The sequence below is a fragment of the Halalkalibacter krulwichiae genome, assembly GCF_002109385.1.
GTDB lineage: Bacteria > Bacillota > Bacilli > Bacillales > Bacillaceae_D > Halalkalibacter > Halalkalibacter krulwichiae.
The window spans coordinates 365344-419918 of record NZ_CP020814.1; the positions used below are offsets into that span (position 1 = coordinate 365344).

Below are 54575 nucleotides of genomic sequence, written 5' to 3' on the forward strand. Positions count from 1 at the left end.
AGCTGCAGAACTTGAGATTAAGTGGGGAAGAGCAATTATTGGTGATAAATTAGAAGGAATTCATATGAATGAGCTTGAAAGCTATATTAAATTCATTGCGAATAAGCGTGTGAATCAACTAGGAATTGAACGTCCTTTTGAAGGATACCGCCATAATCCAATGAAGTGGATTAAAGCATATGAAGATGTTGATAGTGGAAAAAGCGATTTCTTTGAGCAGAAGTCTCGACAATATGTGAAGGTGTCTGATGTAAACGGATTTGATGAACTATAATGCACTAAAAAAAGCAAACACTCTAAACAAAAAGAGCGGTTTGCTTTTTTGTTATGGCGGGTCGGATTCTTCAAGATTTACCAGTATATATATGTTCAAATATTGGATGTGATACTCGCGCGACAACGTTTCTTATCTTTGATATAATGACTAATCAGATATGTAATTTAGCTGGAATAGCTTTATGGGAGTGGTAAGGATGCTTGAAGTAAAAGAGTGGAGACATGTATTTAAATTGGATCCTAACAAGGAGATATCGGATGAGGCCTTAGAAGCGATCTGCGAGTCTGGTACGGATGGATTAATTATCGGGGGACTGATGGTGTAACACTTGATAATACTCTACAGCTACTTGCTCGTGTGCGTCGTTACACAGTCTCGTGTGCGCTTGAGATTTCAACTTTAGATGCCATTACTCCAGGTTTTGATTATTTCTTTATCCCATCTGTTATGAACAGTGCAGATGTAAAGTGGGTCCAAGGTTACCATCATGAAGCAATTAAAGAATTTGGTCCCATCATGAATTGGGATGAAATCATGGTTGAGGGATATTGTATCTTAAATCCAGAAGCTAAGGCTGCTAAATTAACGCAAGCAAAAACAGATGTAACGTTGGAAGATGTCGTTGCCTATGCACGAATGGCGGAGCATCTTTACCATTTTCCTATTTTCTATCTTGAATATAGTGGAACATATGGAGATGTAAATATTGTAAAGAATGTATCATTAGTGCTTGATAAGACACAATTATTCTATGGTGGAGGAATTCATTCAGTAGAGCAAGCACAAGAGATGGCTCAATTTGCTGATACAGTTGTGGTAGGCAATATTGTCTATGAAGATTTACAAGCGGCACTTAAAACAGTAGCAGCTGTCAAAGCGACATTGAAATAAAAATGAAAACAGGCTAATATAAAATTAAGAACATATGTTTGGTGGTGGAGGTATGCAAGCGAAGATTATTGAAAAGATGCTCTCTGGATTGAATCCAGAGCAAAGAAAAGCAGTCCAACATACAGATGGACCTCTGTTATTGATGGCTGGTGCCGGTAGTGGAAAGACGAGAGTGTTGACACATCGAATTGCCTACTTGTTACGAGAGAAAGAAGTAGCGCCATGGAGTGTCCTTGCGATTACGTTTACAAATAAGGCGGCACGGGAAATGAAAGATCGTGTTGCTAAGCTCGTTGGTCCTGTTGCAGAAGATATTTGGATTTCGACTTTCCACTCAATGTGTGTGCGAATTCTAAGACGAGATATAGATCGCATTGGGTATAATCGAAATTTTACAATTCTAGATTCAGGAGATCAATTATCAGTTATAAAACAAATTCTAAAAAATAAAAACATTGATCCAAAGAAGTTTGAACCGCGAAGCATCCTTGGATCAATTAGTAGTGCGAAAAATGAGCTGAAAAAGCCAGATGCATTTCAGAGTTCCGCGACAGGTCCTTTTGATCAAACGGTTGCTGAAGTGTACGTTGAATATCAAAAGCAACTAAAGAAGAACCATGCCCTTGACTTTGATGATTTAATCATGAAAACAATCGAGCTTTTTAAGTTGGTTCCGGATGTTCTAGAGTTTTATCAAAGAAAATTTCAATATATATTAGTTGATGAATATCAAGATACAAACCGTGCTCAATACATGCTTGTAAAAATGTTAGCGGAACGGTTTAAAAACATTTGCGTAGTCGGAGACTCAGACCAATCAATTTACCGTTGGCGTGGTGCTGATATTTCAAATATTTTATCGTTTGAAAAAGATTATCCAAGTGCGACAGTGATCCTGCTTGAGCAGAACTATCGTTCAACAAAAACGATATTACAAGCAGCAAATCGTGTGATTGAAAACAATGCAAACCGACGAGCGAAAAATCTTTGGACAGAAAATGACACAGGTGCAAAAATTGGTTATTACGCTGCTGATACGGAACAGTCAGAGGCTCAATTCGTTGTTGAGCAAATTAGGGAAGCTATTAAAGAAGATCAGTTTTCATACTCTGATATTGCCATTTTATATCGAACAAATGCTCAGTCTCGTGTAATAGAGGAATATTTTGTTAAGTCTAATATAGAATACAATATCGTTGGAGGAACAAAGTTCTATGATCGTAAAGAGATTAAAGACGTCCTTGCTTATTTACGTTTAATTGCTAATCCTGATGATGATATTAGTTTGCAACGAATTATTAATGTACCTAAGCGTGGAATTGGAGCAACAACTGTAGATAAGATTGGTGCATATGCAATTGAGCAAGGAATCTCTATTTTTTCTGCCCTTCAAGAAATTGAGCAAATTGGCTTGCCAGCTAGAACCGCAGCAAAGTTACAAGATTTTTCGAAACAGCTAACGCACTGGGTTGATATGCAAGATTACTTATCGGTAACAGAATTAGTAGAAGAGCTGCTAGAACGGACAGGCTATCGTGATATGCTAAAAAATGAAAAGTCACTAGAAGCGATAAGCCGCTTAGAAAACATTGACGAGTTTCTTACGGTAACAAATGAGTTTGAAAAGAAAAACGATGATAAATCATTGATCGCTTTTTTAACTGACCTAGCTCTAGTCGCAGATATCGATCAGCTTGATGAAGAGGATCAGGGCAAACCGAAAGATGCAATAACACTTATGACTCTTCACTCCGCAAAAGGGCTTGAGTTTCCACTTGTGTTTTTAATTGGACTTGAAGAAGGAATCTTCCCTCATAATCGTTCATTATTTGAGGAAGAGGAAATGGAAGAAGAGCGCCGTCTAGCTTACGTAGGGATCACGCGAGCTGAAAAGCAATTATATGTGACAAATGCAAGGCTGAGGACAATGTTTGGACGAACAAACACGAATCCACCTTCAAGATTCATTACAGAAATTCCAGATGACTGTCTAGAATCGTTAAATGAGACAACACAAAAACAAACACCAGATTGGATGAAGACATCTCGAAATGCTGCTCCTGTTAAGCCGAGCCGTAATATCGAGCGACCAAGAGTGACACAAACTGGTGGAGATAAGATTGCTTGGAGTGTTGGTGATAAAGCAGCTCATAAAAAGTGGGGAGTTGGGACTGTTGTCAGCTTAAGAGGCGAGGGCGAGTCAGTAGAATTAGATATTGCTTTCCCGAATCCTGTAGGTGTGAAACGTCTTTTTGCTAAATTTGCTCCAATAACAAAACAATAAATGAAGTTCTTCATAATGTAAGTTAGCAGTAGGATAATCTAAGTTGTATGGAAGAAGTAATCGCTGAAGCGGTTATTCTTCCGCTTCTTTTTAAGAAAGGACGAAAGCTATGGAGTCACAACAAGCCGAGAAAAGAATAGAAGAGCTCAGGGGTCTATTGGAAGAATACGGACATCATTATTATGTGCTCGATAATCCAATCGTTTCAGACGCTGAGTATGATGCGCTTATGCAAGAACTTATTAAATTAGAAGAAGAGCATCCGCAGTTTGTAAGTGACGATTCTCCCTCTGTTCGTGTAGGAGGAGAACCTCTGCCTTTTTTTGAAAAAGTCGAACACCGTTCTCCGATGTTAAGTTTAGGGAATGCTTTTTCGGCAGATGACTTACGAGATTTTGACCGTCGAGTAAAACAACTCTCTTCTGGTGAAGTAACGTACAGTGTCGAATTAAAAATTGATGGATTAGCGGTGTCGCTCGTATATGAAGATGGAAAGTTTGTAAGAGGAGCTACTCGAGGAGATGGCACTGTTGGAGAAGATATTACAGCTAATTTAAAGACCATTCCTGCTATCCCTCTTCGCTTAAAAGAAGCGGTCAACATAGAGGTGCGCGGAGAAGCATTCATGCCAAAAGGGTCGTTTGAAAAATTAAATGAACAAAAGGAGCAAGCTGGAGAAGAGAAATTCGCCAATCCTCGAAACGCTGCTGCTGGTTCACTCAGGCAATTAGACCCTAAGCTTGCTGCAAAGCGAAACTTGTCAATCTTCGTTTATGCGATTGGCTATCTTGAGAACAAGGAAATCCCATCTCATCATGAAGCGATTGCTTATTTACATAAGCTTGGTTTCCGGATTAATCAGGAAAGTAAGCACTGTTCTGATATTGAAGAAGTGATTGCCTACACAGAAGATTGGGTAGAAAAAAGAGCGTCTTTGCCTTATGAAATAGATGGTATCGTGATTAAAGTCGACAGGCTTGATCAACAAAAGGAAATGGGATTTACAGCGAAAAGCCCCCGTTGGGCCATTGCATATAAATTCCCTGCAGAAGAAGTTGTAACAAAATTAGAAAATATTGAGCTTAATATTGGTCGGACTGGGGTGGTTACACCAACGGCGATTTTAACTCCAGTAGTAGTTGCTGGTACAACCGTAAAACGAGCTTCTCTACACAATGAAGATTTAATTCGTGAAAAAGATCTGAAGCTTGGGGACTCTGTTGTCATCAAAAAAGCTGGTGATATTATCCCTGAGGTTGTGAATGTCTTAACCGAGCGCCGAGATGGGTCAGAGCGTGACTTCACGATGCCTTCACATTGTCCAGCTTGTGAAAGCGAGCTTGTGCGATTGGAGGGAGAAGTAGCGTTACGATGTATTAATCCTCAGTGTCCGGCGCAAATAAGAGAAGGGCTTATACACTTTGTTTCTCGAAATGCAATGAATATTGATGGACTTGGAGAAAAGGTAATTAGTCAGCTGTTTGATCATGACCTTGTCCGAGATGTTGCTGACATTTATAAGCTTGAACGGGAAGAGTTGCTGAAGCTAGAGCGAATGGGAGAGAAATCAGTTGATAAATTATTAGCTGCAATTGAAAAGACCAAAAGTAACTCTCTTGAAAGACTGTTATTTGGTCTAGGAATTCGCTTTGTTGGAGCAAAGGCTGCGAAAACCTTAGCGCTGGAATTTGAATCAATTGAAAAGATTAAGAGTGCGACAGAAGAAGAGTTAGTAGCTGTTAATGAAATTGGTGAAAAAATGGCTTCTTCCATTAAGCGTTATTTCGAGACACCTGAAGTAGTAGATCTAATTGAAGAACTTAAAAGCCTAGGGGTAAATGTACTTTATAAAGGGCCGAAAGCTCCAGCTGCAAGTGAGGTTCAAGACAGTGAGTTTGCGGATAAAACCGTTGTCCTAACAGGAAAACTTCATCAGTTAACGCGACAGGAAGCGAAGGAGAAAATTGAATCGCTCGGTGGGAAAGTGACAGGAAGTGTTAGTAAGAAAACAGATCTTGTCATTGCTGGTGAAGATGCGGGTTCTAAGCGAACGAAAGCAGAAGAGTTAAACATTGAGATTTGGGATGAAGTGAAACTGATCGATGTATTAAGTAACTTGTAAAAAAAGCTCGATGAGAGGAGGGGACGGTAAATGTTAAGAAGAAAATGGGGAATTCTATCTTTTCTAATGGTTCTTGTTCTGCTAACGGGATGTTTTGGTTCGCCCGAAGAAGAGGAGCCAATCCTAGAGGAAGGTGCGGAAGATGGAGAAGAGCAAGTTGTTGAAGTTGTACCGCAAATTATTACACCTGATAATTACTATCAAAGTGTCTTGTATGATGGGTCTTATCTACATGGGGAATCTAGAGGTTTCGGGAACGCAGTCGTATACAACCGTCTAGACTTAGATCGTTTGGAGATTGGTTTAACTCGATTAGCTCAACAACAGTTTGATATTAATAATTATTATTTTAGAGAGGGCCAGTTTATTAAGCGAAATGAACTGAACAGTTGGTTAATGCGTTATGATGAGGAGTCTAACCCAAATGGATTGAACCCGCCACTTGGTGAAGGGGGAGATATGAGAGCGCGAGAGGAAAATCAACCTCGCTACTTATCTCACATTCTAGAACACAATTACCTTGTTGAAGGCTCTAATGGCCAGTTGAATTTAGGTGGAATTGTCATTGGTCTTTCCATGAACAGTGTTTATAATTTCAGGATTGAAGATGAAAAAGGTCTATATCACAACTATGAATTGCAGCTTGAACAGCAAAAAATTGAAGCGGAAGCCGAGCGAATAGCAACAGAAATATTAAGTCGATTGCGTACTATGGAAGATGGTGCTTTTGAAGAGATTCCAATTCTGTTCGCGGTGTTTCAAGAAAAACCTCGTGAATCGGTCATTCCAGGAAACTTTATCGCTACGGCTTTAGCTGAACCAAATAGTGATTTAGATCGTTTTCAGCGACTAAATGAACGTTATTATTTGTTCCCATCAAGTGAGGCAAATCAAGAGGTACGAAATGAAGCAGATCAGTTCCAAAGATTTAAAGACGATGTTCAAGATTTCTTTGATACGTATTTAGGCGTAGTTGGAAAAGGATTCTATGTTAATAATCAAATTCAGGAGCTGTCCATTGAAATTCCTTTACGGTACCAAGGGAAGGCAGAAATTGTTGCTTTATCACAGTTTGTTGCCAGCCAAATTCAACAAAGGTTCCAAGGGAATTACAAAGTAAGTGTAGAAATTACATCTGTTTCTGGTAATACCGAAAGCATTATTGTACAGAATCCAGAAGAAGAACCTTTTATCCATGTGTTTGATTGACCGTAACAGCAGTCTTTATCGAGTAAGAAAGTTAATTTTCTCTCGATAAAGCTGCTTTTTTTTATTGATCTAAAATACTTGTCGAATATCCTCGAGTTTTCCGGGAAAAAACTATTTATTATTTTGGTGTTACATGATATATTTATCTCGTTCAGAGGGCATCTTGTCAGAGGTCAGATGTCTTATGAATGTGTTTTAGTACGCTGCACACATACATAGACAATCTTAATTGACGGGTCTAATGAGACAATAGGAATAGAACTTCTATTGAGTGAAATCCTATAAATGAAATGTCTTTCCTTAAAGACACGTTAACTTCCAAGAGTGTGTACGTACATAGTAAAGCGTTCGCACAATAGAAAAAAGGGGGATTTTACATGAAAAAGTGGTTACGTACGTTAACGATGACAGCAGCAGCTATTGTAACACTTTCTGCTTGTGGAGCAGGAGAAGAAGCTCCGCAGACAGATGGTGAGGCAGCGCCCGGTGGCGAGGAAGCAGTAGAAGCTACTGACTTTACAGTAGGTATGGTAACAGATGTTGGGGGAATTGATGATAAGTCGTTTAACCAATCATCATGGGAAGGTCTTTCTGCCTTTGGAGAAGAGTTTGGCTTAACAGAAGGGACGGACTATCGCTATTTACAATCTGGAGATATGTCTGAGTTTGAACCGAACATTCGTCAATTAGTTCGTGAAGATGTGGACCTAGTTTGGGGTATCGGGTTCTTAATGGAGGATGCCGTACGTACGATTGCAGAACAAGTTGAAGATTCTCAGCTAGCAATAGTAGACTCAGTAGTTGTTGATGCTGATGGAAACACTTATCCAAATGTAGCAAACATTACATTCAAAGAGCATGAAGGTTCATTCTTAGTTGGTGTTGCTGCAGCCCTACAATCAAACACGAATAAAGTAGGATTTATCGGTGGTGTTGAAGGAGCTTTAATTAAAAAGTTTGAGAACGGATTCAAAGCTGGCGTAAAGGCTGTTAATCCTGATGCTGAGATCATTGTTCAATATGCAGAAAGCTTTAACAATCCTGATCGTGGATCTCAAATAGCTAATACAATGTATAGCCAAGGAGCAGATATCATCTATCATGCTGCTGGTGATACTGGTAATGGTTTATTCACGGAAGCAATTAACCGTGCTCGTAATGGTGAGGATGTTTGGGCAATTGGAGTTGACCGTGATCAGCATGAAGAAGGTGCATACGGTGATGGACAATCAGTAACATTAACATCAATGGTTAAACGAGTAGATACAGCCGTACAAATTGTATCTGAACGTACAATGAACGGTGATTTCCCAGGTGGGGAAGTTCTTGAGTATGGCTTAGATGATGAAGCTGTAGGAATTGCTCCAACAACTGATAACATGTCAGAAGAGGCATTGCAAGCTGTAGAAGATTATAAAGCACAAATTCAAGCTGGAGATATTTCAGTACCACAATCAGATGAAGAATATGAAGATTTTCTTTCTTCTCTTTAAAGTAAATTCAAAAGGCTAGTTTGAAACTAGCCTTTTGTTTTCACTATTTTAAGATACTTTTGCGAGAGTTTGAAGGGACAATGAAGAATTGTTGCTAGCCCAATTCTTCATTGCCTCTTAAAGTTTACGTTCGATAGAAGTTAGGAGTGATTAACAAGTGAGCTATGTTATTGAAATGAATAACATTCGCAAGGAATTCCCAGGCATAGTTGCTAATGATAATATTACATTGCAAGTGAAGAAGGGAGAAATTCATGCACTTTTAGGTGAAAATGGAGCTGGGAAATCAACATTGATGAATGTTTTGTTTGGACTATATCAGCCTGAAAAAGGTGACATTGTCGTTCGAGGGGAAAAGGTGAAAATCACTGACCCGAATGTAGCGAATGACCTTGGAATTGGAATGGTCCATCAACACTTTATGCTTGTTGATAAATTCACAGTCACAGAAAATATTATTTTAGGAAATGAACCGAGTAAATTTGGACGTATTAACATTAAGAAAGCTGCTAAAGAAGTAGAAGAAATCTCAAATCGTTATGGGTTACGAGTTGACCCTTATGCCAAAATTGAAAACATCTCTGTTGGGATGCAACAAAGAGTTGAAATCTTGAAGACCCTTTATCGTGGAGCTGAGATTTTAATTTTTGATGAACCAACAGCTGTGTTAACTCCTCAAGAAATACAAGAATTAATTAATATAATGAAAATGCTTGTGAAAGAAGGAAAATCAATTATTTTAATTACTCACAAGCTAAAAGAAATTATGGCTGTTTGTGATCGTTGTACCGTAATCCGTAGAGGTGTAGGAATTGGTACAGTGAATGTGAGTGAGACGAATCCAGATAAATTAGCTGCAATGATGGTAGGGCGTGAAGTCAATTTTAGCGTCGAGAAGAACCCAGCTACTCCAAAAGAAACAATTGTTAGCATTAAAGGCTTAACAGTAAATGATTCTAGAGGTGTGACAGCTGTTAAAAACTTAAGTTTGGATTTTAAAGCTGGAGAAATTATTGGTCTAGCTGGTGTTGACGGGAATGGCCAATCAGAATTGATCGAAGCGATTACAGGGTTGAGAAAAGTAGAGTCAGGTACAATCTCCTTAAACGGCAAAGATATTACGAATCTAAAACCAAGAAAAGTAACTGAGGCTGGGCTTGGCCACATTCCTGAAGATAGGCATAAGTATGGGCTTGTTCTAGACTTTACGATCGGGGAAAATATTGTGTTACAAACGTATTATCAACAACCTTATTCTAAAAACGGTATTTTGAATCACTCGGAGATGTATAAGAAAGCGAAAGCGTTAATCGAAGACTTCGACGTGCGAACCCCTAGCGAATATACGCCTGCAAGAGCTCTTTCAGGAGGAAATCAGCAAAAGGCGATTATTGCGCGTGAAGTGGATCGCTCCCCTGACTTTTTAATTGCGGCTCAACCAACACGTGGATTAGATGTTGGGGCGATTGAATCAATTCATAGACGTCTAGTTATGGAACGAGATAAGGGACGAGCAGTACTTCTTATGTCACTTGAACTAGACGAGGTACTAAATGTAAGTGATAGAATTGCGGTCATCTATGAAGGAGAAATTGTCGACATCGTTGATGCAGCTCAAACAAATGAACGTGAATTAGGATTACTTATGGCTGGTGGAAAGAAGGAGAAGGAAGGTGAAGCACAGTGATCAAAAAGTTGCTTCCAAAAAGTAAAGTAACATCGCTCTTTGTTCCTTTATTTGCGGTTTTTTTAGGAATATTAATAGGGGCAATTGTAATGCTTTTGACTGGTTACAATCCTGTATTAGGTTATTCAGCATTAATTAGCGGAATTTTTAGCGATCCTTATTATCTTGGTGAAACAATTAGAGCAATCACGCCGTTAACGTTAGCTGGACTGGCTGTTGCTTTTGCTTATCGAACTGGTCTATTCAATATTGGAGTTGAAGGCCAAGTAATAGTCGGCTGGTTAGCATCCGTTTATGTCGGGATTGTCCTAGACCTTCCACAAGTGATTCACCTGCCTGTGGCAATTTTAGCCGGAGCATTAGCGGGAGCGTTATGGGGGTTAATACCGGGTGTCCTAAAAGCAAGATTTCAAGTTCATGAAGTAATTGTAACTATTATGATGAACTATATTGCTTTATACACAGCTAACTACTTGATTCGAGCTTATTTACTTGTGCCAGGAGAACGGACCGAATCAATTTCTCCATCTGCTTCTTTAGCATCACCATTTCTGCAGTCATTAACGGATTATTCAAGGTTGCATTATGGATTTATTGTTGCATTGCTTGGTTGTGTTGTCATGTGGTTTATTTTATGGAGAACCTCAAAAGGATTTGAACTCCGTGCTGTTGGTTTTAACCAGCACGCTTCCATGTATTCAGGTATGAATGTACAACGAAATATTGTCTTATCGATGGTTATTTCCGGTGGTTTCGCTGGTGTTGCTGGGGCGATGGAAGGGTTAGGTACGTATGGATACATGAGTATTTTGTCTGGTTTCACGGGTGTCGGATTTGATGGCATCGCAGTAGCACTATTAGGGGCAAATACTAGTATAGGTGTGCTTTTAGCCTCTTTATTATTTGGTGGGTTACAAGTCGGAGCACTAAATATGCAAGCAAGAGCGGGAGTGCCAACGGAATTGATTGACATCGTTATTGCGTTAATTATTTTCTTTGTTGCGTCTAGTTACATTATCCGTTGGGTGATGAATCGTATTAAGAAGGAGGGGATCTAAATGGACTTTATGCAAATATTAGCTCTTGTCATACCTGCTGCTATTTATGCAGCGGCCCCCTCATCTTAGCAGGTTTAGGTGGTTTGTTTAGTGAACGTTCAGGGATTGTAAACATTGGTCTAGAAGGTTTAATGGTTATTGGTGCCTTCACTGGAATTGTCATGACTTTAACGTTAGAAGGATTGGGCGTTGGGGCTGCTTCAACTTGGATTGCCTTGTTGTCAGCTGTTGTGATTGGTTCATTATTTTCATTATTTCATGCAGTAGCAACGATTTCATTTCGTGCTGACCAAATTGTAAGTGGGGTGGCACTGAATTTTCTAGCTCTAGGATTAGCGGTTTTTATCATTCGCTTTATGTATGGGAAAGGTCAAACTGATTACATTTCAAATCGAATCTACCGAATGGATGTTCCAATTTTAAGTGATATTCCTATTATCGGCCCACTATTTTTCTCTAACGCTTATATTACTTCTTATATCGCTATTATTTTAGCGTTTGTTGTTTACTTTATCGTTTTTTATACACCATTTGGTCTCAGATTGCGTTCTGTTGGTGAGCATCCGATGGCCGCTGACACAATGGGGATCAACGTAAATCGTATGCGTTATATCGGTGTTATGTTGAGTGGAGCATTTGCCGGTTTAGGTGGGGCTGTTTTTGCTGTAACCGTAGCAGGAAATTTCTCAGGTACAACCATTGTTGGACAAGGCTTTATGGCACTTGCTGCTTTGATTTTTGGTAAGTGGAACCCATTAGGAGTGCTAGGCGCTGCATTATTCTTTGGTTTAGCTCAAGCTTTGAGTATTACTGGACAGCAAATTCCACTGCTTGCTAATATCCCATCTGTCATATTGTTGATTGCACCTTATGTATTAACGATTTTAGCTCTTGCTGGTTTCGTTGGTCGTGCAGAAGGTCCAAAAGCGATTGGAAAACCTTATATTAAAGGTTCAAGATAGAGATTGACACCTTCTGAATGAATCTGTTCAGGAGGTGTTTTTTGATAAAACCCTTTAATACAGTACTTGAAAAAAGAAATTTATGAAGATAAATGAGAATGTATTTATATAATTAATAATTCAATAAAACGCTTTCATATAAGGTTATTATGAATAAATATACATAGAGCTAAAAATGTTTATCTAGTTTTAATGTTCTGTTTATTATATTATGTTAAGGTAAATAGCATGTCCAAACACATTGGTTGTGTTAAATAAACGTTTGTTTAAAGAGAAAAGAGGATTAAAATAAACGTTTGTTTAATGTAATCATATACGGGAAAATGCATATCTTTTGTATAAGCGTACTTAGATAGGAGGTGTCATCAATGGATTATGGACTAACGACTGCTACTTGGGTTTTGTTGTATCTTCCAATGCCATTATTAATTGTATTTTCGATTATCTCATTATTGAAGAGAAGGAGTGAGTGAACATGGAATTAGCAACGGTTATTACATTTGTTGTGTATTTAATAGGAATGCTAGCAGTCGGGCTAGCTGCGTATCGATTGACAAGTAACTTATCAGACTATGTACTCGGGGACGTAGACTCGGAGGTAGTGTGGCTGCTTTAAGTGCAGGTGCATCAGATATGAGTAGTTGGTTACTGCTTGGTTTACCTGGTGCAATGTATGCTGGTGGTATGGGTGAAATTTGGATTGCGGTAGGACTTGCAATTGGGGCATATTTAAATTGGCAGTTCTTAGCGGCAAGGCTTAGAACATATACCGCAATTGCAAATGACTCCATTACATTGCCCGATTTCCTCGAGAATAGGTTTCGTGACAAGTCGAAGATGCTACGAATTATTTCTGCTCTATTAATTCTTGTTTTCTTTGCATTTTATACATCTTCAGGACTTGTTGGTGGTGCTTTATTATTTGAAGCTTCATTTGGAATGACTTATACACAAGCGCTTTGGATTGGTGCAGCGGTTATTATTTCGTATACGTTTTTAGGTGGGTTTTTGGCTGTAAGTTGGACCGACTTCTTTCAAGGGATTCTCATGTTTTTAGCTTTGATCATCTTGCCAATTGTAGCCATTTCAAATTTAGGTGGTTGGTCTGAAACAGTTAATGCTGTTGGTGCCATTGACCCTGCTTATCTAGATGCTTTCCGTGGTGCTACCGTTATTGGAGTTGTCTCGTTACTTGCATGGGGATTAGGGTATTTTGGTCAACCACACATTGTTACCCGTTTTATGGCTGTTAAGTCAGTTAAAGAAATTCCAAAAGCGCGAGCTGTTGGGATGACTTGGATGGTTCTTGCTTTGTTTGGTGCGATTTTCACAGGGTTTGCCGGCATTGCTTTCTTCTCAGCTGGTGGTCCAGGAGGAGAACCGCTTGCTAATGGGGCACATGAAACAGTTTTTATTATGTTTACCCAAGTATTATTTAATCCATGGGTTGCAGGGTTTTTATTAGCGGCGATTTTATCAGCGATTATGAGTACGATTGACTCACAGCTTCTTGTATCATCTAGTGCACTTGCTGAAGATGTATACAAAGGTTTCATTCGAAAAGACGCTTCGGAAACAGAACTTGTCTGGGTCGGAAGAATTGGGGTTGTGCTCATTGCTTTAATAGCGATCTGGTTAGCTTACAACCCAGAAAGCTCGGTTCTTGATTTAGTAGGATATGCATGGGCAGGATTTGGAGCTGCGTTTGGCCCAGTTCTTATATTAGCGCTATTCTGGAAGAGGATGACAAGAAATGGAGCACTAGCAGGAATGCTAGTAGGTGGAATTACGGTTATCTTGTGGGCAGAGCTTGATACGTGGTTTGGATTATCTGCTGAGCAATATCCGATTTTAGGTCTCTACGAAATTATTCCAGGTTTCATTCTTGGTTGGTTAGCGATATGGCTGGTTAGTATTCTAGGTCAAGAGCCAGCAAAAGAAATTCAAGAAGAGTTCGAGCGGGCGAAATCTGAAGTAGTATAGAAACTAGAAATCCTCTCTTAGGTTTCTCTAAGAGAGGATTTCTTCATATATAATAGGTATTTCATTTGTTAGGCTTTGTTGCCTATGATAATGTAATTTGGTATTATTAATCATATTGTCAAAATGATCGAACTTTTTCGGGGGTGAAGGAGAAATGTCACGCATTCAAGCGGAACAAGTCAAGCACGTTGCACATTTAGCAAGGCTTGCAGTAACAGAAGAAGAAGTTGAAATGTTTACTGAGCAGTTAGATAAGATTATTACGTTTGCTGAGCAGTTAAACGAACTAGACACCACAGGTGTAGAGCCAACTACGCATGTTCTAGATATGAAAAATGTATTACGTGAAGACAAGGCAGACAAGGGACTTCCAGTAGAAGAAGTACTTAAAAATGCACCAGATCATGAAGACGGTCAAATTCGTGTACCGTCCATTATAGAATAGTAGGGAGGACAAGCTTCATGTCATTATTTGACCATAAGATGTCAGAGCTTCACACGATGCTTCGAAACAAAGAAGTGAAAGTTTCTGACCTTGTTGATGAATCTTACAGACGCATTGCGGAAGTTGACGGAAAAGTTAAGGCGTTTGTTACTTTAGATGAAGAAAAAGCACGTGCATATGCAGCGGAATTAGACGATGCTCTTGGATCAGAAGGGGATCGTGGTCTATTATTTGGAATGCCGATCGGGGTAAAGGATAACATCGTTACGAAAAACCTTCGTACTACTTGCTCAAGCCGCATTCTAGAAAACTTTGATCCTATTTATGATGCTACGGTTGTGAAAAAGTTAAGAGATGCTCAGGCGATCACAATTGGTAAGCTGAACATGGATGAATTTGCAATGGGGTCATCAACTGAAAATTCGGCTTTCCAAGAAACGAAAAATCCATGGAACCTTGAAACTGTACCAGGTGGTTCAAGTGGCGGTTCGGCTGCAGCGGTGGCAGCTGGAGAAGTGCCTTTTTCATTAGGTTCTGATACAGGTGGTTCGATTCGTCAACCAGCTGCATTTTGTGGTGTTGTTGGATTAAAACCTACATACGGACGAGTATCACGCTTTGGGCTAGTTGCTTTTGCTTCTTCATTAGACCAGATTGGACCAGTCACTCGTACAGTTGAAGATAATGCTTATTTATTACAAACGATTACAGGGGTCGATCCAATGGATTCCACTTCTGCTAATGTTGAAGTACCTGACTTCTTATCCTCACTTACTGGGGATGTGAAAGGGTTAAAGATTGCTGTTCCGAAAGAATATCTTGGTGAAGGTGTTCAAGAAGAAGTGAAGCAATCGGTTCTTGATGCGTTAAAAGTTCTAGAAGGCTTAGGGGCTACTTGGGAGGAAGTATCGCTTCCGCATTCAAAATATGCTCTAGCCACTTATTATTTAATCTCATCTTCTGAAGCATCAGCTAACCTAGCACGTTTTGATGGGGTTCGCTATGGTTATCGCACAGACAATGCGGAGACGCTTCTTGAGATGTACAAGCAAACACGTTCTGAAGGCTTTGGAGATGAAGTGAAACGTCGTATTATGTTAGGTACATTTGCGTTAAGCTCAGGTTATTACGATGCTTATTATAAGAAAGCGCAACAAGTTCGTACATTAATTAAACAAGATTTTGAAAAAGTGTTTGAAAGCTATGATGTTATCATTGGACCGACAACGCCAACACCAGCCTTTAAAATTGGTGAAAATACAAAAGACCCGTTAACAATGTACGCAAACGATATTTTAACCATTCCTGTAAACTTAGCAGGAGTACCAGGCATTTCAGTTCCTTGTGGATTTAAAGATGGTCTGCCTCTAGGACTGCAAATTATTGGAAAACATTTTGATGAAAGTACCGTTTACCGTGTGGCACATGCTTTTGAACAAGCAACTGACTATCACACGCAAAAACCAACATTGTAAGGGGGGAGACAAGCGATGAGTTTCGAAACGATTATCGGACTTGAGGTCCACGTTGAATTAAAAACAGAATCGAAAATTTTCTCAGCTAGTCCAAACCACTTTGGATCAGAGCCGAATGCCAATACTAGTGTGATTGATTTAGGTTATCCAGGTGTTTTGCCTGTGTTAAATAAAACAGCTGTTGAATTTGCGATGAAAGCGGCAATGGCGCTTAATTGTGAGGTAGCTACAGATACGAAGTTTGACCGTAAAAACTATTTCTATCCGGATAATCCTAAAGCGTACCAAATCTCGCAATTTGATAAGCCTATTGGAGAAAATGGTTGGATTGAAATTGAAGTAGAAGGCGAAAAGAAACGAATTGGTATTACGCGTCTTCACTTAGAAGAGGATGCTGGAAAGTTAACTCACTCTGGTGGTGGCTATTCACTTGTTGACTATAACCGTCAAGGTACACCTTTAATTGAGATTGTATCTGAGCCAGACATCCGTACGCCAGCTGAAGCGTATGCATATTTAGAAAAATTAAAAGCAATTATCCAATACACAGGTGTATCGGATTGTAAAATGGAAGAAGGCTCGTTACGTTGCGATGCCAATATTTCACTTCGTCCTGTAGGACAAGAGAAGTTTGGAACAAAGACAGAGCTTAAAAACTTAAACTCGTTCAACTTTGTTCGAAAAGGTCTTGAATATGAAGAAAAGCGTCAAGAGCAAGTTCTACTATCTGGCGGGATTATCGAGCAGGAAACGCGTCGTTATGATGAAGCTGCAAACAAAACACTTTTAATGCGTGTGAAAGAAGGATCAGACGACTATCGTTATTTCCCAGAACCAGATCTTGTTGACTTATACATTGATGAAGATTGGAAAGCTCGTGTGCGTTCTGATATTCCAGAACTCCCAGATGCAAGGAAGAAACGTTATGTTGAAGCGCTTGGCTTACCAGCCTATGATGCGACAGTACTAACCTTAACAAAGGAAATGTCTGATTTCTTCGAAGCGACAATTGACCAAGGCGCAAGTGCAAAGCAAGCCTCGAACTGGTTGATGGGAGAAGTATCAGGTTATTTAAATGCTGAACAAAAAGAGCTAAAAGAAGTAGCCCTAACACCAGAAGGGTTAGCTGGGATGATTAAGCTAATCGAAAAAGGAACAATTTCCTCCAAGATCGCGAAAAAAGTCTTTAAAGAATTGATTGAGAATGGCGGAAATCCAGAACAAATCGTTAAAGATAAAGGGCTTATTCAAATCTCTGATGAAGGCGAATTGTTAAAAATGGTAACAGAGGTTCTCGATAACAATCCTAAGTCGGTTGAAGACTACAAGGATGGAAAAGAGAAAGCAATCGGCTTCTTAGTGGGACAAATTATGAAAGCATCAAAAGGAAAAGCAAATCCTCCTATGGTTAATAAATTATTGCTAGAGGAAATTGCAAAACGGTAATCGCGTATATAAATCTGATTTCTCTATAGCTAGAGGAGTCAGATTTTTTTTAGAAAATAAGCATAGAAGGAGTCATGAACATTAAGAGAAATATTTGCTGAACATAGATTTGTAAGGTACAATACTAGCAGTATGTGACAAAAATTGGAGATAATAATGCGATAAAGTAGGGGATCTGCTATGAAAAGGGCTCGACTTATCTATAACCCAACTTCGGGAAGAGAGCAAATACGAAAGAACTTAGCTTATATTCTAGAGCGACTGGAAAAAGCAGGGTATGAAACATCAGCACATGCAACAACAGGAGAGGGTTCTGCAAAAGAGGCAGCGAGAAAAGCAGCTGAAAATGGTTATGAACTCGTCGTAGCAGCTGGTGGAGATGGCACAATCTTTGAAGTCGTCAATGGACTTGCTGAATTAAAAGATAGACCAAAACTAGGATTAATACCAGCTGGAACGACAAATGACTTTGCTAGAGCGCTTCATATTCCACGTGATATAGAAAAAGCATGCGATGTTCTTTGTGGTGAACACTATGAACCAATAGATATCGGAAAAGTAGATGATCGATATTTTATTAACATTGCTGCTGGGGGTACATTAACAGAATTAACGTATGAAGTTCCAAGTAAATTGAAAACAGCTGTTGGACAACTTGCGTATTATATTAAAGGGCTCGAAAAGCTCCCGCAGATTACACCGAGAATGGTACGGATTGAATATGATGGAAAGCTTTTTGAAGGAGAAATTATGATGTTTCTCGTCTCCAATACGAACTCGGTTGGAGGATTTGAGAAGTTAGCACCAGATGCTTCTATACAGGACGGAATGTTCGACTTTATTGTCGTTAAGAAGCTTTCTTTTCCAGAGTTTTTGCACCTGTGCACACTTGCCTTACGAGGTGAGCACATTCACCATCCAAAAGTGATGTATGTCCATGCCAACCGTATAAAAGTTGAAGTTCAAGGTGATATGCAGCTAAACTTAGATGGTGAACATGGAGGAGCTCTTCCAGCAGAGTTTGTTAACTTGTATCAACACTTTGAAATGCTAACACCTAAAGAACGAAAACAGCGGAGATAGACCTTTAAAGAAACTTTCATAAGTAAGATGAAGGTTTCTTTTTTCTTGTAGGTGTAAATTTCGTGAAGATGCTCCTTTGTGATACAATAACAAGACGAATAGACTAAAAGGACGGAATATACGAATGAAACAACAACTACCTGTACAAAAAAATGAACAGCTTCAAGTGACGATTGAGGACTTAACTCACGAAGGAGCAGGAGTTGCAAAAGTTAAAGGGTACACATTATTTGTACCGAAAGCGTTACCTGGTGAAGTCGTTGATATTAAAGTTATTAAGACGAACAAAGGGTACGGGTTCGCACGCTTACTCGAAGTGAAAGAACGAAGTGAACACCGTGCTGAACCTTCCTGTCCCATTTACAACCAGTGTGGTGGCTGTCAAATCCAACATTTAAGTTATGAGGCCCAGCTACTCGCAAAGCAAAAACAAGTTAAAGATGTCCTCGAGCGCATTGGGGGCATTAAGGATATCCCTGTTCACCCAACATTAGGCATGAATGACCCTTGGCGTTATCGTAATAAAGCTCAAGTGCCTATAGGAGAAGAAGGCGGACTGGTCATTGCGGGTTTCTATCAAGAGCGTAGCCACCGGATTATTGATACAGAAGAATGTTTAATCCAACATGAAGATAACGATCACATTATTCGCACGGTTAAAAAAATTGCCAATAAACACCGTATCCGTGCTTATGATGAGGAGAAGCATCGCGGAACGTTAAGACATGTAGTAGCACGGAAAGGAAAAATAACTGAAGAAGTGATGGTAGTACTCGTAACTAGAGGAAAAGAACTACCAAGTAAAAAAGCAATTGTTGAAGAGATTCTAGCAGAAGTTCCAAATGTTAAATCAATCGTACAAAACATTAACCCGAAACGAACCAACGTCATCTTTGGTGAAGAAACGAATGTCCTCTGGGGAGATGAGTACATTTATGATTACATCGGGGACATTAAGTTTGCCATTTCAGCGCGCTCGTTCTATCAAGTTAACCCAGAGCAAACAAAAGTACTCTATGACAAAGCACTTGAGTACGCCAACTTAACAGGGGAGGAAACGGTAATTGATGCATATTGTGGCATTGGGACCATTTCGCTTTTCTTAGCTCAGCGGGCGAAGCATGTATATGGAGTTGAGATCGTTCCAGACGCTATTGCAGATGCAAAACGTAATGCCGAGTTAAATGGCTTTACCAATGTTGACTTTGCAGTGGGAGAAGCGGAAAAAATCATGCCTTGGTGGTACGCACAAGGAGTCCGTGCCGACGTTGTTGTTGTTGACCCACCTCGTAAAGGCTGTGACGAGGAATTGTTAGATACGATTCTGTCAATGAAGCCGAAGCGTGTCGTATATGTGTCTTGCAATCCTGCTACGTTAGCTCGGGATTTGAAGATATTAGAGGCTGGTGGGTATTTAACGAAGGAAGTGCAGCCGGTGGATATGTTTCCCCATTCAACGCATGTGGAGTGCGTTGCCCAATTGACCTTGATTTAATAGGGTTTTAGCACTCCTTAATTTGTGGTTGACCACATTTTGACCACGTTTTCTAAAAAGAGAGGGCATTGCCGATAATTTTGGCGGTGTCTTCTTGCATATCATTGGTCACGTGCGAATAAACATCTAGCGTCATTTTTATAGATGAGTGACCTAGTCGTTCGGCGACCACTTTTGGATTTACTCCGTATTTTAAGAGAACAGTTGCATGAGTGTGCCTGAGATCGTGAATACGTATCTTAGGTAATTCTGCTTTTTTGGCGACTCGATCCATAACATGAGCTAACTGTCTACCGTAAATAGGTTTTCCATCCTCTCGACAAGAGACCAACCCCCAATCATCATACCCGCCACCCATAAGCAACTTCATTTCTTTTTGCTTTACCAAGTGTTTTCTTAATTCACTGATTAAGTTATCGTCTATTGAAATCTGTCTATAGGATGAGTTTGTTTTCAAATCGGAGAAAGTGAATTGCTTTTTTTCCTCGTTATAGATGATCGCTCGGTTCACGGTGATTTTATTTCGTTCGAAGTCTATATCTTCCCATTTTAGTCCTAAAAACTCACTTCTCCTCATCCCTGTATGAGCTGCCAATAAAAGAGGGATGTAATAAAAAGGATTCTCCATTTTAGCGAAAAGTACGAACTTTTTTAACTCGCTTGGACTCCAGGTGTTCATGGTTTTCCTTCTTGGTCGCGGTAACTCAAGATAGTCGAATGGATGTTTCAAAACAAGATTAGACTTGAGCGCATATTTCATAGCAGAACCGAAAACGGTAAAAACATACTCGATATACCGTTCGCTTAAACCATCTTCTATCAGTTCATTGACATATTCTTGTCCATGATGTAGCTTTAATTCTGTAAGCTTAATTTTTCCAAATCTCGGCACGATTCGTTTGACTACAGCCCTTTTGTAGTTGACGAACGTGCTGTCTTTTACTCGATGCTTCGCAACGCTATTTAACCAGTGATCCATAAAGTCACTAATTAAAACATCTTTACTTTCAAATGTAACACCTTGGTTAAACTGATGAATGAGCTCATTGGCTTTTGCTTGAGCTTCTTTTTTTGTTTTAAAACCGGAACGAGTCTTTTGGATTCGTTTTCCTGTACTCGGATCCTTACCTACATCTACAGTGAAGGACCACTTATCCCCGCGCTTCCGGAAATAACCTTTCATTTTTACCACCTCACTTAAAAAATAAGAACGATAATCAAGTGAGTGTAAACCAACACCATCATTATCGTTCCTTATTAGAAAAATATCAATAGATTAAGAGAATCGACCTATTACATCGTATGACAATAACTCCTGTAAATCATCAACGAGCACTACATAATAATCAGTTTCATAAACAGCTTCTGGGTCGTGTTCTAGGCGTTCGAGGTCTCGTTTGAGTTGCTCGAGATTAATATCAAACTGATGATCGTGAAAAGGGCAGGAGGTAAGGGCTCCTTGGCTTACGGACAATAGTTTAAGGTCGTCATGGAAGTCCTCTTGATAGAACCTTTCATAAGGACCTTCTACGCTATATGAAAGTAATTCGTCGGCTTGGCGTGGCAACATCGCCAACTTCGGAATTAGCTCTCCGTCAATATCATCGTAGTAAATTTTTAACGTCATAGCTTAAATTCTCCTCTCCAACTTGTCTCTTTAATTGATCTAAGATTGCTATTGTTGACTTATATACTTTCCCTTTTTGAAGCGATCGGTTAATTCGATCTTGTTCTCGTTGTTGTTGTTCTGAATAAAAGGCTTCTGTTTTATTTTGTTGCCTTATAATTCGAACTCGTTCCCTGATCATAGATTCAGGTAGTTCAAATATATCTACTAATGCTCTTATCGATCTAACATCATTCATAATAGGTTCGAAAATATACCTTGGCATAGAAAGATACATAGAAATCCAGTGCGCTTGAGTTTCCTGGAGTTTTTCAAACTCAACATTCATATATCTTTGATCTCCAACATGCTGAGTAAAATGAGACATTTCGTGAAAAAAGTCTAACCTGATGTATTCTTGTGGAACCCTTGAATCTAAGTACATCAAGGCACAGTTATCATCATAAAAACATTCACTTTCGTCTTCGTGATAAATAACTTTAATTTTAAAAAGAGAGGATAAATTATCAATTGATAAATCATAAGGGGTTTGGATCCCTAGTTCTTTATAACGTTTTTCTAATGCTTGTTCTCTGATATTCGCAAAGCGCACATGACCACCACCAACAACATTTGTTTTTATTATACGAATGTATGTTCGGTTTGTAAAGAAAAAGAAAAAGCCCATATTTTGGGACTTAATCGTTTTTTTGTTGTTTTTGCCACTTTAAAAACTCGTTGAATTTCTTTTGGAGTCGCTCGGTTTCGTCATCTGTCTTTTCTCTTTTAGAGTATCCGTCCTTAGCTGCAAAACTAATAGGTGTAGTTTGATCTGTTCTTCCCAATAAATAATCGGTTGAAACCTCAAAGAAGTCAGCGAGTTTATTTAACATAGTAATATCAGGTAGATTTTCACCTGTTTCATATTTAGCATATGTCGGCCTTTTAATCCCCAGTTTTTCTGCTAACTTTTCTTGGGTGATTTTCTTGTTGTTCCTACACAATTTTAAGCGATCTTTAAATTCCATTTAACTCACCCGATTCATTTTTATCGACTAAATTTATTATAAGTGATTTTTTATCACAGTTAAATAAAATGTTATCTAAAATAACAAATACTTCTTGACTGTGATTTAAAATAACTGTAATATGTGATTATAAATAACAATAACGAGTATCGGAGGTGATATATAGTGGAACTCGTTAAAAGAAATTGGTTAGCTGAACTACGAAATGACATTGGTCTAACTCAAGAAGCAGTAGCCAAAATGGCTAAGATAGAGCGTTCGACTTACACGAAAGCTGAAAATGGTTATCCTGTTAGAGTAAAAACCGCAAAGTCTATAGCAAGTGTTCTTGGTGTAAATTGGACCCTTTTTTTTGATAATAATTGTGATTTAAAAGGACAAAGAGATGTTGTGAATCACAATTAGTATTCTACTAGTTTTTTAAATTTCCTGCTAGGAGGTATAAACTATGAAGTTTAAATCGGTGGAGGACTATCCCATCATCCTAAAAGTTGGTGATATCGCTGAGATTATTGGTGTTTCTGATCGCTCAGCTTACGAAATTATGGAAAGACCCGATTTCCCTTTAATTAGAATTGGTCGTCAGAAAAGAGTTCAAAGGGAAGCGTTCTTTGGTTGGTTAGAAGCTCAGTCCAAACTTAAAAAGGAGGCTTAATCATGCTAGTCAATGAAGTATTAGCAGCTATGCCAGAACAGGAGTCAATCGAGGAAATCATCAAGCGTTTAACAGAACGCATGATGGATAGAGCAAGAGACAATTTCGGGCACATGATTATAGAACCAACGGATTTTGTAGGCTTCTATTTTCATAAAAAGAAATTGCAAAAGTATTACACCGATCAAGGTTTTAAAGTGAAAGAGCTGGATGAGTCATTGCTAGTGGCTTGGAAGAACTAAATCTGAGGAGATGGGATATAAATATGAGCGATTTCGAAAGATTTTCTAAGCATTTGGAGATGAAACTTTCAGAGTTAAGGGCGGAGGTTGCCTTTTCTCAGGCAACCGCCAGTTCTCATTCAAATGAAATTTTTATGTTTGTTAAAGGTGAGGATGGCGAAAACATATGCGTTGGAGCCACTAGTAGTTATCATTCTGCAAGGGATAAAATGTTAACCCTCAAACCAGAATTAGATTTTTATATCTTGGTTGGCGGTACACAAATGAAATTAATTAAATATAAAAGTGATATGGATAAACTCCGTATTCGTCAATCAGACAAAGAAAAATAATTTGTCACGGCGTGCCAAGCTAGTTTTGATAAGAACGGAATTGAAACTGATGCAAGCTTACCGGAAACGCCTTTAACTTTCTTCCATATTATCGGATCTCGAATGTTATCCAAGAACGAATGGCCGTCCCAAGTGATTGCTTTGATTTCCATGTCATAGGATTGGTCGTAATATTCGTCGTACTCGGCAACAATGTAACCCGCGTCTTTTAGTTTTAATAATGAGTAGATAAAGTCTTCTTCGCCATACTTGTGGAACGATTCAAACTCTTTTATGTCAGTTAAAGTTAAATTTTGAAGAAATTCCATTTTTTCTTCAAGTTCCAACAAAGCATGACGAACACAATCGTGGTTAAGTTTCATATCTTCCACCTCCTTCTTACAAATAAGGATATCACAACGAATAGAAAGGAAGATGGTTATGAGAGGCAACATAAACTTTACGGTTTTTCACAACGCTATCTATAAATTTAGAAATGACTTGTCTTTAAACCTGGAGGAAAAGAGAGCTTTACTTAATGCTTTAGAAGAAACAATTGGGGATTTTATCCCTACAGCAGAAGAATTATTGATACAAAAAGAGCGAATTGCTCGATTGGATAATATCGATGGCAAACGGGATCCTGAAGCTTTTAATGCTCTATTAGAACAATGCAAGGGTTACGAAGATAAATACTTAAATTAAACCGAAAGGATGATAAATATGAACGCATTAGAACGTATTGAAATCGAAGAATTAGAGGAAATGGAGCTTACAGAGGAAGCGAAGGAACGCTTTAAGATCACCGATTTAGATTCACTCAACTGGGCATTCCGCAAGATCGCTGCTTTAAATGAGCAAAAGAAAGAAGCACAAGAACTCGCTAAGGCAGAAATGGAGCGTATTAAAACTTGGCTAGATGGTGAAGAGAAGCCGGTTAATAATTCTATCTCTTTCTTTGAAGGATTAATCAAACTCTATCACATGGAGCAGTTAGATAAGGATCCGAAAGCTAAAACACTGAAAACACCTTACGGCAAGTCGAAAAGTACCACTAGTAAAGCTCAACCGGATCAGCAAGATAAGGAAAAGTTACTCGCTTATGTAAAAGACTCTGGACTTACTGACTTAATCAAAGAAGAGGTCAAGTGGGGAGATTTGAAAAAGACTCTTAAGGTAGTAGAGATCGATGGCAAGCAAGTAGTTGTCGATGGAGACGGTCAATTGGTTGAAGGAGCTTCCGTTAAGCCAGCCGATACTAGTTATAAGGTTGAAGTTTAATATGAGGGTTATTGTCATTAACGGTAAACCTTATGTTGAAGATGAAAAGTATGTAGGTGGTTACAGGCCTTTAACAGCGGAAGAAGAATGGAGGTTGATTTACGATGAGTGACCAAAGTCAAATCATGAAACGATTACAAGAACCATTTCCATACTCGGATATTGAATGGAGAGTTGGCAGTACTACAAAGGATAAAACGAAAGGGTTGGCTCTTGCTTATGTAACAAATAGAGCTATTCAAAACCGTTTAGATGACATCTTTGGTCCGTTCGGTTGGAAGAATGAGTACAAGGAGTGGAAAGGTAGTTCGCAATTGTGCGGAATATCAATTAAGCATGAAGGAGAATGGATCACCAAATGGGATGGTGCGAGTGATTCTAATCAGGAAGCAGTTAAAGGTGGATTATCTGATAGTATGAAACGTGCTGCTTACCAGTGGGGCATAGGGCGTTATCTATATAAAATCCCTCAAATGTGGTGCGAGCTTAAACCTATTGGTAAGTCATATGCGTTAAAGAAAAATCCGGCATTGCCAGCATGGGCGCTACCTAAGGGGAATCAAGAAGATGCGAGCCAAAGTGAATTGATCTCACCACCAATTGAAGAGGAACCTACAATGGCCACTGATCAACAAAAAGAAAATATTAAGGGAACAATCATCGAGTTATCAGCAATGAGAAATACAGATGTTAATAACATTTACCAGGCTTTAAATATGCCTCCACTAGAGCAAGTAACATACAAACAGGCGGAAGCAGCATTAAAAACTTTGGAGAAATGGTTCAAACAGGCTCAGCAAAAGGCTGAACAATCATAAGGGGCGTCATCTTAGCGGATCCGCCGCCCCTTAACCATCTAAGGAGATGATGTATATGAGTATACCACAGAAACAATTAAGTGCTAAAGAGCAAAAAAAGATGGTATATCACATTCACCTAACAAAATCTCAATGGTTTATCTATATTCTATTCACCTCATTGACCGGATTGCTTTTGCTATCTGTAATTTATATCGAATATACGCGGTACTGAGTTTTTGAAGGATACTGCGTAACAAGTGAAAGGGTGAAAAACTTGAATAGAGAAAAGGCTAGAGAATATTTTCAAAGGTGCGATTTAGATTATTCAATGGTCGCTTTAGATGATATTGATAAATTAGTTCAGATGGTAAGCGAAGAATTACAATCTTATCTTAAATTTGGTGGGGAACACGCAAAAGGAATGGATATGAAAGCAAGCAAATTGAGAAAGAAAGATGTAAAGGTATTAAAAGACGGTCTACAATATGCACGAATACAAGTAGATGGTAGCTATTTCAAAAGACGAGAAGCAATAACCTTTAGTTCAACTGGTTTTATTGGTTTCGGTGGAGAGTTAGATGATAAGAATGTAGCACCTATTTTAAAAGCGTTTTGCAAATGGTGTGATTACGTTTCTGAAAAATCTAATGTTGCATAGTACGTTGCAAACGAAACAGTAGATTGAAGGTGAGGAAATGAATTACAACCTAACAATTGGTCAGATGATCGACACGTTACAAATTGGTCAAATTGCCAGAAATAACATATACGGAACTTATGTAACTCGAAAATCCTATGGGTTTATATGGGTTAAGAGAGATGGTTCGTGCTTAGAAAATCAGTATTTTGTGATTAGTGATCTAACGATAGATAGTAAATGGGCAATTTTATAATGCTTCGAATATAAACCGACAGAGGGCTAAAACCTCTGTCTGTGAAAGGGAGATGGACATGGAGATAGTCAATTATGGAGAGCGATGTGTATTCTGCCGAAAGCGAGAAGGGGCGTTGTTATTCGATTTCATCACTGGTCATATATGGACGAGCATCGACTTTAAAAGAACTCCTCAAACCTGCGACAGAAGAATGTGCGAACAGTGTGCTACTGAATTGAGCGAAGAATTTCATTTTTGTCCTAAGTGTATCGAAACTACTAAGGAAAAAATCATAGCTAAGGAGAATGGGCATGCCAATCACAAAAGTAAGCCGAGAAATACTTAATAGAATAGCTAAACAACTACAAGCTCAATCAGAAAAAGGACTACGAGAATACGGAGTGACGATAGATGATGCCTCAGACGATCAATATAACTGGTCAGAAGAAGCGTTAGCTGAAGTAATAGACGCATCGCAATATTTAGTTAAAGAGAATATGAGATTGCGCAGAGAGAATGCCGGTCTAAGAGCTAACGAGCAGCGGGGGATTTTATTAGCTCAAATGAGAGAGGAGAAGTGTACATGCAAGTAATAATGATAGCGCACACTCAATTAAGTAAAAGTTTCCGGGATTATCTATTCGATAGAATATCGCTCTATTTGGGTCAAGAGGGGCAACAAATCGCTTTAACAGCTATTCGGACGTGCTATTCAGCTAACAAGCCGAGTGAGATAGTGACGAAAGAAGGTCATAAGTATTTTGGTGAAAAAGCAACCGACGGCGAAAAGGGGACGGAAGCCGATCGCCTGATTCGTCAGATCGTTCACAGTAAGCATTTAAGTACGTTGGAGCATTTAACTTTTACATTCGCTGTTGAGGACGTATCCAGAGCCTTGTTGGCGCAATTGACTCGTCATAGAGTGGGTTTCTCCTACTCTGCGCAATCTCAGCGCTATGTAAAACTCGGGAGCGGCGATCGGAGCGGAGGTTTCGATAATGTTAAGCCTGCCACGATCGGAGAAAGTATTGTTCCTAAATACCAATATATGACTGATAACGGATGGAAAGATTATACCGCGAACGATGTTTTCGACCAAGCTATGAGAGATGCTCAAAACGCTTATGATAAATTGCGTAGCGCTGGCGTTCCTGCCGAAGATGCTCGTGCGGTCCTACCTAATGCAGCTACTACTAATCTAGTAATGACAGCTAACCTAAGAGCGTTGTTGGACTTTTACTCTAAAAGAAAGCCAGGTAATGGAGCGCAGGGCAAAATCGCTCAACTTGCTGTAGCTTTAAAAGATGAGGTTATTAAGGTAGAGCCTTGGACAGAATCATTCTTTAATTAGTATCTCATCCAGCTATTAAAGCGGATGTATCTGTATAAGCAAATATTAATTAGGAGGTAATCCGATTGAATTACAGCATTTATTATCGTACGTTTTTTGTTTGTCGAGATTGCGACTTTAAGTTTTCTTTATTAGGGGCTCAGGCGAAATATGAAGTAGAAGGTTACTGCCCTTGTTGCGAAGGTGATATCGATTATTTATCTGTCAAAGGGATAGAGAAATATCTTAAAGGGCTAAAGGGTGAATTGGCATATATGTAGGAGACTAAGCCTCTCCTAACAAAAGTCAGGGAGGAAAAAATGAATCTATTAGAGCAATATATTCTAGAGGTTTTTAGCGTGGAGCCATATGAATCAGATTGGACCAGTGAATTTCCTGAACGAAAATTCGTGAAGGTTAATATGAAGACCACTTGTTACGGTGTAGAGATAACCGGTGATCACATCTTCAATACAGAAGAATGGGAGAAATATCAAAAGCAAGGTTATTACATGGCATAAATGGAGAGTTCGCTCTCCTTCTCTTTTTACCACAAAAGCGAACATATTTTCGGTAATATTTACCAACAAAAAGGAGGCACCCACTATTGTGTCGAGATCCCCCTAAATAAGTAGTATCTGGTTGTCTTTGTAGCTGTTGGTTAATCATTAGATTCCTCTTGGATGATTAATAGCTCATGGATTTGGCAATTAAGTACCTGGCACAAAGTGATTAAAGTATCGTAATGAACTTGGTTATTCTCGTTACGAGCAAACTTATCAAGTGTACGACGGCTCATTGTATGTCCTTGTTCTTGGATCATACGATGCAACTCGGAAACGCTGTTGATTCCTCTTTCTGCCATTAATATTTTTAAGCGATTTTTCATAATCATGGTTCTTTCCCTCCGAATGATATCTTATGGTAATCATTATATTAAATTTTATAATTATTATACAGTATTTTATAACTTTTGTAGTAAAAATGAGTCTTTATACCTATGTTAATTCGGTTGTTAGTTAACTACCTTTGTAGTAAAATTATAAATGAAGGTAGGAAAGTGAGGTGAAGTTATGAAGCTCAGACACAACCTTCGAGTACTGATGGCTAAGAAGCGAGTCAAATCTCTGAAACAATTGAGTGAATTGATCAACTACGATTACGCAAAGATAGTTCAATTCAACAATTACAACCAGAACAAAATTGACCCAATTCTTATCACGAAACTTTGTGAGTTTTTCGGATGTACTCTTAAAGACCTTCTCTTCTTGTATGAAGGAGATGATGGGACAAACGATGGTTTCCCAAAAAAAAGAAAATGTTCTTAGGATGGAGGGGAGGGAATGGATCAAGCAACACGACAACTAGAAGCTGCTCTCGTTAAATTCTTGCGAGAGTTCCAGAAAGAGAGCAGTTCTCCTGTTGCTGTAATTAGTAACTGGGAGAAAGGAACAATTCAATTACAAGTAGGAGGTAAGTAGATGAATGAATTAATTACCACTAACCACAATGATGATGGTGAAATCATAATTAGTGGTCGTGAATTGCATGAGTTTCTAGAAGTCAAAACCGATTATAAAGATTGGTTTCCTCGAATGGTAACTTATGGGTTTGAAGAGGGTTTAGACTTTAGCTCATTTTTGAGCGAAAGTACAGGAGGAAGACCAAAACGCGATCACCATATAAAACTTGATATGGCGAAAGAGATTGCGATGATCCAGCGAACTGAAAAAGGGAAGCAAGCCAGACAATATTTCTTGCAGTTAGAAAAAATGTGGAATAGCCCTGAAATGGTTATGAAACGAGCATTGCAATATGCTGATCAGAAAGTTCTTGAGATGAAGCTAGAGATTGAAAAGCAACGTCCCAAGGTTCTTTATGCGGAAGCTGTCACCGTTTCGAAGGATACAGTGTTAGTGAAAGATTTAGCTGCGACATTAAAGCAAAAAGGAATCGACATTGGTGAGAAGCGCTTATTCGAGTGGTTAAGAGAAAATGGCTATTTATGCAAAAAGAAAGGCGAAATGCGCAATATGCCAACTCAGAAATCATTAGATCTCGAAATCATTGCCATTAAGCACGGTTTGCGTACTGGATCGGATGGAGAAATGAAGAAGACGAGAACTCCAAAAATCACTGGAAAAGGTCAGATTTATTTTATAAACAAGTTTTTAGACACACGAAAAGAAGCCTAATGCTGGGAACATTAGACTTCAGTAAAAATAATCCGTTGCAAAGACTTCCTGTACTTATTATATACCATTTTGTCTATTTTGAGTACAGGAAAATGCGGATTATACGAAATTTCAGCACGAAGGAGTGTATAGCATGGCAGAAGTAAAGTGGATCAAGCTATCTACTCAGATGTTTGATGATGAAAAAATCCGGTTGATCGAACAAATGCCAGAAGCCGACACAATCTTAATCATATGGGTGAAGCTTTTAGCGCAAGCAGGAAAGACAAACGCTTCTGGATATATTTACCTAAGTGAGACAATTCCTTACACAGAAGAGATGCTTTCTACGATCTTTAATCGTTCATTACCTATAGTGCGATTGGCAATTTCTACCTTTCAGCAGTTTGGAATGATTGAAGTTTCTGACGATAATTTCATTTCAATTGCTAACTGGGATAAGCACCAATCCGTTACTGGGCTTGATAAAATCCGAGAACAGAACAGAAAAAGAGTTGCTGAACATAGGAAAAAGAAAAAGGAATTAGGATGTAACGTTACAGGTAACGGTGATGTAACCGACATAGAAGAAGATTTAGATAAGAATAAGAAAGAGAATAAAGATATACCTTTTGTCGAGATAGTAAACTATCTCAACGATACAGCTTCTAAAAATTATCGTTATTCCACTAAGAAAACGAAAGACCTGATAAAAGCTAGATGGAATGAAGGTTTTACACTAAATGACTTCAAGAGAGTTATTGATATCAAGTGTAAAGAGTGGCTAAACAATCCTGAAATGAACAACTATCTTCGCCCGGAGACTTTATTCGGTACTAAGTTTGAAGGATATTTAAATCAAAAGGAGGGTGTACCAAGTGCAAGCGTTGAGCCTAATTATGACGGATACAACTTCGACAAGGAACTTCCCCAAAATTTCTAGTGAACGTTGCCAAGGTATTCAGAATGGACAAGCTTGCAACAGATTCTTATTCATCATAGATGGCAAGAAAACGTGTCCTGCTTGTGACGTATTCGCAGAAGAAAATAGGAAGTTAGAAGATGCAAGTATTCAGGCATGGCACAGAAAAGAAACGGATAAAACAATGGCGGTCTTTAATCAAGAGAGTTTAGTCAATGAGAGATTAAAGAAAGTGACATTTGAAAGCTATGAACCTTTGAATCCTGTTCTTGAAAAAGCCAAGCGAGCAATGATCCGCTATGCTGAGAATTTTTCGAAAGATAATCCGGTTCCACTCATTCTTAAGGGTGAGTATGGACTGGGAAAAAGTCATCTAGCCTATGCAACAGCAAAAGAGATTGCAAAGAAAGGTTATACATGCATCTTTATTAGCGTCCCCAAGCTTTTAACAAAAATTAAAGGTTCATACGACAGGGGTTCAGAAACGTCTGAATTAGAGTTACTTGAAGCGTTAGAAAAGGTTGATTGCTTAGTTTTGGATGATATCGGTGCGGAACAAACGAAATTGACAAGAGAAGGGGAAGTATCTTGGTCAACATCTAAGCTATTTGAAATCATAGACGCGCGGATCGGGAAGCACACAATATTCACTACTAACTTAGATGATAATCAGATGAAAAAGCACCTGGGGCCAAGAAACTTTAGTCGGCTAATGGAAGATGTTCATCCTATTAAATTGATTGGTGAAGATTATAGATTAAGAAGATTTAAAGATTAGGAGTGTGGATATGAATCTAACAGAGTTATATACCAAGCAAGCATCAATAAGGGAAGAGTGTATCGCTAAATTTGAAGCAGGACAAATGACAACGGAAGAATTAACCTTGCTTATGAATCAAAGCTGGCAAGCTGGTCGTGAAGTAGGTAAAGCACAAGCGGAAACGGAGAGCCTTTTCAGAGAGGCGGGTTTACATGGGCAAGATCAACGTTGGTCATCAAGTAAATCTAGGGGAGCGTAGAAACATCTACATCCCTTTAGATGACATTGATTGGATATGGGATGAAGATGAATTGGAAGCGTTTCGGCATATGTGGGCAGCAGGACGAAGCATTGAACAAATTGCCAAGTATTTTAAACGTAAAGACATAGATGAAATTGTCGTTGTGGTCTTGGATCAGGCGAGAAAAGACAAGATCAAGCCGAGGGAAGGAGGCGTATTTTCGTGAGTAACAGACCAACGTTAAATAGTTTTCGCTCTAGCAAAGACATGAGGTTTGGTAATAAGGTAGCTGAATTCGATAACAGCGTAAAGGAATACAAGTTGTCTGAAGAGGAGTTAGAAAAATATCGACAAGCTGAAGTGAAAAAGCCGGTAAAGAAAAGAGGAGATGGGGATATGGCAAAGCAACCAAAGGTGATTGGTTATGCAAAGTATAAGGAGCTGGAAGCAAAAGTAGAGGTTTTACAAAAGAAGTTAGAAGAGACAAACAAGAAAGAACACGGAGAAGTGGGTTGTGAAACCGAAGAAAGAAAGGCGTTACAGACTTGTTATTATGAGGTTCAACGTTTAGAGAATTTCATCTCCAAAAAATACAGCGATGAAATAGGAAAGGGTGATCCGACGACCGGAGAGAGTGCAGTGGAAGTGGCTATAAGGTTACTAAAAGAGCAAAAAGAACAAATTGTAGAAGCTGCCATTGAGTATGAGGAGCTGGACCAGGAGCGAAGAAAGTTGCTTGAGAAAATAGCTAAATCACAGCAGCCCCCTTTTGATATCGAAAACTATTTAACTGATGATATGAAACAAGTAATTGCTGAACGTGACGCTCTTAAACAACTAGTTAAGGTGGTCTATCAATGAAACAAACTTCTGAAATGACTACAGCGGATTGGTTGGAATGGCAAAAAGAAGTGATTCGAGAAGAGTTAAAGGAAGAGGTAACCAATATCGAGGGGTGATCTTGTGAGATTGGACCAGCAACCTGTTAGAGCAGTACCTAAAGTGACAAGGAAGCCGAATCGGAAGAAAAAGAAGGTTGAACTATACAAGGGTGTTAAGGTGCCTTCTAGAAAAGCACGAGGGCAGATCGATAAAAAGAATTACGACAAAGCGATGGAAAAATACGAATACCAATGTGCGGAATGCGGAATATCTGTAGGTTTAGAAATGCATCACATTGTATTCAGAAGCGATTCAGGGCGAAAAGGATGGAGAAATCTCGTGCCTCTCTGTAAACTGCATCATGACTTCTGTCACGAGAAATTTCCGAATAAGGAATTGCGGGAGACTTACTCTGGTTGGTACGCGGATATGTGGAGAGAGAAGCATGAAATGTTATATGGACCATTCTTTGCAGCTGATAAATATGACCTCTGGAAAGCGGGGTTAATTCCAAATTGTACAGACCAGGCATTCGATAGTTTCATGGATTGGGAAGAGGTGAAAGCTTGTGACTCGCTGGGTCGTTGAATCTACAGATGCAGGACTAGTAATTGTTGTGGTATATGAGCCAGGAATGAAGAAAGAGCAAGTTAAGAAAGAGTTGAGAGGAAAACGGACGGCGCTGGTACCTGACGGTGAGGGGTATCGGTTTAAGTGATAGTCGAAGGAAACTGTGCATTAAGGAGTGAGACAAAGTGAATTTAGAAGAAGTTAAAAAGAGTGATTATAGTTGGGTGTTGGAATATCTCAAAAGGGAAACTGTATTTGATGGTCAGCGGATAGAGGAGCAGATAAATTGGCTTATAGAGCAGGCTGAACGTGTTGAAATATATAAAAAAGCATTAATGGAAATCGGAGCAAAACACGAACCTCCTGCAAGTAAGATTGCTAATGAAGCTCTTTGGAGAGCCGATTATGAAAGAAATAAGTAACTGAACAGTTCGTAAAAACTGACTTATACCCTTTTAAGACCATTTATAAAAGGTGTATAAGAATCCAACTATACAGTAACATGTCAAATTTAATAAGACAAGGGGTGTGAGATAGATGATCCATATCAAACATTGTCCTCAATATACGGATGTCTATAAAGGCAACTGGATCGTAGCGAGGATTTATGAAGATGGCAATGGAGGAAAGTTTGTAAAGGTGTTAGCGGATGGATATGATGCGGTAGCTGCAAGTGAGGCTGAGGCATTGAGCATAATTAAAGGACGAGTGATGTAGATGGGAAAACAATGCCGAGTTGATGGTTGTTATAAGGATGTTGTCGGTCTTGGTTATTGTTCAATGCATTACACGCGACTAAAAAGGTATAACGATCCACTTTTTCCGGGATTGAATGGTGGTAATAGACCTAAGAAAATCAAATTCAAAGAAGTGGAAGGTTGTTTTGTCTTAACCTCTCATAAATTGAACTCTGGTGGTTATTCGGAAATTAGGATAAGAGGAATTACTAAAAAGGTACACCGCCACGTTTATGAACAATGTTTTGGAGAAATACCTGAGGGTTTGGTTGTTAGGCACAAATGTGACAATCCATCTTGCGTTAATCCTGAACATTTAGAAATAGGAACTCAAAAAGATAATGTTCGTGACATGATGTTGAGAAATAGGCACGTTAAGGGTTCTAAAAAATCTGCGAGTAAGTTGAAAGAAACAGACGTTATAAATATTAAAAGGTTATTAAAAAAGGGATGCACTAATGTTTATATCGCTAGTTTATATAAAGTTCATAATAGCGTGATATCCGAAATAAAACATAAAAAAATATGGACACATGTCGAGGTGGTAAATTAAGTGAATAGATCAATTATTGTCGGTCGTCTTACTAGAGATCCAGAACTTAGATATTCCGGGCAGGGGGTTGCCGTGTGTAACTTTACGGTTGCTGTTAATCGCCCTTTTGATAAAGAAAAAGCGGATTTTATTAATGTAGTTTGCTTCAAAAAGACTGCTGAAAATGTAGCAAACTACTTGAAAAAAGGTAGCTTAGCAGGGGTAGACGGACGGATTCAAACAAGGAGTTATGACAATAACGAAGGACGCAGAGTTTTTATTACAGAAGTTGTAGCAGAAAGTGTGCAGTTCTTAGAGTCTCGTGGAAATGGTGGAGGTCAACAGCAGCAATCGAATCAGCAGCAAAATAATTACCCAGATCCATTCGCTAATGATGGACAACCGATAGATATCTCAGATGATGACTTGCCGTTTGGATAAACGAATTTAGGAGGTTATTATGGCTCATTCGTATGTTAGAGGGGATAAGGTACCTAAGAGTATTCCTTTCATGAAGCAGCTTCCAGTAGGGATTAAGGAAAAGAGCGTTAAGAAAGGCGACGCTATCTATGTTGATGGTGTCCCTCATAAAGTAACAGCGATTATCGGAATTGAGTTAAAAGGGCACTATGTGCAGGTTATCGGAAAATGTAAACAATTAGAGGTGAAAGAATGAATCTTCAGCGCTTATTCGAGAAACAGAGAGAATTAAAAGAGAAAATCGATTATGAAGGAATTGACAAGTACGAGAAATTGACGTTGGCTTTCATTGTTGAAATGGGTGAATGTGCTAATGATTGGCGTGGGTTCAAGTATTGGAGTCGAAATACAGAACCTAAAGAAACTCTTCTTGAAGAGTATGTAGACGGGTTACATTTCGCTTTAGAAAAAGGTATTGAATTGTTAGATTCAGAAGAAATCATGATGTTGCCCTCTTACTCCAATATGGCAATTGAGAAAAAAAGGAATGTAACAGAACAATTCAAAATGATTATATTAGCTGCTATACAGTTAGAGGTATTACGTGAAGAATCTTCTTCATATTTAGATGAGGAATACACCGTATTTTTAGAGGTTTTCTTAGGTCTTGGAGAAATGCTTGGCTTCACATGGGAGCAGATCGAACGAGGTTATTTAGATAAAAACAAGGTGAATCACGCAAGGCAAGAAAGCGGGTATTAGTATGAACAAAAGCTTTATGATCTTTGTCATAGTAGGTCGGTCGAGATGGTCAGAAGAAGCTCTTATGCAGAAGACGGATGAAGAAATAGAAAAGATCTATAACGACGTAATGGAAAAGGAAGAAGCAAATGGCACGAATCAGAAGTAAGAAGGTTAATTATTATGGTCACACATTCGATTCGGTGGCGGAAGGGGAGTTTTACCTCTCCCTTCGCTCAGATCCAAACGTGCAAGACATCATCCTGCAACCTCAATACACTCTCATAGGGGCGTTTGCTGTGCCGTGTGGCAAATGTAACGGAACAGGAAAGGTAAAGTCTAGGAAGACCGCTAACGAGGTACAGTGTCGCTCCTGTAAAGGCGCAGGAGAGAGTAAGCGTAGACCTTGGACATACAAAGCGGACTTCCTTGTGATCTATAAAGATGGCCGTCAAGAAGTGATCGATGTAAAAGGGGGATTCACTGATGCGAAATTCCCTTACGTTAAAAAGATGTTTGAATATAAAACTGGTCAAGAGTTGATCGTTTGGAAGAAAACGAGAACAGGATGGAAAAGAGGTTAGGAATGAATTGGATTGAAAAAGGACAAGTAGTGTCGTTCTTTATTCTAGTGGGATTTTTAACAGTTATGTTAGTGAGGTGAGGAAATGACTGAGCAACAGTTAACCGAATATGTAAAAGAGTTGCAAATCATTCAAAAAGAGATCGAGTATACAGATAATTCGGACTTACAATCTCTTATTCTTTTACTCTCTAAACGCTTAGTGCTAGTTGGTAAGATCTCTGCTTCTTTATCTGGTGATTATAAAAGGATCTACGCAAGACGAAAGCAAATGCACGCTGAAGCTTACATACGGGCCACTAAGAATAAAGCGGCAATGGCTGAACTAGCGATAGTGGAGATCAGAGAGAAGGAAGCGGAAGCGTATGAGGATATGAAACGGTGGAATAACGCATTTGATAGCACAAAAGAAGAGATTAATGCTCTGAAATATAAGGTGAAAGTAGGAATCGCGGACGGATCCGGACAGAACTTCTAGGAGGAATACATGTTAATAGCATTTCAAATTATTTTACTTATCCTGACCCTAATATGTGGATTGGGAGCCATTGCAGAAAAGAAAGAGGGGCATAGGAAGCAGATTGTCGCTATCTTATTAGCCGCCGTAGTAGCTATGCTTATAACAATTTATTTCTAGGAGGCCAAAATGGACTATCTCATGTTTTGTGATTATTGTGGAATGCCGAAAACTATACCTGGGCACATCATGAGAGAATATTTCTGGATAGCGTCACATGTTTATTGTAGCAGCTGTAACAAGCCAAACAAAATACCGCAAGAACTACAGTATATAGCAATGCAAATGAGGGGGAATTAAACCATGTCAAAAGCCATGTTACTCTATAAGGATTTGTTAACAGAGATAGAAATCTTAGAGATACAGAAAAGAGGCGTTGAGCGCGAATATCAAAACATCTATAACAAGTCTCTCATGGTAAAACCTAAAGGCGTCAGAGCGGTGGATTATGGCGCTGAGAGGGTAACTGGCGGGCTTGTACAAATTCCTTTTTATGATGCGATAGGGAAAGTTGAACAGGTAAAGGAGAAATATCGAGAAATCGAGCAAGAACTAGCGCTGAAATATCGGTTAAGGGACGAGATCAAAGAACACATAGAGCAACTTGAAGGGATTGAGTATCAGGTGGCGCGCAAGAAGTGGATCGAGAATAAAAGCTTGGCTGTAATAGCGAAAGAGCTCAGTTTTAGCGAGATACACATCAAAAAGATTAGCGCGAAGTTAGAGAAGAAGCGGACTGCGGTAGAGTGTTAAGCTGATGATGAGTCGCATCGGAAGGATACTACGAAGAAAAGAAAGGGTGAAAGATATGAGATATTACAAGCATTATAAAGGCGGTATTTATAAACATATCGGTATAGCTAAACATTCTGAAACACAAGAAGAAATGGTTATTTATCAAGGTTCAGACGGTCAAATGTGGGCAAGACCTAGTTCGATGTTCAATGAACTAATCGTATATCCAGAGGGGCAAGAAGTTGAACGTTTCAGGCCTCTTGGGAATGAAGTTCCTAAAGAGGTTTCAGAAAGCTTACGTATGAAGTTTGGGAAGTACAAAGGGTATTATGAATGGGATTTAGCGGTTGAATGGTTTCAGACCAGTAATGATGCTTTCTTTGAAAAATACGGCTTTAATTTTGTACCTAAAGGTAGGTTGTTTGAAGAGGCAAGAGAGTATGTTTATTGGAACGGCAGAAATAACATACAACAGAATATAAACATTGAGATTAAACAACCCGATTTAGCTCCTAGTGATGTCTTGAAAGAAATAACAAAAAGTCTAGCTAAAAGTAGTTTTAATAAAATAGGTTACTGAATAGTTCGGTCAATTTGTATACTATGGGTATACTGAAATGTTGTAAAATCCTGATATACTTATAGTATGGAAGAAATTCCAAAAAAACGCATGGTTATCTTCGACAAGATTGCATGTAGTTGATTGTCTAAAGAAGGCGACTCCTAACGAGCGGGAGTTGCCTTTTTCATGCCTCTATCGTCTAACGGTAAGATAGCTGATTTGTATTCAGTGGATGCGGGTTCGATTCCTGTTGGAGGCTTCGTTATCGGTGGCGGAATAGGTAGACGCTAACAGAGGTATAGGAGTGTCGTAGTTGCATACTGCCCTCTATAAATGCAATAAATATACTCTATGCAAGGTGCAAATCCTTGCCCGATAAACGGTGGAGAAGGTTGCCGTATTAATTCCTTCGAGTTCTAATCTCTTCCAATCTCGTTAAAATATCGAGGTTGCATCCTAGGTTATAGAGAAAAGAACAAATGAACGCTTGCTCTCTGTCGGATCGGGGTTATCTCGGTCGGTCTCAATGTGCCACATTGGGTACTCAAGCAGAGAGGGGGCGTTTTATTTTAGCTCATGCACCAAGTTGTGCAAGGAGACAGCTGGACACGTAATGCGTGCACCGGCTTTTTTATTTATTGCCTACAGCACATTGCCTATAGTGGTGAGGGGGATTCCCTCTGTGCTGTAGAGAGTGAATAAAAGGAGGATAACGGCAATGAAGGTAATTTTATCAGTGTGGTTAATTATATTTGGTGGGATGTTCTGTGATGCCGTTGTCGAGAAGCCGTTAAGATTAAGGGATTACACATTTATTGGATAACTAGAAGGACTATTGTCTCCTTTTGTCGAATTGTAGGGTGAAAGGAGGGGAGATCATGAGAATATTGCTTGTTATGGATAGTGGTAAGGAATATGAGATTGTTGATGATAATTCTAGTGTAGAAGAGTTTTTATCTAATTTGAGAACTGACTTAGGGGTTTTGAAGAACGGTTTATTGAGATACCCAACTAAAAGAGACGTTTATTTTAATCCAACTCACTTATCCTCAATTGAAGTGATAGAGGATTAAGGGGAGTGATTTGAGATACATTAACGAAGGCTACTCAGTATATGGGTGGTCTTTTTTAGTGTGTTGAACCTATAATTCCTTAGAAAGTGGTATAATTAACCACAAACAAAAGTAACAAGGGGGTGAGGAGAATGAAGAAGGTATTATTACTTTTATTATCTTGTATATGGGTATTGGGGGCATGCGGAGCGGATGCCGAAGAAGTAGTGAGTGAAGATGTTGCAGAGAAGAAAACCGAAATGACTGATACTGAAGCGTTAAATTATCTTGAGCAGATCACTTATCGATACATCGAAGGAGTAAATGAAGAGAATGGCAGTTTTGAACAAAAGAGCGCATTGCAAGCAGGGTTAAGGGCGTGTGACACTGTAATCGCAGAAATAGAAGAAGAGTACGGCGGGGATGTCACTGTCGCATCCGAAATAATTGATTTAGCCAACGGTGTCAAAAACACAATGCGAGAAGTGTTAGATGGCAATTACGATGACCTGGAAGATAAGAATTATGCAATAGGTGTATTGATTGGAAGCATATCCGAAGAATACTTAGATGGGGAATTACCTCCAACGTTAAAATATGGATTAGAGTTGGACGGAAAGTGACTAACGCTTGAAAAGAGGGGTGCCTTATGAGGTATCTCTCTTTTTGTGTGTTAAAGAATCAACCTATCCGAATAGTTAGGAGATGAGTGGTGATGTAGATGGCTAGACAACGTGATCCTAGAAGAGATGAAGCATTTGAGATATGGAAGAAGAGTAAGGGTGAAAAGAAGCTTAAGGATATTGCTGCTGAATTAGGTGTATCTGACACTCAGGTGCGTAAGTGGAAGAGTCAAGATAAATGGGAACCAGCAAAAGGGAACGTTACTAATTCGAAAAGTAACGTTACTAAACAGAAAAACGTTCCAGTTCCAGTTATAGAGAATGATGATCTTAATGACAATCAAAAAATGTTCTGCCTTTATTATCTAAAGTATTACAATGCGATTAAGGCTTATCAGAAAGCTTATGATTGCGATTATAAATCTGCTCATTCGAATGCTCATCGTATGATGGCAAATGAAGGCGTAAGAACGGAAATACAACGCCTGAAAGCTGAACAGCAATCAGGCGTTTTTTTAGATGCTCAAGTGATATTGCAGAAGTACATGGATATTGCTTTCGCTGATATAACCGACTTCCTCACATTCGGAAGGAAAGAAGTTGAAGTTGATAAGGGTGAGAATGGCGAACCGATCATGGTTGAAGTTAACTATGTGGAGTTCAAGAACTCTCATGCTGTTGATGGAACGATAGTGACTGAGGTAAAGCAAGGGAAAGACGGAGTATCCATAAAGCTCGCTGATAAGATGAAAGCTCTTGAAAAGCTAGAGAAATATGTAGAGCTGCTGTCAGATACGCAAAAGAGCAAGTTAGAAGAAGAGAAGCTATTAGCCGAAACGGTCTTAACCAAAGCCAAAGCCGAGCTTGTTAAAGGGTCAAAGAAAGATACGTCCTTGCTTGAAGCTCTTATTAATCTTAGGAGTGAGAGCGAATGATTGTATTTTCTCCTAAACAAAAGCAGATTATCACCGCTCCATACGATGTGACATTAGAAGTAAATGAAGGTACTCCCCGCTCAAGTAAAACGACGGCGGGTGTTTTTCGTTATGCGGACTACATTGCTGGTACGAGAGATGAGAATCACCTTATCGTCGCCTATAACCAAGAGCAAGCCTTTCGGCTCTTTATGGAGTGTGATGGTTTTGGACTCATGCATATATTTGGTGATCTGGCCAAGATCAAGCATGACGAAAATGGAGATCATTTGCTAGTTGATACGCACAATGGGCAAAGGAAGATCTACTACAAAGGTGGAGGGAAAGCAGATAGCAAGAAAGCCATTACTGGTATGTCGCTTGGATCTGTAGCCTTTTGTGAGATCGACTTGCTCCACATGGATATGATACAAGAGTGCTTCCGTCGTACTTTTGCTGCTAAAGATCGATATCATCTAGCGGATCTTAACCCTCCTTCTCCTAATCATCCGGTGATTAAAGAAGTATTTGAGGTTCAGAAAACTCGTTGGGTGCATTGGACCATTGATGATAATCCGATCATTACAGGTGAGCGTAAACAGGAGATACACGAAACACTCAAAAAGAATCCGTACCTTTACAAGCGAGATTGGCTAGGGCAAAGGGTAATCCCTTCGGGAGTTATCTATAGCATGTTTGACATGAAGGACAATATCAAACAGAAGCTTGAAGGTAAGAAGATTGAAATGTACTTCTCTGGTGATGGTGGTCAGAGCGATGCTACTAGCGTGAGTTGTAATATTGTCACAAGGCACAAGGGGAAGCAAAGGCAATATGATTATAAATTGAACAGGGTTGCTCATTATTACCATAGCGGTTCTGATACTGGTCAAGTAAAGGCAATGAGTACCTATGCTAAAGAAATCAAGACTTTCATCTTATGGTGCCAAGAGAAGTTTGATATAGTTCGCTCGGAAGTGTTTATCGATCCTGCCTGTAAGTCTTTACGAGAAGAGTTACATCTGTTGGGGGTCGTAACGAGTCCAGCTAACAATAACTCGAAGGATATCAAAGGATCATCAAAGGGAATTGAGGTTGGAATTGAGCGGATGCAGAGTGCTATCACAAACGAACAATTCTTACTGCTAGAAACAGAAGAGTATGATCACTACAACTTTATCAAAGAGATAGGGATGTATTGTCGCGATGATAATGGCAAGCCGATAGACGCTAATAACCACGCATTGGATGAAGCGAGATACGCAAATAACTATTATTACAGAAAATACGTGCTGTAAGAGGTGGTGAGCGTGTGATAAAAGGAATTATTTCAAAGGTTAGGAGGTTGTTGCAGAGAATGGGTATAACTAAGCATATAAAGAGCTTGTCGCAACTAAAACAGATTCCGATGGATGATGAGTATTATAAACACATCGACAAGTGGAAGGCTCTCTATCAAGGCTATTTCAGCGACTGGCATGATTTGCAATATAATACAGTCAATGGCACGAAAAAGCGCACTATGGCGACGCTAGGGATGCCAAAAGTGGTAGCTCAGGAGATGGCTTCACTTATTTTTAACGAAAGATGTGAAATCAATATATCTGATGAGGGATTATCCAAGGAGATTACCAATGTTTTTGAGCAAAACAAATTCGTCAAGCGATTCCAAGACTACCTTGAGTTTCAGTTCGCGCTTGGCGGCATGGTAATCAAACCTTACTTTAGTGATGGCCAACTTAAACTTTCTTATGTGACTGCTGATTGCTTCGTTCCGCTTAGTTGGGATAACCAAGGTATACATGAGGCGGTATTTCCTAACGAGATACGTAAAGGCGACAAAAGGTACACGCATCTGGAATGGCACTTGTGGGAAGGTAAGGAATACGTCATTAAGAATGAGTTGTTTGTAAGTGATAACAACAGCGATCTAGGCAAACAAGTTCCGTTATCTGTACTTTACCCTGATTTAGAGGAAGAAGTAAGGATAACAGCTTTCAAACGCTCTAACTTTGTTTATTTCCGTCCTAACGTCGCTAATAACATTGATATGCATAGCCCTCTTGGTATCTCGCTCTTTGCTAATGCCTTAGATACGCTAAAATCGCTTGATATTGCATTTGATAGTTATCAACGTGAGTTTAGATTAGGCAAGCGACGCATTATCGTTCCTGCTTCTGCTGTAAAGATGGTTGTGGATGGACAAGGGAATATGGTCCGTTACTTTGATGCGGATGATGAGGTTTATCAGGCGATGGGATCAGGCGGTATGGATGATCAAAAAATTCATGACAGTACCGTTGAGTTACGAGTCGAGGAGCATATAGCTGCTATTAACTCTTTATTAAATCTCTTAGCGACACAAACAGGATTCAGCACAGGCGCTTTTACTTTTGATGGGAAGAGCATGAAAACAGCCACCGAGGTAGTTAGTGAGAATAGTAAGACGTTTAAGTCGAAACAGTCTCATGAGAACGTAATTGAAGCGGGGTTAACCGAGCTAATCGACTGCGTCATTCAAACTGCCGAATTGTACGAGTTGTTCAGTCGCCCGAAAGAAAATTGGGATGTGACGGTTACTTTCGATGACTCAATCGCTGAGGATAGGGCAGCTGAGATTAATAAGCAAATTAAGATGGTTGTCGGAGGGTTGCAAAGTAGGAAGCGAGCGATCATGAAGGTGCATGGTGTGACAGAAGATGAAGCGATGGTGATATTGAAAGAGGTCGAGAATGATCAGTCGGCGTTGTATCCTAGTTTCGATAAGGTGGCTGAAGAACATCTATTAGGTGATGAGGAGTGATTGAATGGATCTTGAGCGTCCGAAAATCACACCTACTCAATTGGATTTGTGGTCCAGTAATATGGGAGAGCTTTATAATTCGCTTGAAGGTGAGATAATACGGATCATCATTAAAAGATTGAACAGTGGTTCGAATGACATTACCTACTGGCAAGCTCAGAAACTATCAGAGTTGCGATTGTTTAATAGTGAGGTCGCAAAGCATCTAGCAGAAGTGACAAATGTTGCGGAAAGTGAAATCAGACGCATGTTTGAGGATGCGGGCAGGGGAATGGTGCAAGATGTAGATAGAGCAATGCCGTATGGAACTCTGCCTCAGCCCAATAATTTAGATGACGTATTGAGAGGGTACTACAATCAAGCGTGGGGTGATATTGACAATTATGTTAATCAGACGCTTATCACCGCTGCTTATGGAGCAGGAACAGCTCAAATGGCTTACAAAAACACATTAAACCGTACCGCCGCTTTATTTAATACAGGCATCTATACGCTTGAAGAGTCTGTCGAACGCTCAATAACCGAATTAGCACAGAATGGTATTCGCACCACGTTGGCTGATAGTAGAGGGCGCTCGTTGAGCCTTGAGGGCTATGTTAGGACAACACTGAAATCTACACTAGGAAATACCTTCAATGAAGTGAGAACGGAACGTATGGGCGAATATGGAGTGCATACCGTGGTTGTTACTAGTTTAGTAGGTGCGAGGGATCAATGCTCTTTAATCCAAGGGCAAGTTGTTGATTTACGTCCTATGGAACAAATACCTCCAGATAGCGAATACCGATCCATTTATGACCCTTATTGGCAAGCGGAATATGGAACAGTAGGTGGGCATCGAGGGGCGAATTGCCGGCATTCACATATCCCATTCGTCCCGGGAGTTAATACTAACAATCAACCTCATTATGATGACGAGTTGAACGAAAGAGTATATGAAGCACGAAATACTCAACGGAGAATCGAACGTGAGATTGTTAAATATAAGAAAAATCTCATGGTAGCAGAGGGATTGAAAAGTGATAAGGTGGATTATTGGAAGATGATGGTTAAGCGTAGGCAAAGTGCTATGAGAGAGCATTTGAGCAAGAATGGTGAGTATTTGAGGCGTAACTATAAAAGGGAAAGAGTGTATACGCCATTGGATACGTTGTTAGAAGAGTTTTCTTATGATGATTAATTAGGGGGGATTGGATTGAAAAGAGTAGAGCATGATTTATTAACGAATAAGTATACAGAGGTGTATCGCGAAGAAAAATTTAAATTTAATGCACCTCATCAATTCGAGGTAAGGGCAACGAATGGGTTCGAACAAAGCGGAAATCAAGACGTATTACAACGAATACATTTCCAAGAGGGTCCAATCAAAGAAAATGGCGTCAATGGTGTTTGTAACGAAGATTTAATTGCTATGGTTATTTGCCGACTTGAGCATTTCAATCAGACTGAATTTCGCTGTCGCGAAAACTCGATGGCTATTACCAAGTTAGAAGAAGCTTTGTTATGGTTACGAAAACGAACAATAGGAAGAGAAAATAGAGGCGTTGAAGGAACACATATTAAATAACTTACACCTATCGGTCATCTGTAGGTGTTTTATTATGCCTTTTATTCGGCAAGGCGTTAAAGAAACGAAAGGACAAATACCCTTATGGGAGGTTATGAACGATGGAAAAATATATGAAGGTTAATCAACCGACCTCAAAGGTTGAAGGTAGGAAGTCTTTTATTTCTATGAAACTGCAACATTTCAGTGAACCGCCAGAAGGAGGAGAGGGTACGCCGTCTGCTGATCCGGAACCACCTACAGATCCGACACCGAGTGATCCACCTGCTAATCCGCCTAAGAGTTTCAATCAGGATGATGTGAATGGGATTGTTGCTAAAGAGGCTAAGAAAGCTCAGGAGAAGTTATTGAAGCAACTCGGTATTGAAGACTTTGAAAATGCAAAAGACGGAATGGCTAAGTTTCGTGAATGGCAGGAGTCACAGAAAAGTGAGCAACAGAAGCAAGCGGAGCGGTTACAAGAGCTAGAAACCAACTATTCTACTGCTAGTGAGGAGAATACCAGTTTAAAAGCGCAAATTAGCGCGATGAAAGCCGGAGTCCTTGCTGAATCAGTAGAGGATGTTGTAACACTAGCGAAAACGATGGTTAATGATGACGTTGATATGAATGCTGCTATCGCTAAGGTAGTAGAGAAATATCCGCATTTCTCACAAGTGCAGCAGGAAGAAGAGCAGAAACCGTCCTTTTCAACAGGGCAGCACAAGAAAACACCTGAGTCCCAAGCGGACCAATGGCTAAACGCATTTAAATAAAATTAAAACAGGAGTGATTTAATATGCCACCAGTAAATTATGCAGAAATGTATCAACAAGCATTGCAACAGAAGTTCTCAGCAGGATTATCCTTTAGCGCTCTTTATGCGTCACCAAACAATGCTAACATCCGATGGACGAGCGCAAAGACGATTCAGATTCCTAATATCACAACAGGAGGATTTGTAGACGTTGATCGTGACGTTATGGGGAATTACACGCGCCGAGTGGATAATTCATGGATCCCAAAAACACTCGAACATGACCGTGAGTTCAAAACGCTTGTCGATCCACAAGACATTGACGAGACGAATATGGCTCTTACAATTGCGAATATCACACGTGTGTTTAACGATGAGCATAAGTTACCTGAACTTGACAAGTACATGGCATCAAAATTATATGCAGAATACACTAGTTTTGGGGAAGAAGCTAACACGGACGATGTTACTGTTGATTCTGTGTTAAACATCTTCGATGATATGATGGAGGAAATGGACGAAGCGGAAGTGCCGCAGGAAGGCCGTATTCTTTATGTAACCCCTGCTGTGCGTAAGGTTCTTAAAAATGCTGAAAAAATTCAACGTACATTAGAGGTTAAAGGCGAATCTAGTGCGGTTAATCGTAATATCCGTTCTTTAGATGAAGTTGAACTTATTTCCGTTCCGTCTAGCCGTATGAAGACACTATACAACTTTACTGATGGAGCCGTTGCTGATCCAGCTGCACGACAAATCAATATGATTCTGATCCATCCTATTACTGTTATTTCTCCGCAGAAATATGAGTTTGTATCTCTTGATGAGCCTAGTGCTACAACGGGTGGTAAATACTTGTACTACGAGCGTAAGTACTGGGATGCATTTTTAATTGAGCAGAAAGTAAAGGGTGTTAAATTCAACGTTGAAGCACCGACAGCGGGATAATAAACCGGAGAGCTTCGGCTCTCCTTAGAATTGAGGAGTGATAATATGCCAAAAGTAAAAAAGGGTAATCGGATTTTAAATGTAGAGGACGATCGTGTTGAGTCTTATCTTAAACAAGGATACGACGAAATTGGCGATTCAGGAGAGGTTTTGAAACATGCTACAGGTGGAAAGAGCGTACCAGTAGGCGAGTACAACAAACTTTTAAAAGAGTTAGAAGAGCTCAAGAGTGGTACGTCACAAGAAGAAATCGAAGTGCTAAAGAAAGAAAACACAGCATTAAAAGGTAAAATCACAAAGCTAGAAAAAGCCGCTAAAGAGGCGGAGTAGGTTAGGAGGCTAGTTAAATGGAGTATTTAACATTTGCGGAGTTTGAAGAGTTGAATGGTAGAGAGTTAGACGAAGCAACCTTTAATAAACTGCTCCCTAAAGCTTCTGCCATCCTAGACAACGCAACTAGCCATTTTTACCAGATGAACAAGATGGAAAGCGACAACCAATGGCGTGTAGGTCAATTTAAACGAGCGTTATGCAGTCAAATTGAGTACTTTCACGTCTTGGGAGCTACCACCTTCGAAGAAATCAATAACTCACCACAGACGTTTTCGGCAGGTCGCACAAGCGTATCTAACGCTAGTCGTTATAATCCAAGTGGTGCGAACGAAAGTAAACCGTTAGTCGCTGAGGACGTGTTTCTCTTTTTAGAAAAAACAGGCTTATTATATAGTGGTGTTGCTGTATGGTAATGCCTAAACCGCCTATTGATTTTTGCATAGACTCATTTGAATACAAAGAATATCTAGGCGAAAACAGTTGGTCTGAACCTGAATATGCTGCACCGGTACTAATAGAGCATTGTCGTATTGATCGGGGAGCTGAATACACTTCAACAACATCCGGAAAGCAACTGCTATATAATGCGGTTGTTTTTTGTTATGAAGGGATAACGACTCCTTTACCAGTGTTTAAAGTGCAGTCTGTTCTTGTGTTTGACGGTTTAGATCATGTTTTGACCAAGGTTATACCGATATACGAAGCTTATAGTAAGACCATTTACTCTTACGAATTAGAGGTGGTCTAATGGTGCAAGTTACTGTCAATTTGGATAGAGCGAAAATTAAGCTCAGTAGCGGGAATGTGAAACGTGGTCGATATGCATTAGCTAATCAAGCATTAGCAGATATGAATCAGTTTGTTCCGATGGATGAGAGTATCTTGCGACAAAGCGCAACGATTGATATTGATGGAACGGGGATCAATTACAATGCTCGCTACGCAAGAAGGTTGTTTTATAAACCTATGTACAATTACACTACACCGGGAACGGGCCCGCGATGGGACAATAAAGCGAAAAGTGTATTTATGAGTGACTGGATCAGAGCTTTCACAAAAGGAGCTGACTGGTAATGGATTTTATCGAGCGTCTAACTGAAGAAATAAATGAAATGCCAGGGCTTCCTGTCACATTAAAAAAGGGATATCTAGGTGTAGATGAGTCATTTGTAGTTTATCCTTTACCGGGATCAAGGGTTGTTAGCCAATATATGGACGGAACAAGCGAACAACAACTCAATTTTGAATTCGCTATGAAATCAAAATCACAAAGTAAAATACATTCGACTTTGTGGGCCGTGCAAAATGAGTTAGAGGCATTAAAGAGTTTAACGAGTAATGATGGTAGTTTTGAATTTGATGAACTAGTCATAACCAATAAGCCATTTATCAACAATGCGGATGAACAAGGATGGTTCACCTTTTTATTAGATGTACAAGCGAATATAACAGTTTACAAGGAGGAATAGATCATGGCTAGAAGTAAAAACGCATTACGAGGGCATTATGTTCAAGAATACACGCCAGGACAAGAAGAACCGGGAGCAGAATGGTTGGAGCTTGCGAAGTGGATCTCTACTATTGGAGATGATACACAAGAGGAAACGGAAGATACAGCGTACTACGATGGGGACGGCACGCCAGAAACGGATGTTATTTCTGTTGCGGGAGCTTATACACCAGAAGGCACTTATGATCCAGAAGACCCGGCGCAAGCGTTAATCGCAGGCAAAAAATACAAAACTGGTGACGGGCGTAAGATTTGGCATAAAGTTGTATCCGCAGATGGTAATACAGAATGGGTGGGACGTGCTACTGTAACTGCTATAGTTGCTGGTGCTGGTGACGCGAGTGCTTATGAGACATTTAGTTGTAATATTCGTTTTGACCGTATTCCAGAAGAAACTGACGTAACACCAGTAGGATAAGAGGGGCTTAACGCCTCTCTTTTTTAAAAAAGGAGGATAACCATGTCGCAAGAATTGAAAATTGACATAAAACGAACAGGATTTCCTGTGAAAATCGGGACACTAGAATTGTGGTTTGACAGTTCACTAGAAAATTTAAGACGCTTCTTCAATGTGGAAGAATTAGCTGAACAAAAGCTAAAAGAAGCACAAGAAAAAGCAAAGCATATTCATTTTCCGGAGGTAGTTGATGTGGACTCCTTAGATCTCGAGGTAGTTGATGCTGCATTCGATGTAAACAAAGAATTTATTGCTGCTCAATACGACATCATTTTCGGCGATGAGACATTTAAGAAAATTTATAAAGTTTATCCTGACATCATCGCTCTAGAACAAGCACTTGAACCTATTGGTACGGCAATCGCTAAACGGATCGAGGAACAAGAGGAAGAACGATCAGAACAAATAGATGCAAAGAAAAATGAATACTTAAACAAAAAAGCCCAAAAGCAGTAGGTGATTAAATGCGGTTAAACGACCCTTTAGTCACCTCTTTTTTATATAACGGAAAAGAATACGATATAGATTTAGCATTTGATAACGTTCTGGACTTGTTTGACGTCCTAGAAGACAAAACCCTTAGAGACTATGAAAAAGCTGAAATTAACCTAGAATTGCTCTTAAATGAGTCATTAAAAGGAAAAGAAGCTATTGATCTATGGAACTATGTTTACGAGCATTTCATTGAGATCAAGAACAAACAACCAATTGAATATGACAGATTAGGAAATCCGATGCCTGTTAAAGAAAATGAAAAGGAACGTTTTATTGACTTGGATAAGGACGCTGAATATATATTCGCATCATTCCAACAGGCATATCACATAAATCTTTACCAGCAACAAGGGAAGCTCCACTGGCATGAATTCCAATCCCTGTTGAATGGCTTGCCATCTAATACGATCATGCAACGCATTATACAGATTAGGATGTGGAAACCAAGTAAAGGCGAGTCGAGTGAATATAAGCAATCTATGAGGGAGTTACAAAAAGTATACGCACTGGAGGAGGTGAAAGAATAAATGTCAGACGGATCCATTAAGATAACGATTGATGTTGACGGCAAGCCGGTTGAAGCGGCTTCCAAAAGTCTAGATGGTCTTGAAGCATCCGGTAATAATGCGGGGAAGGGTGTCAAAGCGACTGAAGACGGCCTAAAAGGTGTCGGTAATGAGTCGAATACAGCGAGTGGCAATATTAAAAAGTTTGTTGCGGCACTTGGGCTTGTAGCCATTGCAGCATCCGCTTTTCAAGTTTTAAGGTCTAACATGGATGCAGCAATCTCACGTTTTGATACACTCAATCAATTCCCGAAGGTCTTACAAGCGTTAGGTGTATCGGCTGAGGACTCAGAACGAGCTATGGGGAGGTTGTCGGATGGTATTGACGGATTACCTACAACTCTAAACGATATAGCGGGTAGCGCTCAACGTATGTATACATCTTTTGGGGATATTGATGAAGCGACAGACACCGCTATTGCTTTAAATAATGCTTTATTGGGGTCCGGATCAAGTGCAGAAGAAGCGAAACGAGGTACAGACCAATACATTAAAGCGTTGCAAGCTGGAAAAATCGACATGGACACATGGAACACATTATCTGAAACAATGGACGTTGGGTTGGTTAAGATTGCGGAAAGTTTTGGTTTTGCAGGAAAGAGCGCTAAGGACGATTTGTATAACGCCTTGAAAGACGGAACGATCACGCTTGATCAATTCAACGCTAAACTTATTGAGGTTGGTACCGGAACGGGAATTATGGCCCAACTCGCAAAAGAGAATAGTTTAGGTATTGCTACATCACTAGGTAACTTGAGGACCGCGGCTGCTAGAGGAATTGCTAATATCATAGAATCGTTTAATAAACTTTCAAAAGAAGTCACAGGCAAAGATATTGCACAAAACATTGATAGTTTGAAAAACATCGTGAACGCCTCTTTTAATACGATCGGAAAAGCAATAGAAAGTGCTACTCCTATTGTTGTATTCTTTGCTGATGGAGTGAAAGCAGCTATTCCAGTTGTTGAAGCACTTACACCTGCAATCCTCGGATTAATGGCGGCTTATGGATCTTATGTAGTTATTACAAAAGTGAGCGCGGCTATTAGTGCATCAAACGCAATATTAAAAGTAGCAATGGCATCATCTAAAGCATTAACACTGGCCACGCAAGCGCAAATGGCTGCTACTGTAGCTTCAACAACAGCCACTAGAGCTGATACTATTGCAAAGGCGGCACAAGCCGGAACAATCAAATTAAGCACACTCGCAATAGGGGTCATGACAGGAACTATCAAGCTATCAACTGCGGCGATGGTTATTAAAACAGCCGCCACATATGCGTTAGGTGCCGCGATTAGGTTTTTGATGGGTCCTGTTGGTTGGATTATTACAGGTATCGGATTGTTGGTAGCTGCTACTGTAGGATTGGTTAGGTGGTTCAAACGTTCGAGTGAAGAAAGCAAAAGGCTAAATGCGGAAACGGAAGAACTAGGTTCAGCGACTGAAGCCCTAAGCGACTCAATCAATAGCTCATCCGAAGCCTATAAAGAAAACCAGAGAGACATCAAGGCGACAGCAGAAGCAAACAGCGAACTGGCTAGAAAATTAGAAGAGTTATCCGAGAAGGAAAATAAATCTGCATCTGATAAAGCCTTGCTTAATTCTTATATTGAAGAATTAAATGGATCGGTAGAGGGCTTAATCTTGCATATAGTGAAGAAGCAGATGCATTGAGTATGTCATCCGAACAAATTCAAGCGCGTATCGAACTGATGAAAGAGCAAGAAACGGCTCAAGAAGCGCAGAGTAGATTGACCGAAATATTAAAGGAACAAGCGGAAGTCGAGAGCCAACTAGCAGAGACGAACGCATTACGAGAAGAATGGAATCAGAAGCTAGAAGAAGGTAGCGTTAAGGGAAGAGAGCATAAAAAGGCACTTGAAGAACTTGACGAACAAGAACAGCTATTGAAAGAAACGACTGCAGAATTAGCCGTGCAACAAAAAGAAACAGAAGAACAGATAACTAATTCTATTGAAGCGATCACCGAAGCCACTCAAAGCGGCGTAAGTAATCAGATCATAGCATTTGATGATTTATCCGAGTCACAACAAGCGACAGTTGAGTCCATGAAATCGACATGGGAAGATTACAAGGATGCCGCTACAGATATGTTTGATACACTGAGCGATGAAGCTGAACTAACTGTAAGCGAAATGACCGCCAACCTTGAAGAAAACCAACGAATCATCGGAGAATGGGCTGAAGGTATTGCCTCACTAGCAGAACGCGGAGTGGATGAAGGTCTATTAAATACTTTGCGCGAAGCTGGTCCTGAATCGGCTGGACACGTTAATGCCCTTGTGAATGCATCTGACGAAGAATTGGCCGGATTGAGTGAAGCTTTCGCCAAAGGTGGAGATACCGCAACCGATGCTTTAAGCAAGTCATTAGGAATCGAAGAGTCTGGCGTGATGGAAGCTGTAGGACATCTAGTATCAGACACCGAACAATCTCTAGCTCAACAAATTGAAGCTGCTGACTTTAAATCTGTCGGTAGTGCGATACCGGAGGGAATGGCTGGCGGAATTGAATCTGGATCCGGTAAAGCGGAGAGTGCCTCTGGACAGATGGCTGACGACACAACAAAAGCCGCTAAACAGGCATTGGGTGTTAATAGTCCGTCAAGAGTTTTTAAAGAAATCGGAACAAACATCACAGAAGGTTTAGCGCTAGGAATAAACGATGGTACTTCCAAGGTTATTCAAGCTATTCAGAAAATGTTTAGATCCGTTCAGGACGACTCGACACGAAGCTTTAAAGATATCACCAAACGCTATGACGACTCTGTTAGGGATATAGAAACGTCGCTCAATAAACTGCCTGAAATCACTCAAAAAGCAATGTCAAATATGCTAAATAGACTAAAGTCTGGCGCCAGTCCTCAAGTTAATGTTATGAGGGCTTTATCTCGTGATTTGTTAAGTCCTTTTAATCAAACACCATCACAATTTAACTCTATCGGACAAAGTGCGATGTTAGGTTTAAATGCTGGTCTTAACGCTGGTCGAAGTAGAGTGATGTCAACAGCCAGAAGTATTGCTAACCAAGTAGCCAGCACTATGCAACGAGCACTTGATATTAATTCCCCATCAAGAAAAATGAGAGACAAAGTCGGTAAATGGATACCTGAGGGAATCGCAGTTGGTATACGAGAAAATGCGAAGTCTGTATTCAATGAGTTGGATAATCTATCAAAAAACATGATGATTACTTCTACTCCTGAGCAAGCTATCGGGGCGTCTAGATTGGTTTATTCGAGTGGCGGAAGTGTAAATGCGTCGAGAGTTGGCGGTACAACTGGTGCGAAAAATAAGCAAGTCGCTTCTATTACTAATAACGTTACTAATAATTTCACTCCGGCCGAATCAACACCATCCGAATCAGCTCGTAAACAAAAACTTCAATTGCAGCGACTAGGAATGGAATGGGGGTAGTGTTTTGTTAAAGATATTTTATACAACATATAATGGTCAAAGTATTGAATTATATAGCTATCCCTTTCGTGTCTATCTTGTAGAAGGTTTAGGGGATGTAGAAGCGGAGATTCAAGCTCAAAAATCTCCCTATCAAGATGGTTCGACTTTTCTAGATGCAGTTTTACAAGAGCGTCATATAACAATAGGGTTGAAGATTATAGGTGATAATGAGGTTGAATTATCACAGCGTAAGAGGCGGCTATCAAGTATTTTTAACCCGAAGTTAGGGTTGGGGATATTAAAGGTGGCGATAGCTAATGAAATTTATGAAATTGAAGCTGCAGCTGAAAGTGTCCCTTTTTACCCTGACGGAAAAACTAATCGCGGTAAGTATTTTCAAAAGGCGCAGATAAATTTGATTTGCCCAAAACCGTACTGGCAATCGCCAATTATTCGAACAGAGGAATTGAATGCGTTTGTTCCAAAACTGAAATATCCTACTACTTACCCTGTTACCTATGGAACACGTGGATCGGAGGCAACGTTAACAAATGATGGCCATGTCGCTACTCCTGTGGAGATTGTGTTTGAAGGTCCCGCCGTGGAACCGATTATCACCAACCGAACAACGGGCGAATTTATAAAAATTCGGCGTGAACTAGGTGCTGGTGAAAAGTTGGTCATCAACACTGCGTTTGGACGTGATCGGAAAGTTGAGATAGATCGTGGGAATGGTGT

At 39.6% G+C, this 54575-nt stretch carries 73 protein-coding genes, 1 tRNA gene and 3 pseudogenes (2 of these 77 only partly in view); 71 read left to right on the top strand and 6 right to left on the bottom strand.

What is annotated here, in order from left to right; translation table 11 throughout:
• The 15 genes and pseudogenes from BkAM31D_RS01870 to rlmD all read left to right on the top strand — a co-directional run.
• Positions 1–274, top strand: the end of a protein-coding gene (locus BkAM31D_RS01870) for a ribonucleotide-diphosphate reductase subunit beta (protein WP_066158483.1). 764 nt of this gene lie to the left of the window's left edge; the window shows 274 of its 1038 coding nt (coding positions 765–1038); the start codon falls outside the window, past its left edge; the stop codon is at positions 272–274.
• 199 nt (positions 275–473) lie between these two features.
• Positions 474–1168, top strand: a pseudogene (pcrB, locus tag BkAM31D_RS01875) (heptaprenylglyceryl phosphate synthase).
• Between the two features lie 52 nt (positions 1169–1220).
• Complete coding sequence (gene pcrA, locus BkAM31D_RS01880) at positions 1221–3452, top strand: DNA helicase PcrA (RefSeq protein WP_066158477.1); 2232 nt, start codon at positions 1221–1223, stop codon at positions 3450–3452.
• 109 nt (positions 3453–3561) lie between these two features.
• The gene (gene ligA / locus BkAM31D_RS01885) at positions 3562–5574 is read left to right on the top strand and encodes an NAD-dependent DNA ligase LigA (RefSeq protein ID WP_066158475.1); all 2013 of its coding nucleotides are present in this window, start codon (positions 3562–3564) and stop codon (positions 5572–5574) included.
• A gap of 30 nt (positions 5575–5604) precedes the next feature.
• Positions 5605–6783, top strand: a complete 1179-nt coding sequence (locus BkAM31D_RS01890; protein ID WP_066158473.1) for a CamS family sex pheromone protein — start codon at positions 5605–5607, stop codon at positions 6781–6783.
• Between the two features lie 377 nt (positions 6784–7160).
• On the top strand, positions 7161–8276 hold the full coding sequence (locus tag BkAM31D_RS01895) for a BMP family lipoprotein (protein ID WP_066158471.1): 1116 nt from the start codon (positions 7161–7163) through the stop codon (positions 8274–8276).
• A 157-nt stretch (positions 8277–8433) separates the two neighbouring features.
• Positions 8434–9963 carry an ABC transporter ATP-binding protein gene (locus BkAM31D_RS01900; protein ID WP_066158470.1) on the top strand — a complete coding sequence of 510 codons (1530 nt, stop codon included), beginning with the start codon at positions 8434–8436 and terminating at the stop codon, positions 9961–9963.
• Entirely contained in the window at positions 9963–11021 is a 1059-nt protein-coding gene (locus BkAM31D_RS01905) for an ABC transporter permease (protein ID WP_084372413.1), read from the top strand. The genes BkAM31D_RS01900 and BkAM31D_RS01905 overlap by 1 nt, the downstream gene beginning before the upstream one ends.
• Positions 11022–11983 (top strand): annotated as a pseudogene (locus BkAM31D_RS01910) (ABC transporter permease).
• A 475-nt stretch (positions 11984–12458) separates the two neighbouring features.
• Positions 12459–13966, top strand: a pseudogene (putP, locus tag BkAM31D_RS01915) (sodium/proline symporter PutP).
• Positions 13967–14120: 154 nt separating this feature from the next.
• On the top strand, positions 14121–14411 hold the full coding sequence (gatC, locus tag BkAM31D_RS01920; protein WP_066158464.1) for an Asp-tRNA(Asn)/Glu-tRNA(Gln) amidotransferase subunit GatC: 291 nt from the start codon (positions 14121–14123) through the stop codon (positions 14409–14411).
• 17 nt (positions 14412–14428) lie between these two features.
• Positions 14429–15886, top strand: coding sequence for an Asp-tRNA(Asn)/Glu-tRNA(Gln) amidotransferase subunit GatA (gene gatA / locus BkAM31D_RS01925; protein WP_066158460.1), 1458 nt, complete (start codon positions 14429–14431; stop codon positions 15884–15886).
• Positions 15887–15901: 15 nt separating this feature from the next.
• Positions 15902–17332 carry an Asp-tRNA(Asn)/Glu-tRNA(Gln) amidotransferase subunit GatB gene (gene gatB, locus BkAM31D_RS01930; RefSeq protein ID WP_066158458.1) on the top strand — a complete coding sequence of 477 codons (1431 nt, stop codon included), beginning with the start codon at positions 15902–15904 and terminating at the stop codon, positions 17330–17332.
• Positions 17333–17512: 180 nt separating this feature from the next.
• On the top strand, positions 17513–18415 hold the full coding sequence (locus tag BkAM31D_RS01935; protein WP_066158456.1) for a diacylglycerol kinase: 903 nt from the start codon (positions 17513–17515) through the stop codon (positions 18413–18415).
• A gap of 124 nt (positions 18416–18539) precedes the next feature.
• Positions 18540–19910 carry a 23S rRNA (uracil(1939)-C(5))-methyltransferase RlmD gene (gene rlmD / locus BkAM31D_RS01940; protein WP_066158455.1) on the top strand — a complete coding sequence of 457 codons (1371 nt, stop codon included), beginning with the start codon at positions 18540–18542 and terminating at the stop codon, positions 19908–19910.
• 52 nt (positions 19911–19962) lie between these two features.
• On the opposite strand, the gene BkAM31D_RS01945 is transcribed toward rlmD, so the two are convergent.
• From BkAM31D_RS01945 to BkAM31D_RS01960, 4 genes are all read right to left on the bottom strand, one after another.
• Positions 19963–21093 carry a site-specific integrase gene (locus BkAM31D_RS01945; protein WP_066158454.1) on the bottom strand — a complete coding sequence of 377 codons (1131 nt, stop codon included), beginning with the start codon at positions 21091–21093 and terminating at the stop codon, positions 19963–19965.
• A gap of 93 nt (positions 21094–21186) precedes the next feature.
• Entirely contained in the window at positions 21187–21537 is a 351-nt protein-coding gene (locus BkAM31D_RS01950; protein WP_066158453.1) for a hypothetical protein, read from the bottom strand.
• Positions 21512–22129: an ImmA/IrrE family metallo-endopeptidase gene (locus BkAM31D_RS01955; protein WP_169801154.1), complete on the bottom strand. Its 618-nt coding sequence runs from the start codon at positions 22127–22129 to the stop codon at positions 21512–21514. The genes BkAM31D_RS01950 and BkAM31D_RS01955 overlap by 26 nt, the downstream gene beginning before the upstream one ends.
• An 85-nt stretch (positions 22130–22214) precedes the next feature.
• A complete protein-coding gene (locus tag BkAM31D_RS01960; RefSeq protein WP_066158448.1) occupies positions 22215–22544 on the bottom strand; it encodes a helix-turn-helix domain-containing protein in 330 nt (109 codons plus the stop codon).
• Positions 22545–22709: 165 nt separating this feature from the next.
• On the opposite strand from BkAM31D_RS01960, the gene BkAM31D_RS01965 reads away from it, so the two are divergent.
• The 4 genes from BkAM31D_RS01965 to BkAM31D_RS01980 are packed head-to-tail and all read left to right on the top strand — an operon-like array spanning position 22710 to position 23773.
• Positions 22710–22949, top strand: coding sequence for a helix-turn-helix transcriptional regulator (locus BkAM31D_RS01965; protein ID WP_066158447.1), 240 nt, complete (start codon positions 22710–22712; stop codon positions 22947–22949).
• A gap of 43 nt (positions 22950–22992) precedes the next feature.
• Positions 22993–23199, top strand: coding sequence for a helix-turn-helix domain-containing protein (locus BkAM31D_RS01970; protein WP_066158445.1), 207 nt, complete (start codon positions 22993–22995; stop codon positions 23197–23199).
• Positions 23200–23201: 2 nt separating this feature from the next.
• A complete protein-coding gene (locus BkAM31D_RS01975; RefSeq protein WP_066158443.1) occupies positions 23202–23441 on the top strand; it encodes a hypothetical protein in 240 nt (79 codons plus the stop codon).
• 23 nt (positions 23442–23464) lie between these two features.
• Positions 23465–23773 (top strand): hypothetical protein, encoded by a 309-nt coding sequence (locus BkAM31D_RS01980; protein WP_066158441.1) that lies wholly within the window; start codon positions 23465–23467, stop codon positions 23771–23773.
• Here BkAM31D_RS01980 and BkAM31D_RS01985 read toward each other — a convergent pair.
• Complete coding sequence (locus BkAM31D_RS01985; protein WP_066158439.1) at positions 23752–24135, bottom strand: DUF2513 domain-containing protein; 384 nt, start codon at positions 24133–24135, stop codon at positions 23752–23754. The genes BkAM31D_RS01980 and BkAM31D_RS01985 overlap by 22 nt on opposite strands.
• A 58-nt stretch (positions 24136–24193) precedes the next feature.
• Here BkAM31D_RS01985 and BkAM31D_RS01990 point away from each other — a divergent pair, with 58 nt between their 5' ends.
• The 9 genes from BkAM31D_RS01990 (at position 24194) to BkAM31D_RS02030 (ending at position 28559) form a co-directional block, all read left to right on the top strand.
• Positions 24194–24457: a hypothetical protein gene (locus tag BkAM31D_RS01990; RefSeq protein WP_066158437.1), complete on the top strand. Its 264-nt coding sequence runs from the start codon at positions 24194–24196 to the stop codon at positions 24455–24457.
• Between the two features lie 18 nt (positions 24458–24475).
• Complete coding sequence (locus BkAM31D_RS01995) at positions 24476–25033, top strand: host-nuclease inhibitor Gam family protein (protein ID WP_066158435.1); 558 nt, start codon at positions 24476–24478, stop codon at positions 25031–25033.
• A 104-nt stretch (positions 25034–25137) separates the two neighbouring features.
• Complete coding sequence (locus BkAM31D_RS02000; RefSeq protein WP_066158434.1) at positions 25138–25851, top strand: Rad52/Rad22 family DNA repair protein; 714 nt, start codon at positions 25138–25140, stop codon at positions 25849–25851.
• 256 nt (positions 25852–26107) lie between these two features.
• Positions 26108–26491, top strand: a complete 384-nt coding sequence (locus BkAM31D_RS02005; protein WP_066158432.1) for a hypothetical protein — start codon at positions 26108–26110, stop codon at positions 26489–26491.
• A 37-nt stretch (positions 26492–26528) separates the two neighbouring features.
• Entirely contained in the window at positions 26529–26726 is a 198-nt protein-coding gene (locus tag BkAM31D_RS02010) for a hypothetical protein (RefSeq protein WP_066158430.1), read from the top strand.
• A gap of 293 nt (positions 26727–27019) precedes the next feature.
• Positions 27020–27301 (top strand): hypothetical protein, encoded by a 282-nt coding sequence (locus BkAM31D_RS02015; RefSeq protein WP_066158429.1) that lies wholly within the window; start codon positions 27020–27022, stop codon positions 27299–27301.
• Positions 27292–28059: an FAD-dependent thymidylate synthase gene (thyX, locus tag BkAM31D_RS02020; RefSeq protein WP_066158427.1), complete on the top strand. Its 768-nt coding sequence runs from the start codon at positions 27292–27294 to the stop codon at positions 28057–28059. The genes BkAM31D_RS02015 and thyX overlap by 10 nt, the downstream gene beginning before the upstream one ends.
• 65 nt (positions 28060–28124) lie before the next feature.
• Positions 28125–28319 carry a hypothetical protein gene (locus BkAM31D_RS02025; protein WP_066158425.1) on the top strand — a complete coding sequence of 65 codons (195 nt, stop codon included), beginning with the start codon at positions 28125–28127 and terminating at the stop codon, positions 28317–28319.
• 39 nt (positions 28320–28358) lie between these two features.
• The gene (locus tag BkAM31D_RS02030; protein WP_066158423.1) at positions 28359–28559 is read left to right on the top strand and encodes a hypothetical protein; all 201 of its coding nucleotides are present in this window, start codon (positions 28359–28361) and stop codon (positions 28557–28559) included.
• 140 nt (positions 28560–28699) lie between these two features.
• Here BkAM31D_RS02030 and BkAM31D_RS02035 read toward each other — a convergent pair whose 3' ends face one another.
• Complete coding sequence (locus BkAM31D_RS02035; protein WP_066158422.1) at positions 28700–28933, bottom strand: helix-turn-helix domain-containing protein; 234 nt, start codon at positions 28931–28933, stop codon at positions 28700–28702.
• Positions 28934–29141: 208 nt separating this feature from the next.
• Between BkAM31D_RS02035 and BkAM31D_RS24780 the strand changes: the two genes are divergently transcribed.
• From BkAM31D_RS24780 to BkAM31D_RS02230, 43 genes are all read left to right on the top strand, one after another.
• Positions 29142–29366, top strand: coding sequence for a helix-turn-helix domain-containing protein (locus tag BkAM31D_RS24780; protein WP_218017044.1), 225 nt, complete (start codon positions 29142–29144; stop codon positions 29364–29366).
• A 15-nt stretch (positions 29367–29381) separates the two neighbouring features.
• Complete coding sequence (locus tag BkAM31D_RS23390; protein ID WP_157076894.1) at positions 29382–29519, top strand: hypothetical protein; 138 nt, start codon at positions 29382–29384, stop codon at positions 29517–29519.
• Positions 29520–30233 carry a phage antirepressor KilAC domain-containing protein gene (locus tag BkAM31D_RS02045; protein WP_066158418.1) on the top strand — a complete coding sequence of 238 codons (714 nt, stop codon included), beginning with the start codon at positions 29520–29522 and terminating at the stop codon, positions 30231–30233. It abuts the gene before it with no gap.
• Between the two features lie 133 nt (positions 30234–30366).
• Positions 30367–31155 (top strand): phage replisome organizer N-terminal domain-containing protein, encoded by a 789-nt coding sequence (locus BkAM31D_RS02050; protein ID WP_066158416.1) that lies wholly within the window; start codon positions 30367–30369, stop codon positions 31153–31155.
• Positions 31091–31912: an ATP-binding protein gene (locus BkAM31D_RS02055; protein ID WP_157076893.1), complete on the top strand. Its 822-nt coding sequence runs from the start codon at positions 31091–31093 to the stop codon at positions 31910–31912. Before BkAM31D_RS02050 ends, BkAM31D_RS02055 begins: the two co-directional genes overlap by 65 nt.
• 10 nt (positions 31913–31922) lie before the next feature.
• Positions 31923–32153 (top strand): hypothetical protein, encoded by a 231-nt coding sequence (locus BkAM31D_RS02060; RefSeq protein ID WP_066158412.1) that lies wholly within the window; start codon positions 31923–31925, stop codon positions 32151–32153.
• Positions 32107–32361: a hypothetical protein gene (locus BkAM31D_RS02065; RefSeq protein WP_066158410.1), complete on the top strand. Its 255-nt coding sequence runs from the start codon at positions 32107–32109 to the stop codon at positions 32359–32361. The genes BkAM31D_RS02060 and BkAM31D_RS02065 overlap by 47 nt, the downstream gene beginning before the upstream one ends.
• Positions 32358–32996, top strand: coding sequence for a hypothetical protein (locus BkAM31D_RS02070; protein ID WP_066158408.1), 639 nt, complete (start codon positions 32358–32360; stop codon positions 32994–32996). The genes BkAM31D_RS02065 and BkAM31D_RS02070 overlap by 4 nt, the downstream gene beginning before the upstream one ends.
• 102 nt (positions 32997–33098) lie before the next feature.
• Positions 33099–33605: an HNH endonuclease gene (locus BkAM31D_RS02075; RefSeq protein WP_066158406.1), complete on the top strand. Its 507-nt coding sequence runs from the start codon at positions 33099–33101 to the stop codon at positions 33603–33605.
• Complete coding sequence (locus tag BkAM31D_RS23395) at positions 33586–33735, top strand: hypothetical protein (protein WP_157076891.1); 150 nt, start codon at positions 33586–33588, stop codon at positions 33733–33735. The genes BkAM31D_RS02075 and BkAM31D_RS23395 overlap by 20 nt, the downstream gene beginning before the upstream one ends.
• Before the next feature lie 37 nt (positions 33736–33772).
• Complete coding sequence (locus tag BkAM31D_RS02080; RefSeq protein ID WP_066158404.1) at positions 33773–34009, top strand: hypothetical protein; 237 nt, start codon at positions 33773–33775, stop codon at positions 34007–34009.
• Positions 34010–34124: 115 nt separating this feature from the next.
• Complete coding sequence (locus BkAM31D_RS02085; protein ID WP_066158402.1) at positions 34125–34304, top strand: hypothetical protein; 180 nt, start codon at positions 34125–34127, stop codon at positions 34302–34304.
• Positions 34305–34877, top strand: coding sequence for an HNH endonuclease signature motif containing protein (locus BkAM31D_RS02090; RefSeq protein ID WP_066158400.1), 573 nt, complete (start codon positions 34305–34307; stop codon positions 34875–34877). It begins immediately after the preceding gene.
• Entirely contained in the window at positions 34878–35297 is a 420-nt protein-coding gene (ssb, locus tag BkAM31D_RS02095) for a single-stranded DNA-binding protein (protein WP_066158398.1), read from the top strand.
• Between the two features lie 19 nt (positions 35298–35316).
• Positions 35317–35532 carry a hypothetical protein gene (locus tag BkAM31D_RS02100; RefSeq protein ID WP_066158397.1) on the top strand — a complete coding sequence of 72 codons (216 nt, stop codon included), beginning with the start codon at positions 35317–35319 and terminating at the stop codon, positions 35530–35532.
• A complete protein-coding gene (locus BkAM31D_RS02105; protein WP_066158395.1) occupies positions 35529–36038 on the top strand; it encodes a dUTP diphosphatase in 510 nt (169 codons plus the stop codon). The genes BkAM31D_RS02100 and BkAM31D_RS02105 overlap by 4 nt, the downstream gene beginning before the upstream one ends.
• Position 36039: 1 nt before the next feature.
• On the top strand, positions 36040–36186 hold the full coding sequence (locus BkAM31D_RS23400; protein ID WP_157076890.1) for a BH0509 family protein: 147 nt from the start codon (positions 36040–36042) through the stop codon (positions 36184–36186).
• The gene (locus BkAM31D_RS02110) at positions 36167–36601 is read left to right on the top strand and encodes a DUF1064 domain-containing protein (protein ID WP_066158394.1); all 435 of its coding nucleotides are present in this window, start codon (positions 36167–36169) and stop codon (positions 36599–36601) included. Before BkAM31D_RS23400 ends, BkAM31D_RS02110 begins: the two co-directional genes overlap by 20 nt.
• Positions 36602–36685: 84 nt before the next feature.
• Positions 36686–37078: a hypothetical protein gene (locus BkAM31D_RS02115; RefSeq protein WP_066158392.1), complete on the top strand. Its 393-nt coding sequence runs from the start codon at positions 36686–36688 to the stop codon at positions 37076–37078.
• A 9-nt stretch (positions 37079–37087) separates the two neighbouring features.
• Positions 37088–37237 (top strand): hypothetical protein, encoded by a 150-nt coding sequence (locus tag BkAM31D_RS23405; RefSeq protein ID WP_157076889.1) that lies wholly within the window; start codon positions 37088–37090, stop codon positions 37235–37237.
• Between the two features lie 183 nt (positions 37238–37420).
• Positions 37421–37870 carry a hypothetical protein gene (locus tag BkAM31D_RS02120; protein ID WP_066158390.1) on the top strand — a complete coding sequence of 150 codons (450 nt, stop codon included), beginning with the start codon at positions 37421–37423 and terminating at the stop codon, positions 37868–37870.
• 55 nt (positions 37871–37925) lie between these two features.
• Positions 37926–38432, top strand: coding sequence for a DUF1653 domain-containing protein (locus BkAM31D_RS24115; RefSeq protein WP_235820535.1), 507 nt, complete (start codon positions 37926–37928; stop codon positions 38430–38432).
• A 170-nt stretch (positions 38433–38602) separates the two neighbouring features.
• Positions 38603–38673, top strand: a tRNA-Thr gene (locus BkAM31D_RS02130).
• A gap of 619 nt (positions 38674–39292) precedes the next feature.
• Entirely contained in the window at positions 39293–39487 is a 195-nt protein-coding gene (locus BkAM31D_RS02135) for a hypothetical protein (RefSeq protein WP_066158386.1), read from the top strand.
• Positions 39488–39618: 131 nt separating this feature from the next.
• A complete protein-coding gene (locus BkAM31D_RS02140; protein WP_066158383.1) occupies positions 39619–40089 on the top strand; it encodes a hypothetical protein in 471 nt (156 codons plus the stop codon).
• 98 nt (positions 40090–40187) lie between these two features.
• Entirely contained in the window at positions 40188–41024 is an 837-nt protein-coding gene (locus BkAM31D_RS02145; protein WP_066158381.1) for a terminase small subunit, read from the top strand.
• Entirely contained in the window at positions 41021–42301 is a 1281-nt protein-coding gene (locus BkAM31D_RS02150; RefSeq protein ID WP_066158379.1) for a PBSX family phage terminase large subunit, read from the top strand. Before BkAM31D_RS02145 ends, BkAM31D_RS02150 begins: the two co-directional genes overlap by 4 nt.
• A gap of 14 nt (positions 42302–42315) precedes the next feature.
• Positions 42316–43806, top strand: a complete 1491-nt coding sequence (locus BkAM31D_RS02155) for a phage portal protein (protein WP_157076888.1) — start codon at positions 42316–42318, stop codon at positions 43804–43806.
• A 4-nt stretch (positions 43807–43810) separates the two neighbouring features.
• Entirely contained in the window at positions 43811–44986 is a 1176-nt protein-coding gene (locus BkAM31D_RS02160) for a phage minor capsid protein (RefSeq protein WP_066158376.1), read from the top strand.
• Between the two features lie 15 nt (positions 44987–45001).
• Complete coding sequence (locus BkAM31D_RS02165; RefSeq protein ID WP_066158374.1) at positions 45002–45373, top strand: Acb2/Tad1 domain-containing protein; 372 nt, start codon at positions 45002–45004, stop codon at positions 45371–45373.
• Positions 45374–45474: 101 nt separating this feature from the next.
• On the top strand, positions 45475–46128 hold the full coding sequence (locus tag BkAM31D_RS02170) for a hypothetical protein (protein WP_066158372.1): 654 nt from the start codon (positions 45475–45477) through the stop codon (positions 46126–46128).
• A 23-nt stretch (positions 46129–46151) separates the two neighbouring features.
• Complete coding sequence (locus tag BkAM31D_RS02175) at positions 46152–47054, top strand: capsid protein (RefSeq protein ID WP_066158370.1); 903 nt, start codon at positions 46152–46154, stop codon at positions 47052–47054.
• Between the two features lie 45 nt (positions 47055–47099).
• The gene (locus tag BkAM31D_RS02180; protein WP_066158368.1) at positions 47100–47384 is read left to right on the top strand and encodes a hypothetical protein; all 285 of its coding nucleotides are present in this window, start codon (positions 47100–47102) and stop codon (positions 47382–47384) included.
• A gap of 17 nt (positions 47385–47401) precedes the next feature.
• Positions 47402–47800, top strand: coding sequence for a head-tail connector protein (locus BkAM31D_RS02185; RefSeq protein ID WP_066158366.1), 399 nt, complete (start codon positions 47402–47404; stop codon positions 47798–47800).
• Positions 47800–48135: a putative minor capsid protein gene (locus BkAM31D_RS02190; protein WP_235820534.1), complete on the top strand. Its 336-nt coding sequence runs from the start codon at positions 47800–47802 to the stop codon at positions 48133–48135. Before BkAM31D_RS02185 ends, BkAM31D_RS02190 begins: the two co-directional genes overlap by 1 nt.
• A complete protein-coding gene (locus tag BkAM31D_RS02195) occupies positions 48135–48461 on the top strand; it encodes a minor capsid protein (protein WP_257391622.1) in 327 nt (108 codons plus the stop codon). The genes BkAM31D_RS02190 and BkAM31D_RS02195 overlap by 1 nt, the downstream gene beginning before the upstream one ends.
• A complete protein-coding gene (locus BkAM31D_RS02200; RefSeq protein WP_066158362.1) occupies positions 48461–48856 on the top strand; it encodes a phage tail terminator protein in 396 nt (131 codons plus the stop codon). The genes BkAM31D_RS02195 and BkAM31D_RS02200 overlap by 1 nt, the downstream gene beginning before the upstream one ends.
• Positions 48857–48859: 3 nt before the next feature.
• On the top strand, positions 48860–49315 hold the full coding sequence (locus tag BkAM31D_RS02205; RefSeq protein ID WP_066158360.1) for a phage tail tube protein: 456 nt from the start codon (positions 48860–48862) through the stop codon (positions 49313–49315).
• Between the two features lie 42 nt (positions 49316–49357).
• Complete coding sequence (locus tag BkAM31D_RS02210) at positions 49358–49810, top strand: hypothetical protein (protein ID WP_066158358.1); 453 nt, start codon at positions 49358–49360, stop codon at positions 49808–49810.
• A gap of 8 nt (positions 49811–49818) precedes the next feature.
• Positions 49819–50376, top strand: coding sequence for a Gp15 family bacteriophage protein (locus BkAM31D_RS02215; RefSeq protein ID WP_066158356.1), 558 nt, complete (start codon positions 49819–49821; stop codon positions 50374–50376).
• Positions 50377–52092, top strand: a complete 1716-nt coding sequence (locus BkAM31D_RS02220) for a tape measure protein (RefSeq protein WP_085449717.1) — start codon at positions 50377–50379, stop codon at positions 52090–52092.
• A 2-nt stretch (positions 52093–52094) separates the two neighbouring features.
• Positions 52095–53855, top strand: a complete 1761-nt coding sequence (locus tag BkAM31D_RS02225; RefSeq protein WP_157108273.1) for a hypothetical protein — start codon at positions 52095–52097, stop codon at positions 53853–53855.
• A 4-nt stretch (positions 53856–53859) separates the two neighbouring features.
• On the top strand, positions 53860–54575 hold the 5' portion of the coding sequence (locus BkAM31D_RS02230) for a phage distal tail protein (protein ID WP_066158352.1). It continues 145 nt past the right edge of the window; only the first 716 of its 861 coding nucleotides appear in the window; it begins with the start codon at positions 53860–53862; its stop codon lies beyond the right edge, outside the window.

What these genes read in the sequence shown, in the direction of transcription:
- BkAM31D_RS01995 (WP_066158435.1), top strand. Translation starts at nt 24,476, where the DNA reads ATGAACGCATTAGAACGTATTGAAATCGAAGAATTAGAGGAAATGGAG.
- BkAM31D_RS02220 (WP_085449717.1), top strand. Translation starts at nt 50,377, where the DNA reads ATGTCAGACGGATCCATTAAGATAACGATTGATGTTGACGGCAAGCCG.
- BkAM31D_RS23390 (WP_157076894.1), top strand. Translation starts at nt 29,382, where the DNA reads ATGGATCAAGCAACACGACAACTAGAAGCTGCTCTCGTTAAATTCTTG.
- BkAM31D_RS23405 (WP_157076889.1), top strand. Translation starts at nt 37,088, where the DNA reads ATGTTAATAGCATTTCAAATTATTTTACTTATCCTGACCCTAATATGT.
- BkAM31D_RS02205 (WP_066158360.1), top strand. Translation starts at nt 48,860, where the DNA reads ATGGCTAGAAGTAAAAACGCATTACGAGGGCATTATGTTCAAGAATAC.
- BkAM31D_RS02090 (WP_066158400.1), top strand. Translation starts at nt 34,305, where the DNA reads ATGGGAAAACAATGCCGAGTTGATGGTTGTTATAAGGATGTTGTCGGT.
- BkAM31D_RS01890 (WP_066158473.1), top strand. Translation starts at nt 5,605, where the DNA reads ATGTTAAGAAGAAAATGGGGAATTCTATCTTTTCTAATGGTTCTTGTT.
- BkAM31D_RS02100 (WP_066158397.1), top strand. Translation starts at nt 35,317, where the DNA reads ATGGCTCATTCGTATGTTAGAGGGGATAAGGTACCTAAGAGTATTCCT.
- BkAM31D_RS02065 (WP_066158410.1), top strand. Translation starts at nt 32,107, where the DNA reads ATGGGCAAGATCAACGTTGGTCATCAAGTAAATCTAGGGGAGCGTAGA.
- BkAM31D_RS02200 (WP_066158362.1), top strand. Translation starts at nt 48,461, where the DNA reads ATGGATTTTATCGAGCGTCTAACTGAAGAAATAAATGAAATGCCAGGG.
- BkAM31D_RS02150 (WP_066158379.1), top strand. Translation starts at nt 41,021, where the DNA reads ATGATTGTATTTTCTCCTAAACAAAAGCAGATTATCACCGCTCCATAC.
- BkAM31D_RS02180 (WP_066158368.1), top strand. Translation starts at nt 47,100, where the DNA reads ATGCCAAAAGTAAAAAAGGGTAATCGGATTTTAAATGTAGAGGACGAT.
- BkAM31D_RS02050 (WP_066158416.1), top strand. Translation starts at nt 30,367, where the DNA reads ATGGCAGAAGTAAAGTGGATCAAGCTATCTACTCAGATGTTTGATGAT.
- BkAM31D_RS02185 (WP_066158366.1), top strand. Translation starts at nt 47,402, where the DNA reads ATGGAGTATTTAACATTTGCGGAGTTTGAAGAGTTGAATGGTAGAGAG.
- BkAM31D_RS02190 (WP_235820534.1), top strand. Translation starts at nt 47,800, where the DNA reads ATGCCTAAACCGCCTATTGATTTTTGCATAGACTCATTTGAATACAAA.
- gatB (WP_066158458.1), top strand. Translation starts at nt 15,902, where the DNA reads ATGAGTTTCGAAACGATTATCGGACTTGAGGTCCACGTTGAATTAAAA.
- BkAM31D_RS02120 (WP_066158390.1), top strand. Translation starts at nt 37,421, where the DNA reads ATGTCAAAAGCCATGTTACTCTATAAGGATTTGTTAACAGAGATAGAA.
- BkAM31D_RS01970 (WP_066158445.1), top strand. Translation starts at nt 22,993, where the DNA reads ATGAAGTTTAAATCGGTGGAGGACTATCCCATCATCCTAAAAGTTGGT.
- BkAM31D_RS02110 (WP_066158394.1), top strand. Translation starts at nt 36,167, where the DNA reads ATGGCACGAATCAGAAGTAAGAAGGTTAATTATTATGGTCACACATTC.
- BkAM31D_RS02175 (WP_066158370.1), top strand. Translation starts at nt 46,152, where the DNA reads ATGCCACCAGTAAATTATGCAGAAATGTATCAACAAGCATTGCAACAG.
- BkAM31D_RS02115 (WP_066158392.1), top strand. Translation starts at nt 36,686, where the DNA reads ATGACTGAGCAACAGTTAACCGAATATGTAAAAGAGTTGCAAATCATT.
- BkAM31D_RS01990 (WP_066158437.1), top strand. Translation starts at nt 24,194, where the DNA reads ATGAGAGGCAACATAAACTTTACGGTTTTTCACAACGCTATCTATAAA.
- BkAM31D_RS02170 (WP_066158372.1), top strand. Translation starts at nt 45,475, where the DNA reads ATGGAAAAATATATGAAGGTTAATCAACCGACCTCAAAGGTTGAAGGT.
- gatC (WP_066158464.1), top strand. Translation starts at nt 14,121, where the DNA reads ATGTCACGCATTCAAGCGGAACAAGTCAAGCACGTTGCACATTTAGCA.
- BkAM31D_RS02060 (WP_066158412.1), top strand. Translation starts at nt 31,923, where the DNA reads ATGAATCTAACAGAGTTATATACCAAGCAAGCATCAATAAGGGAAGAG.
- gatA (WP_066158460.1), top strand. Translation starts at nt 14,429, where the DNA reads ATGTCATTATTTGACCATAAGATGTCAGAGCTTCACACGATGCTTCGA.
- BkAM31D_RS01895 (WP_066158471.1), top strand. Translation starts at nt 7,161, where the DNA reads ATGAAAAAGTGGTTACGTACGTTAACGATGACAGCAGCAGCTATTGTA.
- BkAM31D_RS23400 (WP_157076890.1), top strand. Translation starts at nt 36,040, where the DNA reads ATGAACAAAAGCTTTATGATCTTTGTCATAGTAGGTCGGTCGAGATGG.
- BkAM31D_RS01935 (WP_066158456.1), top strand. Translation starts at nt 17,513, where the DNA reads ATGAAAAGGGCTCGACTTATCTATAACCCAACTTCGGGAAGAGAGCAA.
- BkAM31D_RS02215 (WP_066158356.1), top strand. Translation starts at nt 49,819, where the DNA reads ATGCGGTTAAACGACCCTTTAGTCACCTCTTTTTTATATAACGGAAAA.
- BkAM31D_RS02225 (WP_157108273.1), top strand. Translation starts at nt 52,095, where the DNA reads ATGTCATCCGAACAAATTCAAGCGCGTATCGAACTGATGAAAGAGCAA.
- BkAM31D_RS02035 (WP_066158422.1), bottom strand. Translation starts at nt 28,933, where the DNA reads ATGATTATGAAAAATCGCTTAAAAATATTAATGGCAGAAAGAGGAATC.
- BkAM31D_RS01960 (WP_066158448.1), bottom strand. Translation starts at nt 22,544, where the DNA reads ATGGAATTTAAAGATCGCTTAAAATTGTGTAGGAACAACAAGAAAATC.
- BkAM31D_RS02135 (WP_066158386.1), top strand. Translation starts at nt 39,293, where the DNA reads ATGAGAATATTGCTTGTTATGGATAGTGGTAAGGAATATGAGATTGTT.
- BkAM31D_RS01985 (WP_066158439.1), bottom strand. Translation starts at nt 24,135, where the DNA reads ATGAAACTTAACCACGATTGTGTTCGTCATGCTTTGTTGGAACTTGAA.
- BkAM31D_RS02195 (WP_257391622.1), top strand. Translation starts at nt 48,135, where the DNA reads ATGGTGCAAGTTACTGTCAATTTGGATAGAGCGAAAATTAAGCTCAGT.
- pcrA (WP_066158477.1), top strand. Translation starts at nt 1,221, where the DNA reads ATGCAAGCGAAGATTATTGAAAAGATGCTCTCTGGATTGAATCCAGAG.
- BkAM31D_RS24780 (WP_218017044.1), top strand. Translation starts at nt 29,142, where the DNA reads ATGGCTAAGAAGCGAGTCAAATCTCTGAAACAATTGAGTGAATTGATC.
- BkAM31D_RS01945 (WP_066158454.1), bottom strand. Translation starts at nt 21,093, where the DNA reads ATGAAAGGTTATTTCCGGAAGCGCGGGGATAAGTGGTCCTTCACTGTA.
- BkAM31D_RS02045 (WP_066158418.1), top strand. Translation starts at nt 29,520, where the DNA reads ATGAATGAATTAATTACCACTAACCACAATGATGATGGTGAAATCATA.
- ligA (WP_066158475.1), top strand. Translation starts at nt 3,562, where the DNA reads ATGGAGTCACAACAAGCCGAGAAAAGAATAGAAGAGCTCAGGGGTCTA.
- BkAM31D_RS02030 (WP_066158423.1), top strand. Translation starts at nt 28,359, where the DNA reads ATGAATCTATTAGAGCAATATATTCTAGAGGTTTTTAGCGTGGAGCCA.
- BkAM31D_RS01950 (WP_066158453.1), bottom strand. Translation starts at nt 21,537, where the DNA reads ATGACGTTAAAAATTTACTACGATGATATTGACGGAGAGCTAATTCCG.
- BkAM31D_RS01980 (WP_066158441.1), top strand. Translation starts at nt 23,465, where the DNA reads ATGAGCGATTTCGAAAGATTTTCTAAGCATTTGGAGATGAAACTTTCA.
- BkAM31D_RS02145 (WP_066158381.1), top strand. Translation starts at nt 40,188, where the DNA reads ATGGCTAGACAACGTGATCCTAGAAGAGATGAAGCATTTGAGATATGG.
- BkAM31D_RS24115 (WP_235820535.1), top strand. Translation starts at nt 37,926, where the DNA reads ATGAGATATTACAAGCATTATAAAGGCGGTATTTATAAACATATCGGT.
- BkAM31D_RS02140 (WP_066158383.1), top strand. Translation starts at nt 39,619, where the DNA reads ATGAAGAAGGTATTATTACTTTTATTATCTTGTATATGGGTATTGGGG.
- thyX (WP_066158427.1), top strand. Translation starts at nt 27,292, where the DNA reads ATGCAAGTAATAATGATAGCGCACACTCAATTAAGTAAAAGTTTCCGG.
- BkAM31D_RS02210 (WP_066158358.1), top strand. Translation starts at nt 49,358, where the DNA reads ATGTCGCAAGAATTGAAAATTGACATAAAACGAACAGGATTTCCTGTG.
- BkAM31D_RS02085 (WP_066158402.1), top strand. Translation starts at nt 34,125, where the DNA reads ATGATCCATATCAAACATTGTCCTCAATATACGGATGTCTATAAAGGC.
- BkAM31D_RS02010 (WP_066158430.1), top strand. Translation starts at nt 26,529, where the DNA reads ATGAATTACAACCTAACAATTGGTCAGATGATCGACACGTTACAAATT.
- BkAM31D_RS01975 (WP_066158443.1), top strand. Translation starts at nt 23,202, where the DNA reads ATGCTAGTCAATGAAGTATTAGCAGCTATGCCAGAACAGGAGTCAATC.
- BkAM31D_RS02105 (WP_066158395.1), top strand. Translation starts at nt 35,529, where the DNA reads ATGAATCTTCAGCGCTTATTCGAGAAACAGAGAGAATTAAAAGAGAAA.
- BkAM31D_RS02160 (WP_066158376.1), top strand. Translation starts at nt 43,811, where the DNA reads ATGGATCTTGAGCGTCCGAAAATCACACCTACTCAATTGGATTTGTGG.
- BkAM31D_RS02000 (WP_066158434.1), top strand. Translation starts at nt 25,138, where the DNA reads ATGAGTGACCAAAGTCAAATCATGAAACGATTACAAGAACCATTTCCA.
- BkAM31D_RS02015 (WP_066158429.1), top strand. Translation starts at nt 27,020, where the DNA reads ATGCCAATCACAAAAGTAAGCCGAGAAATACTTAATAGAATAGCTAAA.
- rlmD (WP_066158455.1), top strand. Translation starts at nt 18,540, where the DNA reads ATGAAACAACAACTACCTGTACAAAAAAATGAACAGCTTCAAGTGACG.